The sequence below is a fragment of the Actinobaculum massiliense genome (assembly GCF_001457435.1).
Taxonomy (GTDB): Bacteria; Actinomycetota; Actinomycetes; order Actinomycetales; family Actinomycetaceae; genus Actinobaculum; species Actinobaculum massiliense.
In genome coordinates this window covers 805,114-862,784 of the sequence record NZ_LN881717.1, presented here as the reverse complement: position 1 = coordinate 862,784, position 57,671 = coordinate 805,114, and the positions used below count along the sequence as shown (strand labels likewise).

The window sequence follows — 57,671 nt, the reverse complement described above, 5'->3', positions numbered from 1 at the left end:
CGCGCCGCCTGGGAAATCCATCACGCGCAGCCGGAGGCGCGGGGTGATATCCGTGAAGCGGCACTCGCCGATGTGTATCGGATCCTACGGATCCACCTGGGCACCCCGCCCCAGCAGTTCATGTGGCAGTGGGAAGACAAGGACGGGGAATTCCATCGTGAGGGCGTGCTAACCCCGCAGGAGTTCGCGCAAAAGGCCGTTCCCGATATTGGCGAATACGTGACGCTCCTTGTTGATCCGCGCTTGGAAGTCGGCCAGGCCTACGCCGTCGACCGGCGCGAGAGTATGGCGGGATACCCGCAGGTTTTCCATGTTGTGTCGATGGACACGCTACGCGAAGCAACGCTCGCCACGCTACGAGCTGGCGAGCCGGTGTGGATGGCATGCGACGTGAGCAAGGAGATGGACCGTAAGAAGGGAATCGGTACGCCGGGGCTTTTCGACGAGGCGGGTATTTACGGCGTGGACACCAGCCTGGAGAACCTCGCCGGGCTCTCCACGCTCGGTTATATGCCCACGCATGCCATGGCATTTACCGGCGTTGACCTGGACGAATCCGGCCAGCCACTGCGCTGGCGGATTGAGAATTCTTGGGGAGAAGATAACGGAGACAAGGGCTTCGTCACCGTCTCGGATGAGTGGGTGGAGGCGCATACCTACGTTGTCGTGGTGAAGAACGACGCCGTTCCTGAGCAGTGGCGTGCGGGCATTGATGATCCCGACGCGCGGTTGCTACCGGCCTGGGATATTTTGGCTTAGTCGGGACGCGTCGTGGTGTGTTAAAAATTGGCCTAGTTGGGCTCGGCACATGGTGCGCCAGTGCTCGGTTTCGTGAAGGTGCGGCACGGGTCGCTAGGCCACGGCTTGGTGAAGGTGCGGCACGGGCGCGCTAATAGAAGGAGGCGCTGGGAATGCAAAAGAGCGTAACGGAAGAAGAAATCGCGGAGTGGGCCGGGGATTTCGCGGCGGATCGCGCCGCGCGCCTGGTGCAGAACGCGGTGACGCAAACGCCGATTAATAAGGTCGCTGAAGATCGCGAGATTATCAACGCGATAGACCCTAGCGTCTCCATTAAGATCCCCACCGGAGAAGCGACGAACCAGAAGAAATCTGGACGGTGCTGGATGTTCGCCAGCTACAACGTGCTGCGCGGGCGGGTGGCAAAGGAAATTGGGGTGAAGAACTTCCAGTTTTCGCACGTTTATCTGCAGTTCTTCGACAAACTCGAGAAAGCTAATACTTTCTTGGGGAATATGGATCGCTTGGCCGAGCGCCCCGCCGATGATCGCGAGGTCGTCTTCTGGTTGCGCGAACCGATTTGGGATGGCGGATACTGGTATTTCTTCGAAGGCCTGGTGCGTAAATACGGCGCGGTGCCCGATTACGCCATGCCGGAAACAGATTCGTCGTCGAACACGGACGCAATGAACGAGACGCTCAGGGTGCTCATGAGGCGTGCGGCGCGGGACATTCGCGCTGCCGCGTCGGGGAGCGCGCGTGAGGCGATTCGCGCGGAGGCGCTACGGCAAACCTACCGCGTGCTGGCGATTCACCTGGGTGCCCCACCCCGCGAGTTTATCTGGCAGTGGGAAGATGACGATCACGCCTTCCACCGTGAGGGCCTGTTCACGCCGCGCCAGTTTGCCGAAAAATACCTCGGTGATCTCGGAGATTACGTGCAAATTGTGGACGATCCGCGACACCCGCGCGGAGTGCGTTACCGGGTGGACGGCAAGCAGAATATCGCAGGGCGCGATTTTGTATTCGTCAATGTTCCGGTTCAGACGCTTAAAGAGGTCGCGATTCGCGAGCTTCAGGCGGGTCGCCCGGTGTGGATGGCCTGCGATGTGAAGCACCAGCTCGACGGCAAACGTGGTATTTGGGACGCGAATCTCTACGCATACGATTCCACCTACGGCATTGATACGGCGCTGACCAAGGCGCAGATGCTCGAGTTGCACGAGGCTCGCCTCACCCACATTATGGCGTTTACCGGGGTGGATCTGGTGGACGCCGGTGCTGGGGATCGAGAAGTCTCCGCGAAAGACGGCGGGGGGACGAGTTCGGACGGGCGTATGGAAAACACGCAGACTGCGCTTCGCCCGCGGCGCTGGCGGATTGAAAACTCCTGGGGCACAGATCGCGGCGACGCTGGCTTCTACACTATGAATGATTCCTGGTTTGACCAGTACGTTTTTGGCATCACCGTGCCGCGCGAGTCGGTGCCGCGTGAGGTTGCGGAGGCTTTTGCTCCCGAGGCTCCGGAAACAGTCTTGCCGGTATGGGATCCGGTGGGGCAGTAGAGAGGCGGTGAACGAGATGGACGAGGCGGCTATGCGGGCGGCGAGTGAGATAGCCGAGGAGGCTACGCGGGCCGTGAGTGATACGGACGAAGCGCCGGAGCTTCAGGGAGAAAATGCGCCGAGCGGTTCGCTGGTTGCCGGGAATGGACGGTATGCGCCGAGCCCCACCGGGGATTTTCACCTTGGAAACCTGCGCACGGCTTTGCTGGCCTGGGCGTTTGCTCAGCGCCACGGGCGCGGTTTCGTTATGCGCGTTGAGGACCTGGACGTCGAGCGTTCACGGTCTGAATATGCCCGCTCTCAACTGGCTGATCTGGCGGCTATTGGCCTTACCTGGAATGAGCCGGTGCAGTACCAAAGCGAACGCGGGAATCTCTATGAGTGCGAGTTCGAAAGGCTCCGTGAGGCGGGTTTGCTCTACGAGTGCTACTGCACCCGCAAGGATCTTGCTGAGGCGGCGAGCGCGCCCAATGGCACCCCGGGCGTTTATCCCGGCACCTGCCGTGATCTGAGCGGAGAACAACGCGCCCAAGGGCGAGCCAAGCTGGCCGGAATGAATCGCGGCCCGGCTTTGCGGCTACGCTCAAGTGTGCGTGAGCTGGAGATTCGGGACGAAATTCTCGGTAACTACATCGGCGTGGTGGACGACTTTGTGATTCGTCGCGGGGATGGCGCGTTTTCCTATAATTTCGTCTCCGTCGTGGATGATGCTGAAGCAGACATTCGTGAGGTGACCCGCGGGGCGGATTTGCTGGCATCCACTCCGCGCCAGGTGCATTTGCAGCACCTCCTGGGGTTCGCCACCCCGCAATATTTCCATGTGCCGATGGTCTTCAATTTGGAAGGGCGCCGGTTGGCTAAGCGCGATGGCGCCGTGACCATGCGCGCGCTTGCTAGTTTCGGCTGGACGCCCGCGGATATTGTGCGCTTGCTGGCGGCATCGCTCGAGGTTGATCTCCCCGAGGCCACCGGTCTGACCGGCTCCGCCGAAACGCGGGAGCTAGCGCGTATTTTTTCGGAAGAACTCAGCATGGACCATTTACGCCACGGACCGTGGTACGTGGACACGGCCGAACTCGAGCGCGGTCCGCGCCGCTGAGGCAACGGGCAAAATCTTTCGACGAAGCTACAACCCGCGCGGCGGGCTAGAGAATGAAATAAAGGATGAGTGCAAACATCACGACGAGTGCCACGCCGAAGAGGACGTGCATGGCCTCTTCGCGGCGCTTCTTCGGCAAGTAATCTTCGCCGGGCACATACCCACCGAAGTCGTAGCCTCCGTGGTGATCCCCGCGATGCTTGCCGTAGAGCGCGGAATACTCAGTGCCGGCCGGTGAGGCATCGCCAGGACCGTTCGAAGGCACCGCGCCCGATCCGGGGATACCGCCGGGTGCAGGTGCGCCATCGTCCACGCCGTCTTCCTCACTCGAGCCGCGTCGCGACGAGTCGGTACGTCGTCCCCAAAATGCCATTGCTACCTCCAATCGGCTCCGCGGGTGGTTCGCGGGCCTGCGTTGTGGCCAGTCTAGTTCGCCCACTGCGTGATGCCGTAGCTCAGAGGCAATTTTCCGCTGGACGCAATTACGAGTTTGCGAAGAGAGCACCTGCGGTTTTCTGCCTAACACAACTGCAATTTCCCGCCTAAAGCGACTGCAAAGTTAGAAGTGGCGCGAAAAATCTGCGATGGCCGCGAAGGCGCCTTTGGGGACGATTTTTACCAAATCGTCAGGTTTTACCCGCACGGAAAGCGTTCGCTTGCCACCCGAGACAAGCATGGTATCCAGTTCGCGTGCTGACTCGTCGATGAAGGTGGGGGAAGCAATCTTCTGCCCCAGCGGCGAAATTCCGCCCGTTACGTACCCGGTTCGCCGCTCTGCATCTTCCGGCGCCATCATCGCTGCTTTCTTGCCACCGGCCGCTTTCGCGAGCGATTTCAAGTTGAGCATCCCGGTTGCGGGGACCACCGCGACTACAGGTTTGCCATCGACTGTGGTCATGAGTGTCTTGAACACCGTGGCCGGATCCAGGCCCATCACTTCAGCCGAGTCGAGCGCGTAACCGTGCTCCATGTGCTCGGCGTGCTCGTACTCGAGCTCCTCGAAATGAATCCCGGCTTTTTCTAGCGTGTTAATCGCCGGCGTTCCTCCCGCCGCGTGCTTCTTCTTGGACATGCATCCAGGTTAGCGCGCTCGCGATTATGCGTGCCGCCAACTGTGATGCCGGCGAGAGGCGGGAAGGTGAAAATGCGATGGCAGAATGGCGTCGGCGCGGCGCGATGGATAGCGTCGGAGGGGTGGAAGGGTGAGATACAATGCTGTGCTCGTCCACGGCCCGGTCGGGACTCTATCGCTGGCAGCTCGGGCACCAGAAAAGACGTCGCCCGGCCATTTTGGCCTCAGATATTTTCGCTCCACACCGCACGCACGGCTTACCGGTGCGGTGGTACGCCACAAACCGAGAAAGCTCCGGGTCGTCGTCTGGAATCGGATCGGGCTGGTACTCGGGTGGAATCGTGATGATGATTCCGGTGTCGATGTCCTTTTTCATGTACGCGGAAAGGTCATCCCATAGCTCACCCCAGCGTTTAGCCGAGACTCGATCAGCGGCGCGGTGCGGGGAGATTCCCACGTGCCAGAGGCATTCCGCGCGATAAATATTGCCAGGCCCGGCAACTACCGACTGATCCATTACGGCTTGCCCGGCGGGGATTTTCCGCCCACGCGCCGCGGTAATAAAGCGCTTGCGGTCTCCTGGCTCGTTGCGAATGGGATCCGGGCCCAAGTTGGCGATTTTTTCGAGAACTTCTGCACCGGTGAGGATGTTGCATTGTGCCGGCCCAGTGAGTTGGGCGACCGACGCTTCCCCCTCGATCCGCAGGCGCGTGGTGGCAGTAGGAATGAGATCTTGCGCCCCGCTCGGATCGGCTAGAGAAGTGGTCATATCGCGCCCATGGTCGGTGGCGCGGCGCATAACCGCCATCATTCCGGAGTCTTCCGCCGGTGCGAGACGAATCCCCGCTCCGCCAAGCCCTTCCACGGCCTCGCCGGCAAAGGCCCATTTTCCGTAGAGTCCAAGGTGAATCTGGAGCCATACGGCGCGCTCATCTCCAAGGCGAATGCTTTCTTCGCCCGCTCGGGATGCCCGGCAGGGGATATTTGACTCGCCTACCATGCCGGGGACGGTTGCTTGGCTTTGGTTGTTTGGCTGGCCGGGGCCGGTTGTTGGGCGTGGATCGGTTGCCCTAAATTCCTCGTCGGCGCCGGTTGCGCAGAGCTCCTCAAACTGCGCGGGGGAAAGAAAAGGCCAGAGCAGATGCTTCCCCCATGCCTGAGCCCGGCCGGCTACCAAGCCGTCCAACAATTGCGCACCTGCATCGAACCGCCCTTGCGGCGAAGACGTGTGTACAATTCGCCCGGCATATAGCTCGGTAAGGATTCTTGCGTGGCGATGAATCGAGTGACCTTCAGGCATTGCTTTCCGTTCCTTGGAGACGCTCCAGAGTATAGCTGGCCTGCCTGCTCCGACGCCTAGCCGAGCAGTCTGACCCCGCTCCGAGCCTCGCGCCTGCATAAGGCCAGCTCAAGCGCAGCCGTGCATCGGTTCATAAAGCAGGAATCGGGCCGGCCTCAGCGCGCAGGGAGGAGGGTTCCGGCCGGCCCCTCCACTTCACGGCGGATATACGTGCACGTCCATGCGGGTATCTGCACATATCCCCACACCGAAGTGAAGCCGCTGACTGCGTCTCATGGTGGGAGGCCGTGCACCGGACCAGGTTTGAGGGAATGCAAGAGTCTTGGGTGTGCTCCGCTCCTAGATGCGGAGGAGAAGTAGCCATAGTCCAATGTCTTGGGTGCCATTTCGTCCCTGCGTACAGAGTGGAAGTAGCCGTGGCCCAACTCAAAAAACTTGAGCGGAATAGACTCAACCTGAGTGGCGTTCATAGAGCGGATACAAAAGGGTCGGCCACCTCGATGCGGCCGGCTTGTGAAGGAGATTTTATGGACAAGTACACAACGAAGTCGCAGGAGGCGCTCGCGGAAGCGGTGCGTCTGGCGACGGAAGCGGGCAATCCGCAGGTGGAGCCGCTTCATTTGCTTTCGGCTCTGCTTACGCAAGACGGCGGAGTGGCGGTGGCTCTACTCGAAGCGGTGGGGGCTAACCGCGCAAAAATTAGTAATCGCGTAAATGGTGCGCGCTCGGCGCTCCCGGCCACGAGCGGATCATCGGTGCAAAGCCCGCAAGCCGCGCGCACGCTTGCGCAAGTTTTGACCCAGGCCGGCCAGGAAGCCACCGCGCTTGGTGATTCGTATATATCTTCCGAGCACCTGCTTCTTGCCATCGCCCAGTCACAATCGCAGGCGGGGGAGATTTTGCAACACGAGGGTGCTACGCACGAGGCACTTTCGGCTGCGCTCCCTACCGTCCGCGGCTCGGCGCACGTAGATTCGCCTGACCCCGAGGGAACGTTTAAAGCCCTGGAAAAGTACGGGCAGGACCTGACGCAAACCGCGCGTGAAGGAAAGATGGATCCGGTGGTGGGCCGCGATTCGGAGATTCGCCGCGTGATCCAGGTGCTCTCTCGGCGCACAAAGAATAACCCGGTGCTTATCGGCGAACCTGGCGTAGGAAAGACTGCGATCGTGGAAGGCCTAGCCCAGCGCATGGTGGATGGAGACGTCCCCGAGTCGCTTCGCGGCAAGCGCCTCGTACAGCTCGATGTGGCATCGATGGTTGCGGGCGCAAAGTATCGCGGCGAATTCGAGGAGCGCTTTAAGGCCGTGCTCAATGAAATCAAGGATGCGAACGGCGAGATCGTCACGTTCATCGACGAAATCCACACCATTGTGGGTGCCGGAGGTGGTTCGGAAGGCGCGATGGACGCGGGCAATATGCTTAAGCCGATGCTGGCCCGCGGCGAACTGCGCCTGATTGGCGCCACCACCTTGGACGAGTACCGCGAACATGTGGAGACGGATCCCGCGCTCGAACGGCGCTTCCAGCAGGTCTATGTGGGGGAGCCCTCGGTGGAAGATACCGTGACGATTTTGCGCGGCATCGCCCCGAAGTACGAGGCGCACCACAAGGTCACGATTACGGACGGCGCACTGGTTGCAGCTGCCCAGCTATCGGACCGCTACATCAGCGGCCGCCAGCTACCGGACAAGGCGATTGACCTTATTGATGAAGCCGCTTCGCGCCTGCGTATGGAACTCGATTCGTCCCCCGAGGAAATCGATACTCTGCAACGCCAGGTGGACCGCTTGACGATGGAGGAGTCGTACCTCGCCGATATGGAAGATCCTGACGCGGCCACTTTGGAGCGATTGGAGGAAATTCGCGGCGAGCTGGCCGATAAGCGTGAGGAACTTGCCTCGCTCAATGGACGTTGGGAAGCGGAAAAGGCGGGGCGTAACCGGGTCGGCGATTTGCGCGTGGAACTCGATGATTTGCGCACCCAGCTGGAACTAGCAATCCGTGATGGCCGGTTTGAGGACGCGGGCCGGCTCCAAAACAGCGATATCCCGCGCGTGCAACGCGAGATTGAAGAAGCTGAAGAAGCCGAGCGTGCCGGCGCAAGCTCGGGAACCGCGGGCTCGAATGAACCCATGGTGGCCGAGCGCGTGGACGCGGAGGAAATCGCGGAAGTTGTGGGTGCGTGGACCGGCGTACCGGTAGGCAAGCTCCTGCAGGGTGAAACCGAGAAGCTCCTCCACCTGGAAGAGGAAATCGGTAGGCGCCTTATTGGCCAAGAGCAGGCCGTGCGTACCGTTTCGGACGCCGTTCGCCGCTCGCGGGCGGGGGTCGCGGATCCGAATCGGCCCGATGGGTCCTTCATGTTCCTTGGCCCCACCGGCGTTGGAAAAACCGAACTGGCGAAGGCTCTCGCGGAGTTCCTATTTGACGATGAGCGCGCGATGGTTCGCATCGATATGTCTGAGTACGCCGAAAAGCACACGGTTTCCCGGCTGATTGGCTCGCCTCCGGGGTACGTCGGTTACGAGGAGGGTGGCCAGCTCACGGAGGCTGTGCGGCGGCGCCCGTATTCGGTGATCCTGCTCGACGAGGTGGAGAAGGCTCACCCGGACGTCTTCGATGTGTTGTTGCAGGTGCTCGACGACGGACGCCTCACCGACGGGCAAGGCCGCACGGTGGACTTCCGCAATACGATTCTGGTTATGACCTCCAACCTTGGGTCGGCAGCGCTAGCCAATCCGGCTCTGGCGGACGAGCAGAAAGACGACGCAGTGATGGCGGAGGTGCGCGGGCACTTCAAGCCCGAGTTCCTTAATCGTCTGGACGATATCGTGATCTTCCGTCCGCTCTCGATGGAGCAAATTGGCCAGATCGTGGATCTGCAAGTTTCGCAACTCGAGCGGCGCCTGGCTGAGCGTCGAATTCACCTGGATGTCACGCCGGCCGCGCGCGAGTACCTTACGCTCGACGGCTACGATCCGGCATACGGTGCCCGCCCGCTACGCCGCCTCATCCAACGCGAAATTGGCGATCAGCTGGCGCGTGAGATCCTGGCCGGCCACGTGGAAGACGGCGATACCGTGCGCGTGGATCTGCCCGAACCGGGCGCGAGCGAAGGAGCCAGTGACAACTCGAGCACCGCGGGCTCTGGCGGCCAGCGTAAGCACGGCTTGAGCGTTACCGCAGTGAAGCCAGATAAAATCGGCGTATCGGTTATCGATGAGGGTCCGGACGGCCAGGAAGTCGACGGTGGGTCAACTGCTCCGGCCGGCGAGGAAACCGAAGCCTAATCAGAGGGGTAGGGCGTTCGCTATCTCAGCGGCTGGCCGCTACATAAGTGCTCCGGCTGCTACCTAAGCGGACCGAGGGGCTGGGTTGCAACGCAACCCAGCCCCTCTTTTACATGCCGACGCCGGGTAAGCTCAATGCATGATCGAAAGCGCGTTTGAACCCGGGAATAAAGATCCGCTCGATATGTCAGCACTGGAGCTGGCAGAGCAGATGAAGGTGGGTCGGATCGATCCGGTGGAGCACACCGAGAGGGTCTTGGATCGCGCCCACGGGCCGGGCGCAACCGTGGGGGCTTTTGCTTTCTATGCGGAAGAGCTTTCACTGCGCCAGGCGGAGGCGGCCCGGGCGGAACTCTCCACGCGCGCTTCAGCGCAAAACCCTCGCGAAGCTGGCCCAGATGCTCGCCCGCTCCTCGGGGTTCCATTCCCCATTAAGGACGTCACCGCCGTTGAAGGCCTCCCGCTCGAATTTGGAAGCCCGATTATGGCCGGCAATATCGCCGACCATACCGACGGCGTGGCACAGGATATTCTCGATGCGGGCACCGTCACGATCGGCAAAACCAACGTCCCCGAGTTTGCATTTCCCGCCTATACCGAACCGGCGGGCAAGACGCCGGCGCGCACACCCTGGGATTTGCGGCGCACCGCCGGTGGATCAAGTGGCGGCGCGGCAGCCGCCGTCGCCAGCGGGGTTGTGCCTATTGCACACGGTAATGACGGCGGAGGATCCTGCCGTATTCCCGCGGCGTCGTGCGGAATTATCGGCTTCAAACCCACTCGCGGCCTCGTCTCGCCCGGGCCGTTCGGAAACGCCGGAGTTGGCCTGGCAACGGACGGAATCCTCGCCCGCACGGTAGCGGACGTGGCGGCGGGCCTCGATGTGATCGCCCGCGTGCGCCCCGGCGATGACTTCCCCTACCCGCGTGAATACTCGTATCTGCAGATCTTGCGCGCCGAGTCGGAGCCGGGTCCGCGCGTCCTGGAGGGCCTGCGCGTCGGCATCCTCACCGAACCACTCAACGTTGATACGAATATTCATCCGGGCTGTTTGAACGCGGTGGACCGCGCCGTCGGGATTCTTCGCCAATTCGGCGCCGTCACACAGCCCGTTCCGCGCCCCATCGGCCCCAATGAATGGGCCACGTTCATGCCGGTGTGGCAGGGAGGTGCGGCGTCGATACCGATCCCCCCGGAGCGCCTGGGCGACCTCAAACCGCTCACCCGCTGGCTCCACGAATCGGGCAAGAGCATCGGCGTCGCGGACTACATGGCGGCGGAGGCTGGCGTTCAAAAAGTGGCGCGCCAGCTGGGCGAAGCCTTCAAGAACTTCGACGTTATCCTCACCCCGTCGCTCGGCAAGCCGGTGGTCGAGCCGGGGTGGATGGAGCTCCTCGACGATCCCGCGCGCGATTTCGAGCGCCAGTGCGAGTACACGCCCTGGACGAGTTCGTGGAACATTTTCGGCCCCGCGGCGATTTCCGTGCCGCTCCATCGCGAGCCGATCCGCCGGGGGGAGTTCCGAGCGGAAAGCGATTCCGACGGCGTGCTTCCCGCGGGCGTCGAGGCGCGCGACGACGACGCCGACCTGATTGAGCTGCCCTTCGGGGTGCATTTTGGCGCGGTGATGCCGGGCCAAGAAGCGCTACTGCTCCGCATCGCCAGGGTGCTCGAAATTGCAGATCCCTGGCCGTTGATTACCCGTCCGCAGGGGTAACGCAATGGACGGAGGAACGCGGAGCATTGTGGACGGGCTGATCATCCGTCCCCAGGGGTAGCACGCCTGCCGTCGATCGCCAGTAGGAGAGAAAGGCGCCGCATGCGGAAGTAAATTTTGCGGGAAGGGATTGAGCATCGGGCAGGAGCGCAAGCTCTTGTCTGATGCTCAATTTTTGTGTCGGAGGGGTCTGGTAATAATTGAGTGTCGGCCGAGGGACGCGAGAAGGGAGCGCTTCGAATGGCTGGAAATGGTGCGCAGGATCGTAAAAACAGCGCGATGTACGTGGTTGCGGGAAGTTGTCTTTTGATTGCCGCGGCGATCTTGGTCTGGTTCTTTGTGATTTCGCCGGCGCGAAGTGACGCGGGAGCCGGCGCTACGCCTTCTTCCCCGGCGGCCTCGCAGTTGCCAAGCGAGGGAGCCGCGGAGTCGGCGAATGAAGGAGAGGAAGGTGAGTCCTCCCCGAGCGGAAGCGTTTCGCCGACGACGTCGCAGCCGTCCTCCGCTCCTATCGGCCGCGAAAATGGCCTGGCGAAACCCGCTCTCACTATGAGTGAGCTCATGGCTGGGCCAATCCAGGTACCTGATCTTTGCCGGGATATCGAGACCCATTCCCCCGGGATCAATACGAATATGCAGTTTTCTAAGCCGGCGGGCGCTGATCTTTACATCAGCGATGATCCTCGCTATCCAGAATCGCGATGCCGAATTGAGGTGTGGACGCGCACGAATATCGAAAACACTCCGGTAACGGCAGTCTTGGTGCGGGCAGCGGTTCCTTCGTTTAGCGAGGACATGCTGGTCTTCTACGATGCGAATAGGAACGTTGCGAAGAGCATGTCGCTTATGCAGCGTGGGAGCGAACAGCGTGCGGGCGGAATTATCGCCGGTATGCCGCCCTATGATGGTCCGGTTTCTTACTCAAAAATGGAGCCGATTTCCGGTGGGGTGAGGCTCTATAACGACAAAGTCCTGGTGAAGGGCTACGACGACAATTTCGAGTACGACAAAGCATCCGGCTCGATCACCTCAGAAATGGTGGTAAGCAATGGGTCGATGGTGCAACGCAACGCGGTATTGCATGTGGATGGCAAGGATATACCTCTCACCTTCGCGAACGCCCCTGACTACTTGCTCTACTACTAAGTAAAACATCTATGCGCTGAGGTGCGGGCTGAGCTTTGCTGTGGAACCTAGCGCGCGAACCTGTGGCAACTAGCTGGGTAGTTGAAGTTTCGTGTTTGTTATCGAAGAGCGAAAAATAGGGCTAATGGCCTGGTAGTGGGCTTAGTATTTTGCTTGCTAGCTGGCGGGCAAGGATGCCGCCGCAACGCAATAGAAAAGGAAGATGATGAAAGCAGCGCGTTACTACGGTAATCACGATATTCGCATCGAAGATATCGAACCACAGGAGCTAAAGCCGGGAACCGTTCGCGTGGATGTGGCCTGGTGCGGCATTTGCGGCACGGACCTACACGAATATCTCGACGGTCCTATCTTCTGCCCTCCGCAGGGTAGCCCGCATCCGATTTCCGGAGAAGAATCCCCGGTCACGCTCGGACACGAGATGTCCGGTGTCGTGGCTGAAGTGGGCGAGGGTGTCGAAAGCGTCAAGCCCGGCGATCACGTAGTGGTTGAGCCCTACTTGATTTACGACGAGGTGGACACCGGTCCGGAATCCACCACATACCACCTGTCGAAGGATATGAACTTCATCGGCCTTGGCGGAGGCGGCGGCGGTCTCGCGGAGAACATCGTCGTCAAGGAACGCTGGATCCACAAGATCCCGGATTCGATCCCGCTCGACCAGGCCGCGCTCATTGAGCCGCTGTCGGTAGCGGTGCACGGAGTGGTTGATCGTGGCGAGGCGAAGAAGGGCCAGTTCGCGGTAGTCGGTGGCGCCGGCCCGATCGGCGTGCTATGTGCGGCGGTGCTTAAGGCGCAGGGTTGCACGGTTGCCGTTTCCGAGCTTTCCCCCAAGCGCCGCGAGATGGCTCTTGAGGGAGCACATGTGGACTACGCCTGGGATCCGAACGAGGTAGACATCGTCGAAGAGACGAAGAAGCTCACGGACGGCAAGGGTGCAGATCTTGCCTTCGAGTGCACCTCCGTCGACGTCGTGCTCAACCAGCTGATCGGAGCCCTCGGCCCGCGCGGCATCCTGGTGAATATGTCGATCTGGGGTCATCGCCCCGAAATCGACATGCACTCGGTGGTTATGAAGGAAATCGATGTTCGCGGTGTTATTGCTTATGTGAACACCCACCCGAAGACGATTGAAATGGTTGCCTCCGGAAAGATTGATCTCAAGCCGTTCATCACTGGCAAGATCAATGTGGAAGATCTTGTAGAGAAGGGCTTCGAGACCCTCATTCACCACAATGAGGATCAGGTAAAGATCCTGGTCTCCACCAAGGGCGAAGGCGAAAACTAGCGATAGCTAGCTAACGAAAACCCCGGCTCTGCGCCATTTTCGGCGCGGGCCGGGGTTTTGCCGTACTTTTGCGGGCGGTTGCCAGAGCGGGCGGTTGCCAGAGCGGGCGCGGTGGCGAGTCCTGGCCGGCTACAGCCAGCCGTTATTTCGAGCCAGCCGCGCTGCCTCCACCCGCGAACCGGTGCCGGTTTTCTGGATTGCCGCCGAGAGGTGATTGCGCACAGTTCCGGGCGAAAGATGCAAACGTTCGGCAATTTGAGCCGCGGTCCCTCCGCGCTCGACCTCGCGCAGGGCATCGCGCTCGCGGTCGGTCAGGGGATCATTCCCGGCGGCTAGAGATTCTGCCGCCAGCTCGGGGTCGATGACCAGCCGCCCATCGGCCACTTTGCGGATCGCGTCCACCAAAGATTTGGCTGGCGAATCTTTCACAATGAATCCCGCGGCTCCCGCCTCCAGTGCGCGGCGCAGATACCCCGGTCGCCCAAAAGTGGTAACCACGAGCACTCGGATATTCGGGTAGGTGGCGTGGATCTTTTCCGTCAGAGCAATTCCGTCCAAGTTCGGCATCTCAATATCCGCCAGAATCACATCCACGGGAGGATCCGCCTGAGTAGCCGAATTGTCAGCGGTAGCTGCTGTTGCGCCCGCACCGGACGCCGTTGAGTCCGCCGCTACTGCCGCCGACGCTAGATTTTCCAACGTTTTCAACGCTTCTAGGCCGTCCGCGGCTTGGCCCACCACTTCGATTCCGCTTTCCAGATCCAGCATCATCGCCAGAGCGCCGCGGATAAGCGCTTGATCGTCAACGACGAGAATGCGAATTTCCATGTCCCCACCTCCGCGAGATTACTAATCTGTTTTTAGTGGACGTGGGCCTTTCCCGGTTCTCAGGGAAACCGCTGGCCTCCACCCGCCAGCCGTTCGCGGTGCGGCCATGGGCGAGTTGCCCGCCCGCCGCACGTACGCGATTCGCCAGCGATTCCAAGCCGGTGCCGGCCCTTTGCTGATTCACGGCGAGTGCCGACGGCGAGCGGCGGGTACGTCCGTCGTCCTCGATGGAAACGCCACCCGGGAAGAAGGTCAACCTCACCCGCCGCGCCGTCGAGTGGTGAACAATATTTGCCGCCGCCTCGCGGATCGTGTGGGCAATGGCCTCGTTGGCCTGTTCGCTGAGAGTGCCCAGATCAGCGGTTGCGAGAGCGGCGGATGCGCCAGAGGGCGGCGATGGCGGAGATAATCGCCCAAACCGCGCTGCTCACCACCCAACCCCAGTTGAAGTCGGTATCCATCAGGCCGGAAACAGGGCTCATTTCGTTGTAGAGGGGATAAGAAGATAGGTGCGTCATGCCGTAAAGCGGCGTGTAAGGGGCGATGGTCTGGAAGAATTTCGGCATGGATTCCACCTGCATAAAGGTGCCGGAGAGGAATCCGAGGATGGCGGAACCACCGCCGATAATTCCGTAGGCGGCGTCCGACCTCACCATGTACCCAATTGCCAAGCCCATAATTGCCGGCACGATGCAGCAGGCGAGAGTAGTCAGCGGGACGGCGATCCACACCCACCACTCGGCCCGGGCATTGAAGATCGCGCCCACGGCGAGGAGAACCACGATGGAGAGCGCGGCGCTGCAGACCGCGAGGGTGACTTTGACGGCGAAGTAGGTGAGCGACGTCGCCGGCGTGAGGGATAGTTGTCGGGTCCACCCGGCTGTCCTTTCAATGCCGACGGCGGCGCCCATCGATGCCGCAGCGAGGAACGCACCCCAGCTACCTAACTGGAACATCACCATGGCGGCTACATTTCCGCGACCCATGATTTCGGTTGAGTAGTTCTGGAAGGTACCGAACATGAAGTACATGATGATGGGTAGGCCAATGGAAAATGCCGTCATGCCCGGGTAGAGCACGGTGCTTGGGAATTGGCCGCTCACCATAGCCCAGTAACCCTGGCCTGGCCGCGGGGTGCTGGAGGGGCTGAATCCTTTTACCTCGCGTGGCGAGGTGAGCGTGGGGGTGGGGTCTTCTGGTTTGACGGAGGTGATGGACTCGGACATGGTTGGTTCCTTTCAAGAACGTGGCTTAGACGTTTCGCGGCTCTCGCCAATGTGTCCTCGCTACGCGCTCGCTACCTTCTCTGGCACTACTCATTCTTGAAGAAGAAGGGAAACCGGCGAAGTCTCGCGCGTCATTTCTTTGCCGTGACACCTGTCATCGATTTTTACTCTGCTTATCACGGCCCCAAAACGGCGCCCTACTTCGTTCGCATCTCCGCGGTGATCGCCGGCCAGGCGTGGGAGTGTTCGCGCCCAAACTTGTGGTCGCCCAGGAAAATCCCGGCTTTGCCCAAATCTGGATCCACCCAGATAAACGAACCCGAGATGCCGAAATGTCCGAAAGTACGCGGCGAGAATCCTTCCGCGAGCCAGTGTGGTTGCTTCGAGTCGCGAATCTCTACTCCCAGGCCCCAGGCATTATTCTTCTGCATGCCGTAACCGGGAAGAATCCCTGGCAATCCGCTGTACTGAACGGATTGGGCGTAGGCGGCTAGATCCGGAGAGATAAGGCGCGGATTCATGAGTTCGCGCACGAAGAGGCGCAGGTCTTGCACATTGGAAAAAGCGCCGTGGGCGGGTGAGCCAGGAAGTGTGGAGGAAACCATGCCGAGCGGGCGGAATACCTGGCTTTCCGTCCAGGCGCCAATCGGCATTTTCACGCGACGTTCAACGAATCTGGCCAGAACCTCATAGCCGTAGTTTGAGTAGATGCGGCGTTCATAGGGTTGATAGCGTGGGGGAGTAATAGGCTCATCCGAGTCCGGGCCCCAGGTCCGCCCCATATCGGATCTTTGCCCATGCACGTAGCCAGTGGTTCGAATGGCGCCGTCGATGCGGCGTCGGAACTGCCCGTCGACCGGAAGCCCCGAAGCGTGGGCGAGAAGTGCGCAAACCGTCACGTCAAATGGTTCGACGCGATCATCGAGGTCGACCAACCCCCGCTCAATAGCTACCAGCACGCCCCAGGCGGCAAGCGGCTTCGTCACCGAGGCAAGTGGCCACACCAGAGCGGTGTCGTTATCGCGATACGTCATTTGTCCGTCGGCAGCCACCACCGCGATGGAGTGCGTAAATGAAAGAGAATCTGATTCCAGCCGCTTCATTGCCATGGGTTTATTCTTCCACGCTTTGCGGAGTTCGCCGGCCTTCCGTGGTTTGCCACGTTCGCCGCTCTTCCGTGCTTCGCTTTCCTCGCCGGCCTTCCGCGCTCTGCTCCCTTCGTCGCGGCTTCTATAGGCGCGAGCAGGTAACGGTAACCGTGTGGCGAGGGTTCGTGTGGGCGGTAACCGGGGCGGGATGGAACCTGAACAAAATCACTCTCGCCAGGGGCTAGAAAAATTATCGTCACGATAATAAAGTATTATCGAGAGCTTCTTGGGGGCCGTGAGACGAGCTAACCACGCGCAGACGGCCACGAGTGTGCTTGAAGAAACAAAGACGTTCCACTCGTTAGGGAGATTCTATGGTCACCTCAACCGCGGGGCTGGTTACGGTGCTTATCGCCGCTATCCTGCTTATTGTCATACTGATTGTTGCGCTAAAGATGCACGGTTCACTGGCGCTGACTATTGCCGCCATTGCGGTTGCGCTTGTTACCGGAGTGGGGCTCGGCGATATTGGCCAGCTTCTGGAAGACGGTGTTGGCGGAACCCTCGGCTTCCTGGTGCTGATCATCGGCTTCGGTGCGGTGCTCGGCAAAATGCTCGAGGTCTCGGGAGGTGCCGAACGGTTGGCAACCTCCATGCTCAACGTTTTCGGCCAGAAGCGCGCTCCGATCGTGATGTCGCTTCTGGGCTTGATCGCTGGCATTCCGGTCTTCGTTGAAGTTGGTTTTGTTCTACTGGTACCGCTCGTCTTCGTGGTGGCTCGCGAAGCGGGAATGAGTCGCTTGCGAATCGGCGTCCCGCTGATCGTTTCGCTTATGTGTGTACACTGCCTCATTCCGCCTCACCCAGCCGCTACCGCAATTTCCAACACCTTGGGAGCGGATATTGGTCAGGTCATTATTCTTGGTCTTCTGGTCGCTATCCCGACGTCTCTGATCGGTGGTCCGCTCTTCATGCGTTTTGCGGATCGGCGCATGGCGCATCACGAAGCCAAGGCCGAAGTTAACGCCGCGACCGTCAAGGAAGGTGTTTCTGGTCGCGTGGGCGGTGGCGACGCATCGGTGGCGTTCAGCGCCGTAACCGCGTCCGAATCGAGCGAGGCGGCGACGGGTAGTGACGATGACGGGAAGAACTTGCCCGGCTTCGGAATCACACTCTTTACCATTCTGCTTCCCCTTCTTCTCATGGTCGCCAAGACCATCGCGGACGCGGTGCTGGCGGACGGTAACGGCGTGCGGCAAGTTTTCGAGCTCGTGGGGCACCCGATTGTTGCACTACTCCTGTCGGTGGTTTTCGCGTACTGGTCACTCGGTTTGCGGCGCGGCGTGCGGTTGGAGAAGCTGTCATCAATTACGGATTCCAGCTTCGCTCCGATTGGCGGTGTGCTCCTCATTATTGGTGCCGGCGGTGCTTTCAACGCGGTTCTCATGGAATCGGGTGTAGCTCCCGCGCTAGCCGATGCTCTCGGCGGCCTGCCGGTGAGTCCGATTATTATCGCGTGGCTTATCGCCCTGGTACTCCATTTCGCCGTGGGGTCGGCGACCGTTGCCATGATTTCCGCGGCGGGCATTGTATTGCCGATGCTGGCAGCTAATCCTGACCTGAACCCGGCCATCCTGGTTCTCGCCGTCGGTGCGGGCGCAATGGGTCTTACGCACGTGACCGACTCCCTGTTCTGGCTTTACAAGGAATACATGGGAATCGAGGTGGGCACCGCGCTGAAGACTCTCACGGTGGGAACCACCATTGCCTCGCTGGTGGCACTGGTGTGTGTGCTTGTCGTGCACATCTTCATTTAGAACATTCTTCCCTCGTCCGTTTTCAGGTAACCGGGCGCCTAGCCCGTGCAGTAAATAAGTAGCTCAGATATACGAAGGAGTAATTGACATGACCGAAGTCCTCGGAAAAGACATTTCGCAGTGGGTAAAGGAATTCCCCAAGATCGACACGCTTATGAAGAACGAGAAGACCGACTGGTTCAATCCGCAGGTTAAACCGGCAGAAGAGGGAATCAAACACGTTGGTCTGACCCGGGCGGACATCGAGGATGCGCGCGACCGGCTCAAGCGATGGGCGCCCTACCTCGCGCAGGTATTCCCCGACGCCCAGCGTACGGCGGGAATTCTTGAATCGCCTGTGGTCTGTGTGCCTAACTTCCAGGAAAAACTGCAATCCCATTTTGGAATTGAGATTCCCGGACAGCTGTGGGCAAAGCTCGATTCCCACCTACCGATTTCAGGGTCAATTAAGGCTCGTGGTGGGGTGTATGAGGTTCTCAAGCACGCGGAGGAAATCGCTCTCGAAGCGGGTCTGATCACCCTCGAGGACGATTACCGGAAGCTCGATTCTGCCCAGGCGCGAGAACTCTTTAGCGGCTACAAGGTGGCGGTAGGCTCCACCGGAAATCTCGGCCTTTCGATTGGAATCATGAGCGCGCAACTGGGCTTCCAAGCCTTCGTGCACATGTCCGCGGATGCACGCCAGTGGAAGAAGGATAAGCTTCGTTCCCACGGCGTGACCGTGGTTGAATACGAATCCGACTATTCGGTGGCGGTTGCTGAGGGGCGCAAGCAGTCTGAGTCGGATCCCACCATGTATTTTGTGGACGACGAGAATTCCACCTCGCTGTTCCTCGGCTACGCGGTTTCCGGGGCGCGGCTGGCCGGGCAATTCCAGGCCTACGACGTACGAATTGACGCCGATCATCCCCTCATCGCGTACCTGCCCTGCGGCGTCGGCGGTGGTCCCGGCGGCGTGGCTTTCGGTCTGAAGTCCGTGTTTGGCGATAACGTGCGCTGTATTTTCGCCGAACCCACGCACTGCCCCTCGATGATGCTGGGGGTGATGACTGGCGAGCACGATGCCCTCGCGGTACAAGATTTCGGAATTGATAACGTGACCGCCGCGGACGGTCTGGCTTGCGGTCGCCCGTCTGCTTTTGTCGGGCGTCACATGCAATACCTGATTGACGGCTACTACACGGTCGAAGATCCCGAAATGTATCGCTTGGTGGCGCTGCTCGCCGGTAGCGAGGATTTGCGGATCGAGCCTTCGTCGGCTACGGCATTCGCCGGCCCGGCGCATCTGCTGGGAGAATCCGCGCGCGAGTACCGCGAGCGCACCGGCCTGACCGATGAGCGCTTGGCGAACGCCATTCACCTGGGATGGGTAACCGGTGGAAATATGGTTCCCGCTGAAGAAATGGATTCATACATAGCGAAAGGTGAATCCTACATGTAAGAGCGCCTGAAGACGCTCACGCGGGCGGGTGGTAGGCGAGCCTTACCGCCCGCCCGCATCAACGAAAGATTGGCGTTCGGCTAAATGGCGCCTCGCTACGTAGCCGGGCGTGGAGGGAGGAAAAACCATGGCCGCGGTTGCCGCATCTAAGGTGGAGTCACTCACCGATTCTCAATACGTGGCGCGTTTTGCACCCCTGGTGGATTTTCTAGGTGCGGCCCTCGGCCCTACCACGGAAGTGGTACTACACGACGTTGCAGACTTGGATGCGTCGGTGGTCGCCATCGCAAACAGCCACGTATCTGGCCGTAAAGTGGGGTCTCCTGCCACCGACCTCATGCTACGGGTACTACGCGCCGGGAAAGCAGATCAGCGGCCCTACGTAACCGGGTATTCCGCGCTCAGTTCCACGGGGGCTTCGCATCTGCGCTCGGCCACCTATTTCATCCGCCGCGAGTCTCGCATTGTTGGGATGCTTTGCATAAATGCTGACCAAACCCTTCTTAAGTCCCTCGAAAAACTCACCGGCGAAATTGCCGAAGCATTTTTCGCGGGCGAAGATGGCCCTACCAAACTTCAGGCGACCGAAGGCTCGGAAACGCTCTCGACCTCAATCGCGGATATCACGAGTGGTGCCATTCGAACGGCTCTGGCAACCCGGCCGGTCACCGTCGATCACTATTCGGCGGAGGACAGGCTCGCGGTGGTCAAGCTCCTCGATGATGGTGGATTCTTCCAGTTGAAGGGAGCTGTCGCGGATTTGGCCGGAGCGTTGCAGATTTCCGAACCCTCAATTTACCGTTATCTTCGCCAGGTGCGCGCCTAATAGAACAGATAGCAGTGATTTTGTGCTTTTGAGGCGGGAAGAAGCACCGAACGCGCTAGAGTATACGAAGTGGAAAACGGCGGGTTCACCCGCAATAGCGCGAAAGTGCCAAGGAGAGACATGCTTGATATTCGGCTCGTTCGGGAAAATCCGGAGTTAATTCGTCAGTCGCAACTCAAGCGAGGTAACGACCCCGCCACGGTAGACGCTCTACTGGAAGCAGACGTGGAGCGGCGCTCGGCGCTCGCGGAATTTGAGACCGCGCGCGGTAGGCAGAACGAGGTGTCCCGCTCCATCTCTAAGGCGTCCAAGGAAGAACGCCCGGCGATTATTGCCGAAGCCAAGCAGCTTTCCGACCGCGTGAAAGAGCTCGAAGCGGTCGCCGCGGAGGCAGAAGAGGCGGCTAAGCGCGCCAATGCGGTGATTGAAAATGTTGTTCTCGACGGCGTACCGGCGGGCGACGAATCAAAATCCGAAGAGATCGAGGTGATCGGCACTCCGCGTGATTTCGCGGCCGAGGGTTTTGAGCCGAAAGATCACCTGGACGTTGCAGAGAGGTTCGACGCCGTCGATATGGAACGCGGCGCCAAGGTTTCCGGTTCGCGCTTCTACTACATGAAGGGCGTGGGCGCGCGGCTCGAGTGGGCACTGTTCAATATGGCGATGGATCAGGCGCGTGAGCGCGGGTACGTCCTCATGAATACGCCGACGATCGTCAACCCGGACATTATGGCCGGTACCGGCTTCCTGGGCGAGCATTCGGATGAGATCTATTACCTCAATGCCGATGATCAGTACCTGGTGGGTACCTCGGAAGTGGCGCTGGCGGGCTACCACAAGGATGAAATCCTGGATCTGAGCGCCGGCCCAATTCGCTACTCCGGATTCTCGGCCTGCTACCGTCGTGAAGCGGGATCGTACGGCAAGGATACGCGCGGAATCATTCGCGTTCACCAGTTCAACAAAGTCGAAATGTTCGTCTTCTGCAAGCAGGAGGATGCCGAGGCGGAGCACCAGCGCCTGCTGGCGATGGAAAAGGAAATGCTCGCCAAGGTGGAGCTTCCCATCCACGTACTCAATATTGCGGCCGGTGACCTGGGCTCCTCCGCCGCGCAGAAGTTCGATTGCGAAGCGTGGTTGCCCACCCAGAATCGCTATATGGAAGTCACCTCCACCTCCAACTGCACCACCTACCAGGCGCGGCGCCTCAATATCCGCGAGAGGACGGAGCAGGGCAATCGTCAGGTTGCCACCCTCAATGGCACGCTCGCCACCACCCGCTGGTTGGTGGCGATGTTCGAAAACCATCAGCAGAAAGACGGGAGCCTGTACATTCCCGAAGCTTTGCGACCCTACATGGGCGGAATGGAAGTAATCGAGCCGATTCGGTAGAAATTTGTTTGTCAGCGTCGTAGACATGTTCAAAATCGGTATCGGGCCCTCCAGCTCGCATACCCTCGGCCCGATGAAAATCGGGAAGCAGTTTGTCGATGAATTAGAGAACCAAGGATTGCTCGAGGTGGCGACGAGCGTCGTCGTCGACCTGTACGGTTCGCTCTCGGCAACCGGACGCGGGCACAACACCGACGTCGCGGTGACGCTCGGACTGGCCGGGAAAATACCGGATACCGTGGATATCGACGGTATTCCGGCATTCCTCGCGCGCGTGCGCGCGACCGGCCGACTGTCGCTGAGCGGACGGAGGGAAGTCGATTTCCCGGAGGAGGCTATTCGCTTCAACGCGGAAATGCTTCCGCTCCACGAAAACGGCATGAGAATCACCGCCTACGCTGGCACGGAAGAGCTCTATGCCAACACCTTCTATTCCATTGGTGGTGGGTTCATCGTCGACGCCGAGCATCTTGGCGTCGTTTCCGAGGATACGGTCTCGGTTCCCTATCCCTATCGCAACGCGAAAGATGTGCTGGCATACTGCGAGCGCGACGGGATCTCTATTTCTGAGATGCAGTGGCGCAATGAGGTTGCGGCGCGAAGCGAGGACGAGGTGCGCGGGCACCTGCGCCGCATCTGGGAGGTGATGCGGGAGGACATTGACCGCGGCATTACCACCGACGGCGTGCTTCCCGGCCCGCTCCAGGTTCCGCGCCGGGCAAAAGCACTCGCGCAACGCATTTTGCCTCAACGCAATACAGACGATCCGCTCATCGCCATGTCTTGGCTGAATATGTACGCCATGGCGGTGAATGAAGAGAACGCCGCGGGTGGGCGCGTGGTGACCTCACCGACCAATGGCGCCTGCGGGGTGTGCCCGGCGGTCATGGCCTATTACGACGAATTCTTCGGTCCCAGCGATGAAGAGACTCGCGGCCGGTTCTTCCTTACCGCGGCGGTCATCGGCGCGCTTTATAAAATGAACGCGTCGCTTTCCGCGGCCGAGGTAGGTTGCCAGGGTGAAGTGGGGGTCGCCTCCTCGATGGCGGCCGGCGCCTACGCGGAGTTACGGGGAGCGACGCCGTTGCAGGTGTGCAGTGCCGCAGAAATCGGCATGGAGCATAACCTTGGTCTTACCTGCGATCCGGTGAACGGCCAGGTTCAAGTCCCGTGCATCGAGCGTAACGCCATGGGGGCGGTGAAGGCCGTCAATGCGGCCGCCCTCGCTATGCTGCGCGATACGGATCCGAAGGTAGGGCTCGATGAGGTAATCGAGACGATGTACGAAACCGGTAAGGATATGCACCTGAACTATCGCGAAACATCGCTCGGCGGGCTGGCTCGCAACGTGCCTTGCGCCTAGATTCGTTATTCGTTCCGGCGTAGCTAAGCACGCCGTCGTCAAGAATTAAAACCTCTTCGCCGCCTGCCTTGCGTATGGTTAAACCATGACACGTGAAATCAAGAATTGGCTCACTGACATGGACGGCGTCCTCATTCACGAGGAGGTCGCACTCCCTGGCGCGGCGGAGTTCCTCACCACCCTGCAGGAGAAGGAATATCCCTACCTCGTCCTCACGAACAATTCGATCTTCACCCGCCGCGATCTCTCCGCGCGTCTGCAGGCCGCGGGTTTGGAGGTTCCGGAGGAAAATATCTGGACGTCAGCATCCGCGACCGCGATTTTCCTCGCTCAGCAGGTGGAAAACAAACGTGCTTACGTGGTGGGTGAAGCGGGGCTCACGACGGCGATGTATAACGCCGGGTTCGTTATGACGAACGTGAATCCCGAAGTGGTAGTGCTAGGCGAAACTCGCACGTATTCGATTGAGGCACTGACCACCGCAATCCGCCTGATTGACCGCGGTGCGCGTTTTATAGCCACGAATCCGGACGTGACCGGCCCCTCCGAGCACGGCCCGATTCCCGCTACCGGAGCGGTGGCCGCCATGATTACCGCCGCCACCGGACGCCAACCTTACTACGTGGGGAAGCCGAACCCAATCATGTTGCGCAATGGCCTGAACAGAATCGGTGCCCATTCGGAAGAAACCGCGCTGGTGGGTGACCGAATGGATACGGATATTCTGTGCGGCATGGAAGCAGGGCTACAAACTCACCTCGTTTTGAGTGGTTCGTCGAGCCGGGAGGACATGGGCACCTTTCCGTTCCGCCCCGAGTACATCCATGAGTCGATCGCCGAGGTGGTTGGCCTTCTCTAGAAGCGGTAGCTAAGCCGGAATACGGCGGCGCTAGGCTTCGGCATCGAACTCCATAATCACCGGTACGTGATCGGAAGCACCCTTACCCTTGCGCTCATCGCGGTCGATGTGAGCCGCGGCGAAGAGATCGGCGAGCTCCGGGCTAGCCCACCCGAAATCGATGCGCATTCCGTGATTTTTCGGGAAACGTAGGCGCTGGTAATCCCAGAACGTATAGTCGGCCCCGTCCGCACCGCGCGTGAGCTCGGTGAGCGCGGGGCCGGCGAAATCGCCCTCCGTGCCGGTTCCGGGTTTTCCAAAGGCATTGAACACCGCTCGCTCTTCGTCGGTCACGTACATGCCCACGTCATTGCGGAAGAAATCAATATCCCACACGTCGGTATCTTCGGGCGCGACGTTCCAGTCCCCGGCAAGCAGGATTCGGCGGGCGGGATCAGCGGCAAGCTGTTCGCCGACCGCGGCGCGAAGCCTGCGCAGGAACTCCAGCTTGTACCTGAAATGCGGATCGTTGTAGGAACGCCCGTTGGGGATGTAAAGGCTCCAGACGTCGATTCCGCGCGACCCGGTGCCAACCCGGGCTCGAATCGCGCGCGCCTCCACAACCGGCTCGCTAAGTAGCGCGCCGGCGCCGTCCTCCTTCGCGAAACCGGGCTGGCCGGGAAAACCAATTTCCACGTTGTCTAGCCCGATGCGCGAAATAATCGCCACCCCGTTCCACTGGTTCAGGCCGGCGGCCGCTACCTGGTAACCCGCGGCCTCGAATGGCTCGGCGGGGAACTGCTCCGGCTTGCACTTGGTTTCTTGCAGGAGCAAAACGTCTAGATCCCAGCGGTCCAGAACGCCCAGTGCCCGCTCGGCGCGGGCGCGAATTGAGTTGATATTCCAGGTTGCGATACGCACCCGGCCATTCTATCTGCTTTCGCCATTAGCTCTTCTGCTCTTGGTATTAGCTTGCGGCCCGGCCGGTGATCCGTTTTCGAAGAACGCGAATTCGCGCCCACGCGATACACGGATAAAGAACTTGCCAAAGACGGCTCACGAACCTGCGGGGAGACCCTCCCCAAAACCCACCTCATGCGGTTTAATAAACACAATCGCAACCGGGTGAGATGGTGCAACACACGCAGGAGGTTTTTGTTATGCGTGGGAAAAGAATCTTTGCAATGGTGCTAGCTGCCTTGCTCTCAGTGTCTGTTGTCGGATGCGGTAAGAGCGCGGAAGAAAAGCGGGCGGAGTCGTGCCAGGCCCTAGAGGCGATAACAATGGATGTGGAGCATGCTCGCGCAACGGCTAAGGCTGGCGGCTACGGCGGCTTCTATGGTTGCCCTGCGGGCCCGCCAGCCCCGGAAGCTGGGCTAGCTCGCCCGCCCCGGGCAAGCCCGGCAAAAAGCTCTCAGCTAGGTATTCTGTCTCTATGGGAACTGCACTTATTACCGGCGCTAGCTCCGGGTTAGGCCTCGAATTTGCGTGGCAACTTGCCGCCGAACGCAACGACCTCGTGCTGGTTGCGCGCGGGGCGGAGACACTGGAAAAGATCGCGGAGGAAATCCGCCAGGTGGCGGCCGTAAAAGTGGAGGTACTTGCGGCGGACCTGTCGAAGCGCGAGGACGCGATTAAGGTCGGCCAGCGGGTAGCGGATACCGAGAAGCCCATTGGTTTGCTGGTAAATAACGCCGGTTTTGGGCTCGGGCAGGAGTTTTCCGAGGGCGAGCTCGAAAAAGAGGAGAACGCGCTCAACGTTATGGTGCGCGCGGTGATGATTACCTGCCATTACGCGGCGGCAGAATTTCGCCGGCGCGGCTACGGGGGAATTATCAACGTTTCGTCCATGACTTCCGTGACCGCCCAGGGAACCTATTCGGCGCATAAGGCCTGGGTGCGCACGTTTAGCGAGGGCCTGGCCACCGAGCTTACACCGCACGGGGTATCGGTGACGGCGGTGACGCCGGGCTTGATCCACACGGATTTCCATCGCCGCTCCGAGGTTGATGCGAGCCAGTGGCCGGAGATTGCCTTTGTACCGGCCGAGCAGGTTGCCCAAGCCGCAATTGAGGCCTGCCGGCGCGGGCGGGTGCTCGTGACTCCAGGCTGGCTTTACAAAATGTTGGTTGGGGTGGCCCGGGTGGCCCCGCGGTGGTTGGTGCGCAAGGTCGCGGGCCCCTCGCTTTCTGGGCGCTAGCCACGCGGCGAACGCCACCCGGCTCGAGCGGGTCAAAGGCGCACGAGTAGCTTAGGGTGGTGAGGTGGATTCCAAAAAGGTAGTGAACGACGACGCCGTAGCGCGGCCGGTGGCAGATAACGCCAGCCCATCTGATTCCGAGGCCTTGCCGGAAGGAGTGCTTCCGGCAAGTGGAGGCTCGCCCTATGGTGAAAAGCGCACGGTGGGTGTAGGGCCGCACCCGCTGCCCTGGCCCGATGATCCGCGCCTCGATCCAGAGCTTTTGGCCAACGGAGACCACCGCAACGTCGTCGACCGTTATCGCTACTGGACGGTAGAGGCGATTAAAGCCGAACTTGATACGCATCGTTCGCCCCTGCATATCGCCATTGAGAATCTTCAGCACGACCTCAATATTGGGTCGATCGTGCGTAGCGCAAACGCTTTCAACGCCGCTGGTGTGCATATTGTGGGCCGCCACAAGTGGAATAAGCGCGGCGCCCTGGTGACCGATCGATACCTGAATATGTACTATCACGCGGAGCCGGCGGGCCTGGAAGAGTGGGCTCAAGAAAATGGCTATGAGCTAGTGGCAATCGACAATCAGGAGGGTGCCACCCCGATTGAAACCACCGAGCTTCCGGAAAAGTGCGTGTTGGTGTTTGGCCAGGAATCGAGCGGAATTTCCGCGGATTTGCTCGGGCGTTGCCCGCGGGCGGTGGAAATTGTGCAGTACGGCTCAACCCGCTCCATGAACGTGGCGGCGGCGGCCGCTATTGCCATGCACACCTGGGCCTTGCAGCACCTCGATCCCGGTTTCCCGGGCGAATAGTGCTAGGCCGTAGTAGCTTTCTGGCGCCGCGAACGCGCCGGTTCGCTGGGATAGCTAGGCGGGCCTTCTCCGTGAATTCTTCAGATCAGGTCTGAGGGGAGCGCGGCGGCCTGAGGGGAATTAACCAGGGTAGGATCGGCAGATAAGCGCCGGTGAACACGTGCCGGTACCGGCACTCAGCCGGTTCACTAGTTCGATGATTGAGGGAAACTCGAGCATTGAGGAAACCGCGGCGGTCAGCGCGGCCGCCACGTACCAGTTCGCAGGGAGGAACCGTGACCGTAACCCGCATGAGCATTGACCTCAAGCGCGTGGTGGATGAATCGTATCCGCTGGTTATTGGGCGCGATCTGGAAGATGAGCTCGGGCAAATCCTCGCCGGTCCAGAGCTTGCCGCTCGCCGAGTTGCCATTATTACCGATTCCAATGTGGCGCGCCTCAAGGCCGGGGCAATCAGGCAGATGCTTCGTAACTCGGGGCGCGGTGCAGAGATTTTTGTTTTCTCCGCCGGAGAGGAAAACAAGACCCGTGCCACCAAGGAGCAGCTGGAAGACGCAATGATTGCCGCTGGCTTCAATCGCGACAGCGTTATTGTGGCGGTGGGCGGCGGCGTCGTCACCGATCTGGCGGGCTTCATCGCGGCTACCTTCACCCGCGGCATTCCCTACGTCAGCTACTCCACCACCCTGGTGGGGGCGGCAGATGCGGCGATCGGCGGGAAAACCGCCGTCGACACCCCCGCGGCCACAAATCTGATTGGCGCTTTCCACCAACCGCGGGCCGTGCTTATCGATATCGCCACCTGGGCCAGCCTCGATGCTCCGAAGATTTGCGACGGAATGGCTGAAACCGTCAAGCACGCTTGCATTGCCGACGCGGATTTCTTCGCGCGCCTGGAAGATGCCTTTGTAAATCGGGGAATGGGCCCGGAAGAATTTGTGCGCGACGCCGATCTTGCCGAATACACCGCGCGGCGAAATGCTCAGATCAAACAGGATTTCGTGCAGTCCGATGTGCATGAAGGTAACCGCCGCATGGGCCTCAATTTGGGCCACACCATTGGCCGAGCCCTGGAGGCCGCGCTCAACTATCGGTGGGCGCACGGGGAGTGCGTGGCGGTGGGATTGAACTTGCAGGCGCGCCTGGGCGTGGGTTTCGGATATATTTCGGCCGCTGACCAACTCCGTCTGGAGCGGTTGCTAGCGGCGATTGGGTTGCCCACCCAGATCCCGGATGGGGTGAGCGTCCAGGCGATTATGGCTGCCATGAAACACGATAAAAAGGCGGCGGGCGGCCAGATCAGATTTGTTTTCCAAGACGGAATCGGAGCCTTGCGTCTTTTCGCGCAAGGTTCGTATTCCCGCGCGGTTTCCGCCGCGCAAATTGAGGCGTTCTTGAGCGAACAGCTTGGGTAAACCGATAAATGGAGGAAAAGTGAGCACCGACCACAGCAATCATTCCGCGCACGCGCATTCGCACGGCGTTTCAGTCGATGCGGATCGCCGCTACCTGTGGGGGGCGCTGAGCGTCCTCGTCGTCTTCATGGTGGGCGAGGTCGTCATCGCCTTCCTCTCCAATTCGCTCGCCTTGCTCTCTGACGCGGCGCATATGCTGACCGACGCCGGTGCCATCGCGATCGCCATCTGGGTGAGCTACGTGGTGGTTCGCCCGGCCACCGGGCGCTGGACCTACGGCTTGGAGCGTGCGGAGATCCTATCCGGCTTGGCCAATGGTGTCACGCTACTGGTGCTCGGGCTCATTATTGCGGTGGAAGCCGTCCGCCGATTCTTCGTGCCTCCCGTGGTGGCCGGCTGGGCCGTCGTCTTCACCGCCCTGGCGGGGATCGTCGTCAACGTTATTGCTACCGCGCTACTGGCCCGCGCCAACCGGCAGTCGCTCAATATTCGCGGGGCTTACCAGCACATCTTGACCGATCTCTACGGTTTTATCGGCACCGCCGTGGCGGGTCTCATTATCGTCACCACGCAGTGGGTGCACGCGGACGCCATCGCGTCGCTCATTGTTGCCGCGCTTATGCTCCGCGCCGGCTGGGTGCTGGTTCGCGACGCCAGCCACGTACTCTTGGAAGGGGCGCCCGCCGGCATGAGCGTTGAAACCGTGCGCGAACATATCAGCGGTTTAGAAGGCGTGGTGCGCGTGCATGACCTTCACCTGTGGTCGGTGGGCACCGGCACTCCGGTGGTTTCGGCGCATATTGTTGCCGACGACGCCGCCTTTGCCGACGGGCGAGTTCCGGCCATGTTGGACGCCGTGCAAGGATGCCTCTCCGAGCATTTCGATGTGCAGCACTCTACTTTCCAGTTCGAGCCGGAGGCACACGCCGGGCACGAGGAGCGCGGCCGGTTCTAGCGCTGTGGCACGTGAGAGGTCCTAGTTTGGTACCCAGACCGAATGGGAACCAATACTTCCGGGCACATTGTCGCTGTGCGTATTTGCGACTGTGCACTTTTGGATGCGTGGATCCTGGGCGGACTGTATCCGGGCCTAGGCGAGGGTGAAAACGACCTCGACTTCCACCGGTGCGTCGAGCGGAAGAACCGCTACTCCAACGGCTGAGCGGGTGTGCAGGCCGGCATCGCCAAAAATATCGCCGAAGAGGTCAGAGGCTCCGTTTGCAACCGCTGGCTGATCGGTGAAATCCGGGGCAGAAGCGATAAAGACGGTGACGTGTTCGGTGCCGGAAATCTGGTCGAGGCCGCCGGCGATATCGGCGGCCGCCGCCAGGGCATTCAGCGCCGCGATGCGGGCGTAGTTATAGGCGGAATCGGGAGTTACGCTTGCGCCCACCTTCCCGGTGGCGGGTAGTGCGCCGTCGACCAGGGGAAGCTGGCCCGAGGTGCGGATCGTGGCGCCGGTGTTCTTAGCCGGTACGTAGGCGGCAACCGGAGCGGCGACGGGCGGTAGGTCAAGGCCAAGTTCGTTCAACCGCTGGCTGATGGTCATGAGGACCTCCGAAGATAAAGCTGTTTTAGGAACGAGGGAAATTATAGGGCGATCTACCCTAGCGCGGTTGGTTGGCCGGCCGCCAGTTCTCTGCGCGGAGATCCTAAGCACGCCGGCTAGGCGGGCCCTCACGCAGGGATTGGGCCAGGCTATCGGTGCCCTGGGTGATATGGCGATACCAATTATCTTCGTTGGGATGCTTGCGTAGGACTGCCCGCCGCTCACGTTCCGTCAGGCCTCCCCAAACTCCGAAATCCATATTGTTATCGAGGGCATCGGCTAAACAGAACAGGCGGACCGGGCAGGTGAAGCAAATCTGGCGGGCCTGGCGCTGGGCGGCGCCGCGAACGAAGAGCGCGTCCGGATCGTTGGTAGCGCAGGAGGCGTAAGCAGTCCAGCTAGAGTGCTGCGAAACTTGCGTCATGTGCCTTCCTTGCTCTGGCTACCCAATCCTCGTGCACTCGGTCAAAGGCCGTCGGCACCTTATCCTGAGTAGTTACTTTACTTGTCTCGCTACAATGCGGCAAAGTCAAAGATTCTACTGTCTCTAATTCTATTGAGTTTGGTTTATTTTGGCGTTGCCTTCTCACCCTCTGGGAGGAGGCGAGGGCGGAGCGGGGAACTTTCCCGGGACACGAGAGAAACAGAGCACAACACCGGCCCCAATTCGCACGTATTCTTGGAGGTATGTCGAACAACCGTCTTGCTTCGCAGGCTACCGGTGCGCAAATTGGCACCCTTTTGCTGGCGCTAATCCTGGCCATTACCGGGGGAGGAATCCTCGTTGCCGGGTTGGCCCTGCCCTTCGCAATGAGCGCGGGAACCGCGGTTAATGCGGTAACGGGGGTTTTCGAGGAAGTTCCGGACGATCTCGGGTTTACCGAACCGTCTGAACAGTCCGTGCTTTTGGCGGCGGACGGATCGGTGATCGCGCGTTTCTTCGCCGAGAACCGCATCGTCGTCTCTTCGGATCAAATCGCGCAACCAATGAAGGACGCCGCGGTGGCGATTGAGGACCGCCGCTTCTACGAGCATCACGGCATTGACGTGCAGGGAACCTTGGGTGCCCTCGCCTCAAATATTGTTACCGGTGGAACCTCGGGTGGATCGTCGATCACCCAGCAGTACGTGAAGAACTCGATGGTGGAGCAGGGCCGCATTCGCGGCGACGAGGATATGATTCGCAGTGCCACCGAGCAAACTTACCCGCGAAAAATCAACGAGGCCCGCTACGCCGTCGCCGTCGAAAAGACGATGACGAAAGACGAAATTCTCACCGGTTACCTCAACCTGGTGCAGTTCGGCCCCTCGCAATACGGCGTGGAAGTTGCCGCGCAACATTACTTCTCCAAGTCTGCGAAGGACCTCAATTACATCGAGGCGGCCACCCTCGCGGGTATCACGCAGAACCCGGCGAAGTGGGATCCGGCCAAGCATCCGGAGAACGCTTTTGAGCGGCGCAACGTGGTGCTGTCGACGATGTTGCGTGACGGCTACATTACGCAGGAAGAGTACGACGCCGGAGTCCGGGTTCCGGTGGAAGACACTCTCCACATTTCCACTCAGCCCGCCGGTTGCGGAGCGGCTGGTATCTCGGCTTACTTCTGCGAATACGTGGTCAAGGATTTGCTCCAGGATGAATCGTGGGGCAAGGATGCCTCTGACCGCACCCGCCAGCTCTACCGCGGCGGCCTCGTCATCCACACCACCCTGGACCCGGTGAAGCAGCAACAAGCCTACGATTCGGTGGTTGAACAGCAGCCGGTTGACGACCCATCGGGTATTGAGGCGGCACTCACCAGCGTCCAGCCGGGCACCGGGCATATCGTCTCAATGGCGCAAAATACGCGCTTCGGCACTCCGAATGAAACCGACGATCGCATGACACAGGTCAATGTGAACGTGGGGAAGAATATGGGTGGTGGATCCGGTTTCCAGACCGGTTCAGCTTTCAAGATCTTTACGCTGGTGGAGTGGATCCGAACCGGCCATTCCGCGCATGACGTTGTTTCACTCAATGCTGATACCACCTATCCGCGCAATTCATTCCATGCTTCCTGCGAGCCGGTGCAGGGTAGCGCGGCATGGCACGTGTCTAACCTCGGCTGGCCCGGTGGGCGCAATACGGTGGAATACGCGATCAAGAACTCCATTAACGGCGGCGCCGCGCATATGGCCATGGAAGTGGATCTGTGCGACATTATCGGCACCGCGGAAAAGATGGGCGTTCGCATGGGCAACCCGGACGGCAAGTGGAATTACGGCCCGCCCCTGGTGCTTGGCGCCAACGAAGTAACCCCGCTATCGATGGCGGTGGCGGGTGCGACCCTCGCCAATGATGGCACCCGTTGCGATGCAATGAGCTACACCTCGATTGAGAATCAGAACGGAGAGGTTATCGCCAGCCGCTCGCCCAAGTGCGAGCAGGTACTCGAGCCGGATGTTGCCCGCCAGGCAACGGAAGTGCTGGAGAAGGTAGTTGCTCCCGGCGGAACCGGAAAGAACGCGCAAATTCGTGACGGACGAGCGGTGGCCGGAAAGACGGGTACCGCCAACGATGACTGGCACGCCTGGTTCGTCGGATTCACCCCGGACCTGGCCACCTCCGTGTGGCAGGGCCATATCGAGGGCAATATCTCGATGTTCGATTCGGTCATCAAGGGTCGTTACTACCACGAGGTCTACGGCGGTTTGTTCCCGGCCACGATCTTCTCCTCCTACAACAGTCGGGCGCTGGCGGGCACTCCGCCCACTCCATTCCCGAACCCGGCGTCCCGGAATGTAACAACGGAGCCGCTTCCGCAACGGCAACCGGCTCCGCGTTACACCGAGGAAGAGCCCGAGTACGAGGAAGAGCCCGTTGAAGAGCCGCCGGCGGAAGAGCCGGTGGAGTATGAGGACGAGCCGACTGACTAGGCGCCGGGATGTCGGAATTTCTCGCGACAGCGCCGTTGCGGCCGGCGGGTCCGGGTGAATCAAGGCAGGAGAATATGCAGATGAAAATGCGAACCGTGCGGCGCGCGGCCGGCCTTGCCGTGTTGGGCGGAGCGGCGGTGGCCGCGGGCGCCGCCGTCGAGGCGTGTGCCTACCGCCTACAGCGGCGTAGCGTGACGCTACTACGCGAGGAGCCGGCGGGGGATGATCTCCGGCCACTCCGAGTTATACACCTGACCGATATTCACCTGCTGGCTTGCCAGGCGCGAAAGATAGATTTCATTCGGTCTTTGGCGCAGGAAGATCCGGATTTTATCGCTCTGACCGGCGATAACCTTTCCTCCGCCCACGCGCTTGAGGCTTTGCTCTACGCACTAGAGCCATTTGCCGGGTTGCCCGGTGCCTTCGTTTTTGGCTCCAATGATTACTTTTCGCCGCGGCCCAAGCTCAATCCTTTCCTCTACCTGGTGAAGAGCCGGTACCAAGGCACCGGCGAGGCTTCGAGCCACGCTCCGGATCGAGCCCGGGATTTGCCCTATGCGGAAATGGCCGCGGCCTTCGCCGACCGCGGTTGGGCGGACCTCAATAATCGTCGGGCGCGGATGAGGGCGGCTGAATGGGATCTTGACCTGGTTGGAGTTGACGATCCGCATCTCTTCTACGACGCTTTCCCTCCGGGGGATGACGCCGAAGATGAACCTCGCCTGCGGATTGGGTTGGCACACGCTCCCTACCAGCGCACGCTCAATGCAATGAAGGACGATGGGCGTGACCTTGTGTTGACGGGCCACACGCACGGCGGACAACTGGCTTTGCCGGTTATTGGTTCGCTCACCACCAACTGCGATTTGCCTAACCGGCTCGATTCAGGTCTGTTTGCCTGGCCCGATACCGGTGATGAGCCGCTACGCGGCGAGGGTGGAGTGGTGGCGCTTCCCGGCGAAATGTATGTTGATTTGCCCACCGGATTGGGAACATCTCCGTGGGTACCGGTGCGAGCATTACGGCCGCCGGAAGCTGTTCTTCTTGAGGTGCGGGTAGTGGCCCGATAGGTGCGCAAGCATCGTTTGCTGGCACCCGGGGAATTTGCGCCGTGTATCACGCCACAGAACTTAGGTACGTGGGCGGATTTCGGCTATTATGATCGAGTTGCCAATCGGGGTATGGCGCAGTTTGGTAGCGCGCTTCGTTCGGGACGAAGAGGTCGTGGGTTCAAATCCCGCTACCCCGACGAACTAAAGGGCCGAGGAGTTTTCCTCGGCCCTTTGTTTTGTTCTCTGCTCTAGCCTGGCTGAGAAGACTTTGGGCCGGGGAAAGAGGAGGAAGATGAGCGGGCAGTCCGAAGAAGCGCGCTCGAGCCTGGCGCGGGCGCTCAGCAGTGCTCGCGCTGATATTGCGCGCGGCGAGTACCTTTTCGGCATTGCGAGCTACAAACGAGCGGTGGATCTCGCCCGCGGAGTGGACCCGATGGTGGCTGGCTCAGATTTAGTGGGCGCGGATCCGAGCGAGGATCCGAAGGTCGGTGAGACCCTGGCGGACAACGGTGGCCCGGAGGCCAGCGGTGGACAATGGTCGGAGAGCTGGGCTCCGGGTAGAGAAAACTCGGATACGACCCCCTCAGTTCTCGGACAATGCTTGGTCGAGCTCGGTGAGGCCTACTTGGCGGCGGGCTATGCACTCGCGGCGGTTAGTCCGCTTACCGAGGCAGCTCATATTTTCAGCGAAAGCAAAGAGCTCGTTCTCCATACCCGGTCCCTCACCGCCTTAGCCCGCGCCTGTGTGGACTGCGGCGAGATTTCCGCCGCTCTTGACACTCATCAGAAAGCCGTGAATGCGGAGCCGCGCGATGCGCGACACCGGGAGCGTCAAGCCCTCCACCTAACGGAACTGGGCGATCACCTCCGCGGGCGCGGCAAGTACGCCGATGCTCTTTTGCTCTATAACCAGGCTGGAGAGCTTAGCCTTTTGCGTGAGGATCGCCTCGCCGGTTCGCTACGCATTCAAGCGGCAAGGGGTGAATGCTTGGTCGAGCTGGGAATGAATGACGAGGCAATCGAGACGCTGGAGGTATTCCAGCGCGCCACCGGCGCACAGGTCCAGGCGCTACCTTCCTCGGTGCGCTCGCGGGCACTACGATTCCTCGCCCGGGCCCAGCGCACCTGCGGACAGATCAAAGAAAGTGTGGAATCACTACGGCAAAGTGCGCGGGCGCTTGACGGTTGCACCGACGTCGAAAAATTCGAGGTTTTTTCACGCCTGGGAGATTGGCTGGTGGAGGCCGGTGATCTCACCAGTGCACAGGATTCCTATACCCGGGCGGCCGCGGTGTACGAGAGAAGGGAACGCGCCGGGTCAGCCTCGACGTACCTCTGGTTCTTGAGAAAGCGGGCGAATGTGCTCTGACTACGGGCGCGACCGACCCCGCCCGAGAGCTATTTGAGGAGGCCCTTGGGCTTATTCCCTTCCCGTACACTCAAGAAGGCTTGGCCGCGGAGGCTCGTGTGGAGTTACGTCTGGCGCAACTAGCTCTCGATAATTCCGAGTTTTCGCGTGCCCTCGCCTACGCCCAGGACGCGGCCACAACTCTCGGGGCCACGAAGAGCCCATGGGAAGCGTTCGCCCTGCTCTTGGTTGCGCGGGCCGGGGCGGCCAGCGGAGGAAAACTAGTTGCGGTGGAAATGTATGAACGCGCGATCCTGGCGTTTTCCGCACAAATAGAGGATTCTTCGGTTGAGGTGCCCGCATCCGGTTTGAATGCTCCATCCCCCGAGGAGGTCAGGCGGGGACTAGCGGCCGCGGAGCAGGAGGCGGGCGCGCTCGTGGGGCAGATCCTCGACGCCGAGGACTTTGGCGGCGTGTGATCACTAGTTGGTGGGCATATTGCCCACATGAGAAATGAAGGTTGTGGGTGGAACGCTTTCCACCCACAACCTTCATTTCTCAAGCGCGCCGGGAATGAGCCGCGGCGAGCAGAATATTTACGCTATATATTCGCGTTTTGAACCATTCGGCAGGTCGCTACGCTTTGCGTTCGCGCTAGTGGGCGCGGCGCTGCAAACGGCCGATCTCAATGAGGAGAACCGCGCGGCCCTCCAGGCGAATCCATCCGCGCGAAACAAAATCAGCCAGAGACTTGTTGACGGTCTCACGCGAGGCGCCTACCAGGTGCGCAAGCTCTTCCTGAGTCAGATCATGCGCCACGAAGATTCCTTCGGGAGTGCGCTCACCGAAGCGGTTGGCGAGGTCGAGCAGGGCCTTCGCCACTCGGCCGGGAACGTCTGAGAAGACGAGATCAGCCATATTTTCGTTGGTCGCGCGCAGGCGGCGAGAAAGCTCGCGCAACATGGAAATTGCAAGTTCAGGATGCTCGCGAATGAAAGTCTTCATATCGCGATGAGCAAGCGAGAAGAGCTTGGTTGGAGCGATAGCCGTGACGGTAGAAGAACGCGGTCCCAAATCGAAAAGCGAAAGCTCGCCAATCACTTCACCCGGACCAAGGACGGCGATGAGGTTTTCGCGTCCGTCGTCGGACGTGTGGCTAAGCTTCACCTTGCCCTCGGTAATAATGTAGAGGCGGTCGCCTTCATCGCCCTCGTGGAAGAGGCTCTCCCCGCGCTTAATCGAGGTTTCGCTCATCATGGAGCCGAGGCCCGAGAGGTCTTCCTGGTTGAGGTCCTTGAAAAGCGGAACCGAACTCAAAACTTCTATATCCATCGCATCCTACTTTCTGAGTAACAACAGACGGTCATCTCAAGATCGCAGCACACGGTGCCGCGATACGTTACAACTCACATCTTGCCAAAATTACGGGGGAAATGGTGACTTATCGCTCATGAAAGAAGCAAAAAAGTTGGAATTTGCCCGCAAAAAATAAGGAGGCAAAAAGGGAAAATGTTTCGCAAGCGGATTCGAAGACGCCGGTCGCCGAGAAACTTGAGGCCACTTTTCGGCGATAGATAGCCGTTTGTGGCCTAGGAGCCGAAGAATGCCAGGCCCGCCGAGGCAATTACCGGCACCACTCCTAAGAAAATAAATGCCGGGAGAAAACAGAGGGTGAGGGGAAGGACCAGGCGTGTCCCGAGTTCCGCGGCCGCCTCGCGCGCCAAATGCGATCGTTGGGAACGGTAGCTGGTGGCGGCACGGGTCAGGAGCGGGACGGGTGCCGCGCCGTCCTCCCATGAGGGTTCGAGTGCGTCGCGCAGGAGTGCGCAACGGGGAGGGACGTGCGCCCATGCCTCCTCCCACGGGCTGCCTAACACCAGCAGTCGCGCGGTGAGGGCCAGCCCGGTGGCAGTGCATTCTTCTCCCGTCGCCGTATCCACCGCTTCGAGCGCGGCGGGCAAGGAGGCGCCCGAGAGGAGCGCGGCGCGAGCCAAATCGGCCAGAGTGGCCGGGTCTGAAGCCGGAAGCGGATTCGGGCGGCACGGAGCCGTACGGCGGAAAACCGCTGTGGCGGTGTAAGTGGCGGCAAGGATGAAAATCCAAAGCCCGAGGAGAAGAGTCATACGGTAGCCGCTTTCGCCACGAGTTTGCGGGTCCAGACGATGCCGGCAAGCTCCGCGAGAAGGGATGCAGCCAAGCAGACGAGGCCGAATGGAGACCCGAAGAGAAATGCAATGGGATCAGAGCCGAAGGCGATGGCCAAAAATAGACCAATAACGGGGAGAAAAGCCAGTATCTTGGAGCTCGAGAGCGGTCCGGCCAGGGCGATATTGCGCTCCGCCGCGGCCCGGGCGGCGTCGCTGATCCCTTCCGCGCACGCCTCAAGAACATCCGCGGCGCTGGCTCCGGTGAGATGGGAGAGCCGGCAGACCGCTACGACGGGCGGAATCCCGTTGAGGGAAATGTTTTTCTTGCGGTGCCGTTTTGTTCTTGCGCCCTGCCAGAGATGGCGAAGTGCTCGCGGAACACCGACGTCGTCGAGTTCGCCTCCGGCCGGTTGCGGGACTCCGATCCGCGCCACCGTTTTACGCCAAGCATCTTCGGTACTCGCTCCTGAGCGCATCCGCGCGGCCGCCTCCGCGGCGAGCATCCCGATATCCGTACCGCGCGCCAGTCGTTTTGCGTTGCTTGCCGGGCGTTTCGATCCGCGCTCCGGGCGTTTCGATCCGCGTACCGGGGTGTTTTGCGGTGCTAATTCGCGACGCCGACGTCGCAATCCGAATGTGGTACGCCGCGTATCTGGCGCCCCGGGCCTCGCCCGGGAGCTGGAGTGAGGAGTGGAAGAATAGAGCCAGACCAGCAGGATAAAAAGTGCGAGAATAACGATCACGGAGCACCTGCCTCCGTTAGCCCTAGGCGAGAGGCAAGGTGGCTCCATCCGGTACCGGTGGTGATTTTTCCCGAGTTTTCCACCCGCAAAGCCGTGAGAGCGTTGAGCTGGGAACCTTCGCGGCTCAACGTTGCAATCTGCGCAATTGTGCGCTGAGAACCCCGCCGCTCCACGTGAATTACGGCGTCCAGAGCACTCGCGGCCTGCGCGGCGACCACCACTTCTCCCATCCCCGCGAGTGCTCCGAGAGCGGTGAGACGAGCCGGAACGTCAAGGGCCGAGTTGGCGTGAATCGTGGTCCAGCCGCCTTCGTGGCCGGTGTTGAGCGCGGAGAGGACGTCACGCACCTCAGCTCCGCGGCACTCGCCGAGCACGATGCGATCCGGGCGCATTCGCATCGCCGCGCGGACCAGCTCGCTCATCGACACCTCGCCGGCGCCCTGCACATTCGCGTGGCGCACCTGGAGGTGGACGGCATGCGGGTGATGAGGGCGTAGCTCGGCAGACTCCTCGATAATGAGAATGCGCTCGGTGGCGGGTACTTCCCCAAGAAGCGCCGCTAAAAGCGTGGTTTTCCCCGAACCGGTCGCCCCGGAAATCATCACATTGGCGCGCTGGGAGATCAGCGCGTCGATCACTGGTCGCAGCGTTCTTGGCACCATGCCGTTGCTAGTTAGCGCATCGAGAGAGAAGGTGATTGCGCGCTGGGTGCGCAGAGAAATGAGCGCGCCCTCGGCAGCCAACGGCGGGAGAACCGCGTGCAGGCGCAGACCTCCCTCAAAAGTTCCGTCCGCAATCGGGGCGGCGTCGTCCAGACGCTGACCCGCGGCCGCGGCAAGGCGAACCGCCAATGCGCGCGCATCGCTTGCGGTAGCAATCCGGGAGCTGAGGGCCCGGGCACGCTCGAGCCCGTGCCCGCGATCCACCCACGCTCCCGCGGTGCCGTTAATGAGCACGTCGGTGACGCTCGGATCGTCGAACAGCTGCTGGAGCTCAGGGCCAAACCCGCTGGCGACCGCGCGTAGGCGCCGGCCCTGGTTGAGGATATCGCGGGCGCCCACCGCTTCTGGATCGGCTCGGGCAATGAGGTCTCCTGTGCTTTCCCCGCGTGCTAGCCCCACTCGCACCCAGCGCGGAACCTCGTGGCGATGTGCTTCGCCGCGCGCGCTCATGCCACCTCGCGTTCGGAGGCGCGAGAGCGTGATCCGGTCACCAGCCCCGCCTCCGCGCCGCCGCGCCCGGAGCCCTCCGCGGTTACGAGCCGCGTCAGGGCTTCCATATCTCGATAGGTTGCGGAGCGTGAGCGTTTGCCGACGGCCAGGCCGTGGCGAATATCGGCGTCGAGATTTCGAAGCTCGCGAATCGGGTGCGCGTCTTGGCCTATCTCCTGCCCGAAAGCTGCGCATTCCATCTTGGTTTTGCATCGAACCGCCAGAATTGGCAAGGAGGAGAGTGCTGCCAGAGCGGCGCGAGTTTGACGCATGCTTTTCTCCTGACCCGCCGCGGCCACCAGCACCAGATGGTCGCACCATTCGAGCCACTGGGAGCATTCGGTTGCCGGATCAAGTGCCCGGCGAGGTAGGTCCAAGATGGTGACGTCATTCGCCTGGGAGAGCGCATCAATGGCGCGCCGCCCAGCCGAACCATTTGCGTTTACGGCCCCGCGCTCGTCAGCGGAAAGAACTCGGAAGAAATCCTTGGAGGGGAGGGCTTGGGAAAGCCGCCCGGGAACCAGAACCCCGGCGGATTCGGGAATATCCGGCCAGCGCAAACCGCTTGTTTGCGCCATACCCAAACAGGTCAGTAGCCCCGCGGACTGCGGATCGAGGTCAATCAGCGCTCGCGGCCCACGCGCCAAAGCCGCGATCCAACAGGCCACGGTGGTGGTGCCGGCACCGCCGTGAGCGCCGATCACCCCGATGGTCATTCCGCGGCGAGTGGAGCCCGCGGCCAGCATTAGCTCAAGCAAATCTTCCGCCTGATTTGGAAGCTCCAAAACAATGTGGCCGGCCGCGAAATACGGTGCGTAAGCGGGATGGAAACTCGCCCGAACTCGCACCCGCGAGCCGGGAACTTCTTCCAGGCGCAGCACGGCCGCGCTGGCGCGAAGCCCATCGCGCGGATGCTTGACGTTAATGCCGGCAAGTTCGCCAACGCGATCAACTTCTTGCACGGTGGCCGGGTTGTGGGCGATTAAAGAAACCGTGTCGAAAGCACGTGTTGCTCGTTGTTCCATGGTTGGAGTTTTGCGCCAAAAGGCACGAAGTGCGACGTCGCCGTCGAAAACTGTGGAAAACCACGACGCTTGGCGATCTGTGGAACGCTCCGGATCCACAACCGCTACTCCGCAAACGGTCAAACGGAAAAGAACTCTGACAACCGTGTTTATATTGAGAATCTTGAGACAAAAACTCCGCAAAACACCGCCGCTATTGCGCACGGGGCGCGAAATGTCGCGTATTCTCGTGGCAGAGAAAACTTAGGAGGAACAGTGTCAACTCCCAACGATCCGTACAACCAGCAACACCCGCGGCCGCTTGACGGCGAGGACTTCCTCGAGCCAATTGAGGAGCAGGTGCCTGCCAGTGAACCCGGCGCGGAAACTTTCGGCGCGCAATTGCCGGAGGAAAATCGGCCCGTTGAGGCGGAAAACGCCCTGGATACGCCGATTTTCGAGGATGAGCCCGCCGATTCTGTAGCTCCCGCCTACGGTGCTGATGGCCCCGTTGCCGACGATCCGGCCCCCGAGCCGAACACCACGGATACGGCTACCCGTGACGAGGTTCCTTATTTCGAGGCGCAGGAGACCGCCGCGCGGGAGGCCACCGCTCCGGAAGCCGTCGCGCAGCAGGCTCCGGCCGAGGCGGGTGATGAGGCTCGCTACGCGGCGCCCGCTCAGCAGACCGCGCCATTCGAGGCGCAGGCCGATTACGGGCATACGCGCGAATACGCCACGCTCGGCCAGGCGGCCGGGGTTCCCGAGGCTCCGCGCTCCCAGGTAAATGAGCCGGAGGCGCCCGCCACCAGCCCCTACCGCGTGCAGGAACAGCCGTATGCCGATGATTCCGCGTTTACCGTGCAGTACCCGCCGGTGGAATCTGAGGCGCAGGATCGCATGGCCCAGTGGGCCACCATTGAGAGCAGCGAGCCTGAGGTTCCGGAGGAGCCAAAGGGCCGCGGCTGGACCCACGTGTGGGTCACGCTGGTCACTCTGCTCTTGTTGCCGGTGGCTTGGTACCTGCTCTCCAACGGCATGGAGGCGCTACGCCTGGCGCATCCGCTCACCGAAGCCGAGCTCACGGATCCGGCACTCAACCAGGTGACGCCGATGGTCCTCGGGCCGATCCTGGAGCTCCTCGGCGGGGTGGCCGCACTCATTATCGTGGCGTTGCTGGCACGGCGTTCGAGCTTCGGCGCGCAATTCTTCGGCATTGTCATCGCGCTGGGCGCGGCGGTGGGGCTCTTCTTCCCCAAGCTCGCCCTCCACGTTCCGGTGCTGTGGGCGCGCGTGACCGCTTCGCTCAACCACGTGATTATCGACAACGTCACCGCGCACCTCTACCGCGATCTGCTCTGGGGTCGCTTCCTGGTGTTTGGCATCGTCATCTTCGTGATTGGCCTGGCCGCCCATGGCGCCCGCAAGCGCGCGGCAAAGCGTGCCGCCGCCCAGACCGCGCGGGAATTGCTGGTCTCTGACGCCGAGTAATGACTACCACCGTCGATAATTCCTGTGTGTGGCTTCCCGGACCCTGGGAGCATCGCTTCGTCACCGCGAACGGCACGCAGTTTCATCTGGCGCACGCCGGTCAGTTTCGCGCTGACCGGCCCCTCGTGCTCCTAGTTCACGGATACCCCGAATACTGGTGGGCCTGGCGCCACCAAATTGAGAAAATTGCGCAGGCCGGCTTTGAGGTGGCGGCAGTGGATATGCGCGGGGCGGGAGGCTCCGATAAGACCACCGACCTCGTTGATCCCAAGACGCTAGCGCAAGACCTCGTTTCTCTGGGTGAGTCCCTGGGAGCATCTTCGCTGGTCATCGTGGCACACGGAACGAGTGGCGCGGCTGCCTGGGGTGCCGCCCGTTTGGCGCCGCATATGGTGCGCGCGATTATGACGGTTTCCGCTCCTCACCCGCGCTCGCGGCGCGGTGGTTTGCGCGGGTTGCGGGGCTTGCGCGGGGTGCGAGGCGTTTCGGCGAAGCACCTGGGTTGGCTGTTTGCCTGGCGCGGAGGGTATCCCGCGCCCAAGAGCTTGCAGGAACCGGAGAAGATGCGCGAGTTCCTGACGAGCCTTTCGGCGCCGCAGGCGGTGGATTCGCAGGAGGGAGCGGCCGGGCAGGCTGCCCTCTATACGGATGCGATGTTGCTTCCCGAAGCCGCGAATGTGCAGGCCGAACAGATGGCCGCCCGCTTGCGTATTTTCGCGACGGCGCGCGGACGGGCCTGGATGCGAGCGCTTTCCGAGCCGATTAGCCAACCGGTTTGGGCGGTGCGCGGCATGCGCGATCCCGCCCAGAGCGAGCATGACTGGTCTGAAGACGCTACTTACACCAACGCCGGCTGGCGGCTGGTGACGATCCCTGGCGCGGGTTTTTTCGTTCCCGAAGAGGCGCCAGATGACTTCACTCGCGTGGTCCTCGATTTCCTCTCGGTGGTTTCACGCGAATAGATGTAAATGCAAATCTTATTTATAATTTTCGACGACGCCGCCGCTCCCGCCACGTGGAATGGCGGCTTTGTTGTGTCCACAGAACGCTTCGGTGGGGTAGCCATCCACAGATTCCTACCTCCCTATCGAGTTCCCCTTGCGAATAAGGAAGCCTGAGTGCGGGCGCCACCAGGAGCCTAAAACAATTTTGATGCCGCCCAGGCGGCTACTCACCACAAAGGGGATAAAAATGAACAAGGAATTTCTAACCTTCGGCGCGCAGTCGAGTGAAGAAGGAATGACGACGGCGGAGTACGCGGTAGGAACAGTTGGTGCAACAGGCATTGCCTCGATCCTGCTCTGGCTCTCCAAGCAGGATTGGTTTAAGGACCTCATCGCCGACTTCTTCAAGTCGATCTTTCGTCTTTAGTTTTCGACTCCCGGGCCCGGCTTTTCCGGGCTTCAGGATTTACTAGCAATGCGGGTGGGAAGGGAGCGGCACGCAAATCCCTCCCTTCCCATCCGCCCGTGACCGGGCAACTTAGCGCGCAGGTGTGTGGCTTGTTGCTGATGTCGGGTGGAGGTGCGGGTGCGCCTCCATCCGCATGCGCGGCGGCGCGCGATCCCGGGCCGCCTCACAGCGAGAGTGCGGTCGCATAGCGATGGGCGGGCAGTAAACAGGAAACAAGGAAGAAGCGAGGATGGGAAGGGAACTTGGTGCCTCGCGGCGGTGCGAGGCGGGAATGGTAACGGCGGAAATCGCGATCGGAATGCTCGCCTTGGTTGGCGTGCTCGTATTTGCTCTCGGAACGCTCTTTACCGCGGTGCAGTACTTTGAAGTTCAAGACGCGAGCCGGGAGATAGCGGTGATGGCCGCGCGCGGGAGAAGTGCGAGCGAGCTTTCGAGCCAAGGACTACCGCCCGGTGCCTCTATGAGCGTGGAAACCATGGGGGAGCGCGCCCGAGTCACGGTCGAAAAACGAGCGACGGGAGTTCTTGCTCCCTTCGGAATCACGCTTCGAGCCGAGAATATTGTTGACCTCGAGCCGGGGGCGCTCGAATGAGTGGCCTCTTACCGGTGGCCGACAGGAGCGTTGCGGGCCGGCCGGCAGGAATCGAATCGGTTGAAACGCGACGGGGGATTATTCGTGATGTGAACGAGCGGGCGCGCGCCGAAGAAGGTGCGGGGACCGTGCTGGTCTTGGGCGCTATCGGCGCTGTTATTGCCGGACTTTTGCTTGGTTTGGGAATTCTTAGTGGTATGGGCATTCGCGGCGAGGTGCGCGCGATCGCCGATATTTCAGCACTTCAGGTTGCCGATCGGGTCATTAACCAAGCGCTCCCCATAGAGCAGGCCTGCGATGTTTCGCGGGCCACCGCGCGCTTGGGCGGCGCGGACTTGAGCTCATGCTCGCTTAGCGGGGAGATGGTCACGGTCGAGGCCGAAAAGAAAGTGCCGCTCTTCCCGGTCTTTACGCTACGCCTCCAAGCGCGGGCAGGGCCGGTCGATAGCGGCTAAAAATCAGGAGTAAGGGGTGCGCCGCCGCCTGTTTGGCCGGCGGAGTTGGAGCGAAGAATATCCTTTGAACTCCACAGAGCCTCCTCCAGGCGGCTGAGGAGGGCAATGGCTCCCGGCTTGGATAGCGGCTCGTTATTGTTGCCGCATTTGGGGGATTGGATGCAACGCGGGCAGCCGCTTTCGCACGGGCAGCTGCGTACCAAATCCAGGGTGGCCTCGATCCACTCAAGATTTGCTTCGAAGCCGCGGGCCGCGCATCCTGATCCGCCCGGAATCGCGTCATGCACAATGACCGTGGCTCGCCCGGTGTCCGAGTGATATTCGGTGGAGAGCCCTCCTAGATCCCAGCGATCGCAGGTGGCAAAGAGCGGAAGCATGGCGATGGATGCGTGTTCGGCTCCGTGCAGTCCGCCGGGTAGATCCGCGGGGAGCACCCCAGCTTCCTCAATGGCCTCGCGGCTGATCGTCCACCAGGTTCCGGCGGTGCGCAATTCGCGTAGCGGCATGGAAAGAGGGACGAATCCCAGGTACATTCCGTCCCGCGCACGGCGAACGTCATAACCGACAACGCGTGAACTGACGAGCACCTCGCCCCTCGCCCATACCCCGATCTCCGTCTGGCGCTCCTCGAGGGTGCGGATAATCTCCACTCGGCTCTCTTGGCGTGGGTAGGTGCGAAGTTCATCGACGTCGCGCCGTTTTACTAACGCTACCTCATCGGAAAGCGCCTCCACCTCAAAGGGAACGCCCTGATGGATATAGATGGCGCCCGGGAAAACTGTGGTGTCGGCGCGCGAGGAATCCACCGTGCCCAAGAGGCTACCGGTATTCTTCTCAATAATCGAGACGGTAGTTCCCCCGCCGCGCAGATCCACAACGTCGTGGGCGCTCACTCCGGTTGAGGTGTTCCAGAACCAACCATTCGGCCGTTTTTTCAGTAGTCCTTGGGCGGTGAGGTCGGCGAAAAGAGCGGTGGAAGAAAGACCAAAGATTCGGGCGTCGGAGGCGGTGAGGGCAAGCTCGGCCGCGGCGGCGCACAGCTGGGGAAGGAGGACATTCGGATTGAGGGGATCGAAAACATTTGCCTCGTGGCTGCTCGCGGTGATCGCGTCGGGATGGCTGAGGAGGTATTGGTCGAGGGGATTATCGCGGCCGATGAAGATGCCTAAGCCATCGTGTCCGCCACGCCCAGCGCGGCCGAGTTGCTGGAAGAAGGAGGCGTGGGTACCAGGCCAACCACAAAGAACCACGGCGTCTAAACCAGAAATATCAATTCCCAGTTCCAGGGCGCTGGTGGTGGCAAGTCCGCGCAGGGTCCCGCTACGTAACTGCGCCTCGAGCGCCCGCCGCTCTTCGGGTAAGTACCCGCCCCGGTACGCGGCAACGCACCCCGCCAGATCGGGAGCCAGTTCGTGCAGGTATTCGCGGGCGATTTCTGCCACCCTCTCGGTGCCCGGCCGGGAACGCACAAACGTCAGTTCCCGACCGCCCGCCGCTACAATCCGGGCCGTGATTTCGCCCGCCTCGAGATTTGCGGAGCGGCGCGGAAGCTCGGCAAGAGGTTTCCGCTTCGGCTCCTTGCTCAGTGAAGTTTCTCCCTTGCCCGGAGCGGCTATTCCTTCATCCGAATCCGATGCTCCCTCGTTCGGAGCGGGTCCTTCTAGGGCCTGGGGCTCGTCGGTTCCCCGTTCAACGGTGCGGCAACGCCACAGCAGAACATCTTTGGCGGCGGCGGGCGAGCCGTCCTTTTCAACGATACTTATCGGCCCGAATGCTTCACCCAAGAAACGTTCGGCCGCGCGAGCGGGCTGAGCCACGGTAGCGGATAAAAACACCACCGTGGGCCGGGCACCGTAGTGGCGGGCGATGCGTAGCAGGCGGCGTGCCACGTGGGCCACGTGTGCGCCGAACATTCCCCGATAGGAGTGAAACTCGTCAATCACAATGAGGCGCAAGCCGCGGAGCACCCGGGTCCAGCGCGGGTGGGAAGGAAGCAGAGCGTGATGGATGAAATCAGGATTCGAGAGCACAAAGTCCGCGTAGTCTCGAGCAAAGGAGCGAGCGGCGGGCTCGGCATCTCCATCTACAGTGACCGCGGAAAGCGAGGGATCAACGGCGTGGAGAATCTCCTGCAAAGTCGAAAGCTGATCGGCGACGAGGGCTTTGGTGGGCGCTAGATACAGGCAGGTGGGGCGCAGACCGAAAGCTTCGCGCGCGCTGTACTCTCGCGGCGTTCGGGCAACGGTAGTCAGTGTGCCTTCCGCGCGAGCCTCTAGCATCTCGGCAATCATGGGTATCCAGGCTGTAAGAGATTTGCCCGATCCCGTTCCGGTGGCGACGACGGTATGGACCGATCCGTGGATGAGGTTCGCGGCTACCGTCTGGTGGATCCAGGGGCGAGCAATTCCCCGATCGGCCAGGACCTGCTTGAGCTTTCCCGGAACCCAGTCCGGCCACTCGCCGAAGCGAGCTTCACGCCCGGGTAGGTGCAACGATCCCGCGATCTGCCCCGGCTCGGCAGAGCGCGATAAAGAATCGAGAAGCGAATCCACGCCCTCTAGTGTGCCACGCCAGGGCGGAGCGCCCGCCAGGCGCGAGGCAGAATCACCCCACACTTTCGGTGGAAAAAGAATTTGGGTCGGAGAGAGGAAGTAAGGTGAGGGCCATGGAAATTTTTCACGCCGGGGCCGTGCCGCCGCTAGCGGCAGCCTTGCGGGAGGACCTCACCGGTTACACCCTCGACAACGTCCAATCCGTGCTCGGGGATCAGGCCTGGGAAGCCGTGCAACGCGAACAGCGCGTTCCGGCGGTCACCCGTTGTGCCGAGCTTTCGGGGCATTTGTCCGCCTCAACGCTCAAGGATCTAGGGGCGGGTAGCGAGGCGCGCCTGGCGTTGATTATTCGTCTTCTCATGCTCGGAGATATCCTCACCCCGGCCGAAGCCCAAGCGGCTTTGCCGAATTGCCTGGCAAATGAGCGCGCGCGGGACGCGCTTCTGGGCCAAACCGAGGCTGGATTTCGCGCCCGCTTCCAGGTGGTTCCCGTGCGTAACGAGTTCGCCGAAGAAGCGGCGCTTTTCGCGGCCACGGAGGAGCACCCCAATCCCGCTCACCAGCTGGCCGGGCAAGATCCCGCGAACTTGCTGATCGCCTCGGACTTTGGGGAGTTGGCGGGGAAAGTTCCGGGGCCGCATCATGTGATGCCCATTGGTGGGGCTACCCGCACGCTGGGGCGCATCGTGAACTACGTGGGCGGAAAGGTCCTCGACGTCGGAACAGGCTCCGGGTACCACGCCATTGTTGCGGCGAAGGCCGGGTGCGAGGTTACCGCCACCGATATCTCGCGCCGCGCCCTGTGCTTTGCCGAGCTCAACGCGGCGCTCGCGGGCGTCACCCTCGATCTGCGTGAAGGGTCGCTTTTCGAGCCGGTGGGGGGTAAATACACCACCATCGTCTCTAACCCGCCCTTCGTGATTACCCCGGACGAAGTGCGAAAAAAGGCCGATTTCGAGTATCGCGATGCGGGCCGGCCGGGCGATACACTGCTCGGCGAACTGATCACCGGCATTGCGGATTACCTAGAGCCAGATGGGCGTGCTTTCGTGTTGGGGAACGCGGAGGTGGCCGCCGGAGCCGAATGGGACGCGCACCCCAGCGCGTGGGCTCGCCAGGCCGGTCTAGACGCCTGGCTTATCGAGCGCGACCATATTGATCCCTCGCGCTACGCGGAAATGTGGCTTCGCGACGGCGGAATGACCCCGCGCGATCCAGGCTATGAAGATGCCTACCGGGCGTGGATCGACGATTTCAGCCAGCGCGGCGTGGAGGCGATCTCCCTCGGCTACGCAATTCTGAGTAAACCTGGCGCTGAGCGTGAACCCGTGATTGTGTCTCATCAGCTCACCGGGGTAGCGCAACCGTTCTTGCGGCAGTACATTTCCCGCGTCTGGGCGGGCCGCGAGCTCATTCGCACCGCCGCCAGCGGAACGGATGCCCTCACCTCGCGCCGATTGACCCGGGAGGGTGTGCTCGAACACCGCATCTTCGAACCGGGTAGCGATTCCCCGTTGCAAATCCTCCTCACCCAAGCCTCGGGCTTCGAGGAGTCTGTGCTGGTCACCTCGGAAACGGCGGCGATCGTGGGTGCATGCGACGGCGAGCTTACCCTCGGCGCGCTGATAGGCGCCGTCGCGCAGATATATGGGCAACCTGAAAACGTCGTCGTGAATACCGTCATGCCGGAAATTACGAATTTAATTGAGCTCGGTATGCTCGTGGAAGAATGCGAAGAAGTGTAGGGTTCAAGCCGTTGTGTAAACTGCAATGTCAGTGAGATCAAGGATGGAGGGGACGATTTGAGCACGCTCGTTATCGTGGAGTCGCCCGCCAAGGCGCGCACGATTAATCAGTATCTGGGGCCGGAGTTTGAAGTTTTGGCTTCGGTGGGGCACATTCGCGACCTTCCCCAGCCCTCCGAGTTGCCCGAGTCCATGAAGAAGGGCCCATTCGGCAAATTCGCCGTCGACGTCGATGGCGACTTCGAACCGTACTACGTGGTAGCCCCGGACAAGAAGAAAACGGTCAGCGAACTGAAGAAGGCGCTCAAGAACTCCGACGAACTCCTCCTCGCAACCGATGAGGATCGCGAGGGAGAGGCGATTGCCTGGCACCTCGCGGAGGTTTTGAAACCCAAGGTTCCCACCAAGCGCATGGTCTTCCACGAGATTACCAAAGAGGCGATTCAGCGCGCGCTGGAAAATCCGCGTGCTGTGGATACGCAACTTGTAGACGCGCAAGAATCGCGCCGGATCCTCGACCGCTTGGTCGGCTATGAGGTCTCTCCGCTTTTGTGGCGCAAAATTTCCACCGGTCTTTCCGCCGGGCGCGTGCAGTCGGTGACCACCCGTTTGGTGGTGGAGCGCGAACGCGAGCGAATGGCGTTCGTTCCCGCCGAATACTGGGACGTCGCCGCCACCTTCACCGCGAAGGCCGGCAGTTTCGAGGCGAAGCTACAGGCCCTTGACGAGGCGCGCATTGCCACCGGTAAGGATTTCACGGACGGGGGCGCCCTCACCGAGGCTTCCCGCAAGAAGGGCGTTCGCCAGCTCGACGGCGAAGCGGCGGCCGCGGTTGCCGATGCCGTGGACGGCGCGCAGGCAGAAATTGCCTCACTGGAAAAGAAACCGTACAAGCGTCATCCGGCCGCGCCGTTCACCACTTCCAGCCTGCAGCAGGAGGCGGGGCGAAAGTTACGTTTCTCCGCTCGCGAGACCATGCGCACCGCCCAGCGACTCTACGAATCCGGTTTCATCACCTATATGCGAACAGATTCGACGAATCTTTCCCAGCAGGCAATGCAGGCCGCCCGCGCCCAGATTAAGGAAATGTACGGCGCGGAATCGCTTCCGGAAAAACCGCGCTATTACGCCTCCAAGCAGAAGGGCGCGCAGGAGGCGCACGAGGCAATTCGCCCCGCCGGAGATCATTTCCGCACCCCCGAGCAGGTGCGCGGGGAGCTGAACTCGCAGGAATTCGCGCTTTATGACCTCATTTGGAAGCGCACGGTAGCTTCCCAGATGGCCAGCGCAACCGGGCATACGGTGTCTTTGCGGCTGGCGGTGCCGATTGAAGGTGCGGCTGGCGCGCAGGTGGCCACCTTTGCGGCGTCGGGCACCGTGATTACCTTCCGCGGCTTCCTCGCCGCTTACGAGGAGGGGCGCGATAAGAGTCGGTACGACGACGGAAAAGAAACCCGCCTCCCGCAACTTGAGGCGGGGGAGAAATTGCGCGCTACCGATCCGCAACCGACCGGCCACGAAACCCAGCCGCCGCCGCGCTATACCGAGGCATCGCTGGTGAAGAAGATGGAAGAGCTAGGCATTGGCCGCCCCTCCACTTACGCCTCGACGATTTCCACCATTACCGATCGTGGCTATGTGGATCATCGCGGGCAGGCGCTGGTTCCTACCTGGACGGCGTTCTCGGTGGTCAAACTCCTTGAAGATAATCTTCCGGAGCTGGTGGATTACGACTTCACGGCAAAGATGGAGGAGGACCTGGACAGGATTGCCGAGGGTTCGGAGGACCGGGTTGAGTATCTTTCGAATTTCTGGCGCGGAACCGGGGAAGAAAAGGGCCTCGAGGGTCGGGTGGAATCGCTTGGCGATATTGATGCGCGGGCGGTGAATACCACCCAGCTGGGCGAGGGAATTAACCTCCGCAATGGTCGCTACGGGCCGTATCTGGAAGTGGAGGGCACCGATCAGCGCGCTTCGCTACCGCAGGGAATGGCTCCCGATGAGCTCAATTTGCAAAGCGCCAAGGAGATTCTGGAGAAAGCCGCCGCGGGCGACCGCGAACTCGGCGTCGACCCAGACACAAATCACCAGATTATTGTGAAAACCGGGCGTTTTGGGCCGTATGTTTCCGAGATTATTCCGGAAGGCGAGGTTGCCTATACTCCCACCGGGAAGATTTCTAAGAAGTCGCCCAAGCCGCGCACGGCCTCGCTTTTCAAGGAAATGCAGCCGGAGAGCGTGACCCTGGAGCAGGCCTTGCAGCTCTTGAGCCTGCCGCGCGTGGTGGGAACAACCGAGGACGGCACCGAAATCCAGGCGACGAACGGGCGCTACGGGCCGTATTTGAAGGCCGGCAAGGAAACGCGATCCCTGGAATCCGAGGGGCAGATTTTCACCCTGACCGAAGAGGAAGCGCGTGCGATTTTGGCGCAGCCCAAGCAGCGGCGCGGGCGGCAATCCCAGCCGCCGCTGAAGGAATTTGGCGAGGATCCGGTAACCGGTAGCCCGGTGGTGCTCAAGGATGGGCGCTTCGGCCCGTACGTGACCGACGGGAAGACCAATGCCTCCTTGCGCAAGGAGGATAGCGTGGAGACGATTACCGCCGATCGTGCCTACACCCTCCTGAGCGAGCGGCGCGCCAAGGTGGCGGCTAAGAAGCCGGCTCGCGGTAAGACGGCGAAGAAAACGCCGGCCAAGAAGACCACGGCGAAGAAGTCCACTACCAAGAAGGCTCCCGCCAAGAAGACCGCAACCAAGTCAACAGGTGCGGCAAAGTCGACGGTGAAGAAGGCTCCCGCCAAGAAAACCGCTACCAAGAAGGAAGCCGCGTCGAAGGACGCCGGCTCGGCTGGCGCGAAGGAAGAGTAAATGGCACGCGGCCTTTTCATTTCCTTCGAGGGTGGGGACGGCGCGGGGAAGAGCACCCAGGTGCAGTTGCTAGCCCAATGGCTGGAGGCTCGGGGATATCCGGTGGTCGTCACGCGCGAGCCGGGCGGAACTCCGCTCGGGAAGCGCGTGCGGCAAATGCTTTTGCACGGGGGAGAGGTCTCTCCGCGAGCGGAGGCCCTGCTCTATGCCGCCGACCGGGCACAGCATATTGATGCGCTTGTTCGCCCGGCACTCGAGGACGGCGCGGTAGTCATTACCGACCGCTATATCGATTCCTCGCTGGCCTACCAGGGTGGGGCCCGTGAGCTCGAGGGAATACGTGAGATTTCCGAATGGGCCGTGCAGGGGCTGTGGCCGGACGTCACGATTTTGCTGGATCTTCCGGAGACGGTCGGGCTTGATCGGGCCGGGAACGAACAAGAGGCTGATCGCATAGAGTCTGAGGGCGCTAGCTTCCACGCGGATGTGCGCAAGCGATTTTTGCAGCTGGCCGCTGCCGAGCCGGAACGAATCTCCGTGCTCGATGGGAGCCAGTCAATTGAAGACATTGCGCGGGCCGTGCGGGATCTGATTTTTCCGCACCTGCCAGTAAAGGCTAGCTAATGCGGGTTTGGGATTCTCTGGTGGGCCAAGGGCAGGCGGTTGACGTCCTTATGAAGGCGGCTTGGGCCTCGCGGATCGGAGACGCCACCGTGGCGCAGCCCGAAGGATCGGCAGATCCGCGGGCGGAGGGGCTGAGTACCCAAGCGATGGCGCAGGCTTGGCTTATCACCGGCCCGCCCGGATCGGGCCGGTCGAATGCGGCTCTGGCCTTTGCCGCCGCGCTGGAGTGCACCGGAGAAACCCCGGGATGCGGGACGTGCAATGAGTGCCGCTCGGTGATAGCCCGGGTACACCCCGATGTGCGCCACCTCGACGCGGTGGGCGTTACGATTACGGTGGAGGAGACCCGCGCGATGGTGGCGGATTCCTATACTTTCCCCAGTATTGGCCGCCGCCGCGTCATCATTATTGAAGATGCGGACCGTATGCTCGAACGCACCACAAATGTTCTGCTCAAGGCCATCGAGGAACCACCCGCGGAGACGGTGTGGATTCTTATCGCCCCCTCCGCCGAGGATATGTTGCCCACCATTCGTTCTCGCTGCCGGCACGTGGCGCTGGTGGTGCCGCCCGCGCAGGCGGTGGCCGAATTGCTCCAGAATCGCTACGCGGTGGAGCCAGAGCAAGCCTTGCATTTTGCGCGCGCTGCTCAATCGCATATTGGCCGGGCGGCAGGTCTGGCTACCGACGCTGAAACGCGCGATCACCGCCAGCTCACCATCCGGGCTGCTTTGGGTGTGCAATCAACGGGCGAGGCCGTGCTCGCCGCCATGCGCCTTTTTAACGGGTACGAGGATTCGGAAGGTAAGAAGGCCCGCGAGCAAGAGGCGAAAGCGTACGGGAAGGCCCATCCCGACGACGAAGAGGCGCAGGACCCGTCTTTGACCGCGGAAGAAAAGCGCGAGCGGAAAGACCTTAAACGCCAGCTCGGAGTGGAGACGAGCCGCGAACTGAAACCCGCTCAGCGCGGAATGTGGCGCGACCTGATCAAAATGCAGGAAAAGCGTCGCACCCGCGCGGTACGAGACCGCTTGGACCTAGCGCTTCTCGATCTGCTCGCCGTCTATCGCGATGTCCTCACGGTTCAGGTGGGCGCTCAAGTTCCGCTGGTCAATGAGGATTTTTCCGCCCAGATTACGCAGGTGGCCGCCTCCACCAGCCCCTTGCTCACAGTCCATCGCATGGATGCGATCTCCACCGCCCGCGAGCGCCTAGCGGCAAACGTAGCCCCGCAACTCGCGCTCGAGGCGATGTTCGTTTCCTTGCGCCCCTCGGCGCTCGGCGCATAGCGGCCACGCCTTCCGCGCCGCGCCTGCTTCTACATTCCCTCGCAGAGCCCTAAGCGGCACGCTAATCCAGTGCAAAAGTGGGCGGAAGGTCGAGCCTCTCGCGAGGTTGCCCTTCCGCCCACTTACGCGGCGCAGTCTGTGTGCTTTAGTTCATCGACACCAGGATCTTCACCTCGGTGGGATCCTTCAGCTTCTCCAATCCGTCTTCGACGTAACGGTCCGCCTTAATCTTGGAGGTGATGAACGGCTTGAGGTCTACCAAGCCCTCCTGCACCAGGCGAATCGCTTCCGGATGGTCGTTCGCGTAGCCGATGCATGAACCGATTGAGCGGTCCTGCATGGTCAGCGAGCCCATCACGTTCAGCTCGTAAGGCTGGAGGTGCAGCGCAATGATTTCCACGTGACCGCTCGGCCCGAGGACGTCGAATAGCTGGTCCACAACGGCGCCCACGCCGGCGGCGTCGAAAGCGACGTCCGCCATAAAGCCGTCCGTTTCCTCCTTCACGATTTCCTTGAGGTCTTCGTTCTTCGGGTCGACGACGACGTCGGCAACTCCCGAATCCAGTGCCTTCTGGCGGCGCACTTCCGAGAGCTCGGAAATGATCGTCTTCACGCCGTAGGCGTGCAGGGTTGCCGCCGTGAGCAGGCCAATTGGGCCCGCTCCGCCGATGACGGCCACCAGTCCTTCGCCGTCTTCCTCGCTGTAAATCCCAGCGTGGCGCACGGCGTGCAGAGCAACCGAAAGCGGCTCGAACAGTGCGGCTTCGTCAAGCGGAACATCACCCACCGGATGCACGAAACGTTCTTCCACCACGATATGCTCGGCGAGCCCACCGCCGCGGCCAGAAATTCCGATGAAGCCCATCTTCTCGCAGAGGTTGTATTCATCGCGCTGGCAGGCCGGGCACTCGCCGCAGACCATCAGCGGCTCCACGCACACCGACTCACCCACGCTCAGGCCCTCAACGCCCTCGCCGATCTCTTCGATCGTTCCGGAGAACTCGTGGCCGAAAACCACCGGGATGGTCTCGCCCGAAATTGGATGAGGTTCAGTTTCAGTGGGGGCCGGCGGCATGGCGCCGTCGAAATAAAGATGGACGTCCGAGCCGCAGATGCCGTTGAAGGCCGGCGCGATCTTCACCGTGCCCGGGCGCAGTTCCGGCTCCTCGATCTCTTCGAGACGTACGTCTTCTTTGCCGTAGTAACGAATGGCTTTCATTCTTCCTCCTGGAGATAGATCGTGTATGAATACGGGGAGGGCGCTTGGTGGCACAGCCGCCACCCTTGGGTAGGCGGTGGCTACCTCGCGCGAAGTGAAAAATAATCTGTGACTCCCACCATAGTGGGCGGAGGTGGAGTGGAAAAAGATTCCGCATCGGATTACGGCTTTAGCTGAAAAGGTGGCGTGGGCAGGTTGGCCCGCCCTGCCCGGGAAGGCCGGGGTCTTCGGGCCAGCCCGAGCGATACGGCCCGAGCTATCCGCCCGGACCGAGCCGGCCGAGCCGACCTGCGCGGTCGGGTCTGTGTAGATAACGGTCGGGCTTGTGTAGATAAGGACGGGTCTGTGTGGATAGTGGGCGGAGAGCCGCGGTGTGCCCTAGGCTACGAGGTGTGAAGAGGAAAATCGTTGCCGTACTTGCAACCGCACTTCTCGGTCTTAGTGGATGCGCCACGGGCGCGGTTTACCGTGGCCTAGGCGGCTCAACCTCCCATCCCCAGCCCTCGCCCGTTGGCCCTTCTCCGACGCAGACGTCGGATGCGCCCTCGGGTCTGCAAAAGTTCTATGACCAGGAGGCGGACTGGAGCGAGTGCGGGAAATTTGAATGCGCGGAGGTGGAGGTTCCCCTCAACTACGAGGAGCCCGATGCCGCGACAATCAAGATTTTTATGAAGCGGCGCCCCGCGAGCGGAGCTAAGCTCGGTTCGCTTTTCCTTAATCCCGGCGGGCCGGGAGGTTCCGGTGCGGATATGCTCGCCTCCCTCGATGCTTATCTTTCTCAGGAGATCCAGGACGCCTATGACGTCATCGGCTTCGACCCACGCGGAGTTGGCAAGTCCAGTCCGGTTAAATGCTTGGATGATGCGGAGTTGGGACGGCTCATGGACGCGTCCTACTCGGGAACGCCCGAGGAGCAACAAGCGGCGAGGGAGAAGGATCTGAAAATCCTCACTGACGGTTGTCAGAAGCGTTCCGGGGAAATCCTGCCCTTCGTGGGAACAGAGCAGGCCGCGCGCGATATGGACGTGATGCGCGCGGTGGTGGGCGATCCGCTACTCAACTACCTCGGATTCTCCTACGGCACCTTTCTCGGCGCACAGTATCGTGAGCTTTTCCCCGAGAATACCGGTCGCATGATTCTCGACGGCGCCGTTGATTCCAGCCTCGGTGCGGCGCGCATGAGTGCCGAACAGTCCGATGGCTTTGAAGTTGAGCTACGCAGGTTCGTGGAATATTGCCAATCGCGCGAAAACTGCCCGCTTGAGGGAAGCGTGGATGACGGGCTCACTCAAATTAGGGCGTGGATCGACGAAGCGAAAGAAAACCCCTTCGAGGGGAAGGGTGATCGAAAGGTTAATGACTCTATCCTCATCAATGGACTGATTACCACCATGTATGACGACACCTACTGGAACTACACCATTAGTGCCTTCCGGGAGATGAAGGACCATCGAGACGCGAATCTTTTCCTCACGCTTTCGGATTTGACCAATGGGCGCAACTCAGACGGTAGCTTTGAGAACAATATGTTCGAGGCAAACATTGCAATTAACTGCGCCGACTACCCTGCTGCCACTCAGGAGGAAATTGACGCAGCCATCGATCACACCAAGGGCAATACGGTCCTCGGAACTACCTTTACCGAAAGTGACACCTGCAAGTTTTGGCCCGCTTCACCCGACACCGTCCCCGGGTTGTTCACCGGGAAAGGCGGAGCGCCGGTCGTCGTCGTCGGAACGAAATACGATCCAGCCACCCCGCTCGCGTGGGCGGAGTCGATGGCGGATGCGCTTGACTCGGCGGTGCTGGTAACCTACGAGGGTGACGGCCACACGGCTTACAGCCGCGGCGGTAAGTGCGTGCAGGAGCCGCTCGATAATTACCTTCTCACTGGGGAAGTGCCGCGGGATGGCCTGACCTGCCCGAAGGTGTAGCGATGTGGTGGTGCCGGTAGTTCTGTAGGCATCGGTGCAACGAACGCCTTTGCGAGCCTACGTGTCGACCACCTTCGCAATCTCCTACGCGGCAGAAGCCATCGCATCTGCACCTGCCTGCAACGCGGGCGTTACGCATGCCACGTCGAAATGTTTGCGGCAAGCGGCACTAGCTCGCTAAGCTGTTTCCTGTTGCTTTTACGCGCCCCTAGCACCGGCCGGCTAGCCGGTAGCGCTAGTGAAGGTTTCGTAAATGCACGCCACCTTAGCTCAGTCGGCAGAGCGATTCACTCGTAATGAATAGGTCATGAGTTCGATTCTCATAGGTGGCTCCACTAGGACGCTCATTTTGATACAAAAAATGGGCGTCCTTTTGTTTTAGTTTCGGTTGTTCTCAGCGCGCACTCCTTCGCCTCAAAACCGGTGGAATAACCGACGTTGCCAAAGCAAAACCATCTATCTCAAAGTTCTGGACTAATCGTTCTGGAATGCGTATTCTAAAACTATGGGAAGGCCACGGGAGTTCGATACGGACACCCTCCTGCAACAGGCTGGTGAACTATTCATATTGCGAGGCTATAACGCAACGTCGATTGATGAGATTGTGAAAGCCACGGGAGTTGTGCGGGGAAGTCTGTATTCAATCTTCGGATCGAAGCAGGGGATATTCATTGCAGTGCTGGAGGAGGCGGCAAAGGAGTGGAGTGAATCTGTGGTGCCGGATGGAGAGTTAGGGGCCACTGGTGCACGAGGCGATTTTCAAACGCTGTTGAGCCTCTTGAACGTCGCTGTTTTCGAGATTGCATCTGTTAGCCCGGATGTTGCTGAACTGGTGCAACACATTATCAATGAATATGGGATTACTGCCCAAGCCCTAGGTCAGCGCGCACTTGAACGGGCTGGCTTAACTGAAGCGGATCTTTAAATCTAATATCGGTAACAAGGAAAGGTCATGTCTCGTAACAAGGTTGAAATTCAGGGCGCAGAGCTAGTCGTTACCCCGCAGGGGTTGGACAAACTGTGGTCGTTCACAAAAGAAATCCGTGTGCCACTCTC

General features: G+C 60.9%; 49 protein-coding genes and 2 tRNA genes (2 of these 51 only partly in view). 35 read left to right on the top strand and 16 right to left on the bottom strand.

The window, feature by feature from the left end; all coding sequences use genetic code 11:
- The 3 genes from BN2664_RS05675 to gluQRS all read left to right on the top strand — a co-directional run.
- Nucleotides 1–759, top strand: the 3' portion of a protein-coding gene (locus BN2664_RS05675) for a C1 family peptidase (RefSeq protein WP_058120643.1). It extends 687 nt beyond the left edge of the window; the window shows 759 of its 1,446 coding nt (coding positions 688–1,446); its start codon lies off the left edge, out of view; it ends in the stop codon at nucleotides 757–759.
- Nucleotides 760–911: 152 nt separating this feature from the next.
- Nucleotides 912–2,303, top strand: coding sequence for a C1 family peptidase (locus BN2664_RS05670; protein WP_007001164.1), 1,392 nt, complete (start codon nucleotides 912–914; stop codon nucleotides 2,301–2,303).
- A gap of 73 nt (nucleotides 2,304–2,376) precedes the next feature.
- The gene (gene gluQRS / locus BN2664_RS05665) at nucleotides 2,377–3,402 is read left to right on the top strand and encodes a tRNA glutamyl-Q(34) synthetase GluQRS (protein ID WP_231723450.1); all 1,026 of its coding nucleotides are present in this window, start codon (nucleotides 2,377–2,379) and stop codon (nucleotides 3,400–3,402) included.
- Between the two features lie 46 nt (nucleotides 3,403–3,448).
- Here gluQRS and BN2664_RS05660 read toward each other — a convergent pair whose 3' ends face one another.
- The 3 genes from BN2664_RS05660 to BN2664_RS05650 form a co-directional block, all read right to left on the bottom strand.
- A complete protein-coding gene (locus tag BN2664_RS05660; protein ID WP_007001166.1) occupies nucleotides 3,449–3,775 on the bottom strand; it encodes a hypothetical protein in 327 nt (108 codons plus the stop codon).
- 186 nt (nucleotides 3,776–3,961) lie between these two features.
- The gene (ybaK, locus tag BN2664_RS05655) at nucleotides 3,962–4,474 is read right to left on the bottom strand and encodes a Cys-tRNA(Pro) deacylase (RefSeq protein ID WP_007001167.1); all 513 of its coding nucleotides are present in this window, start codon (nucleotides 4,472–4,474) and stop codon (nucleotides 3,962–3,964) included.
- A gap of 172 nt (nucleotides 4,475–4,646) precedes the next feature.
- The gene (locus BN2664_RS05650; RefSeq protein WP_007001168.1) at nucleotides 4,647–5,774 is read right to left on the bottom strand and encodes a zinc finger domain-containing protein; all 1,128 of its coding nucleotides are present in this window, start codon (nucleotides 5,772–5,774) and stop codon (nucleotides 4,647–4,649) included.
- Nucleotides 5,775–6,301: 527 nt separating this feature from the next.
- Here BN2664_RS05650 and clpB point away from each other — a divergent pair.
- From clpB to BN2664_RS05630, 4 genes are all read left to right on the top strand, one after another.
- A complete protein-coding gene (gene clpB / locus BN2664_RS05645; RefSeq protein ID WP_007001169.1) occupies nucleotides 6,302–9,067 on the top strand; it encodes an ATP-dependent chaperone ClpB in 2,766 nt (921 codons plus the stop codon).
- A 139-nt stretch (nucleotides 9,068–9,206) separates the two neighbouring features.
- On the top strand, nucleotides 9,207–10,784 hold the full coding sequence (locus BN2664_RS05640; RefSeq protein ID WP_007001170.1) for an amidase: 1,578 nt from the start codon (nucleotides 9,207–9,209) through the stop codon (nucleotides 10,782–10,784).
- 240 nt (nucleotides 10,785–11,024) lie between these two features.
- Nucleotides 11,025–11,930, top strand: a complete 906-nt coding sequence (locus tag BN2664_RS05635) for a hypothetical protein (RefSeq protein WP_007001171.1) — start codon at nucleotides 11,025–11,027, stop codon at nucleotides 11,928–11,930.
- 202 nt (nucleotides 11,931–12,132) lie between these two features.
- Entirely contained in the window at nucleotides 12,133–13,218 is a 1,086-nt protein-coding gene (locus BN2664_RS05630) for a 2,3-butanediol dehydrogenase (RefSeq protein WP_231723449.1), read from the top strand.
- Nucleotides 13,219–13,347: 129 nt separating this feature from the next.
- Here BN2664_RS05630 and BN2664_RS05625 read toward each other — a convergent pair whose 3' ends face one another.
- The 3 genes from BN2664_RS05625 to BN2664_RS05615 all read right to left on the bottom strand — a co-directional run bounded on the left by BN2664_RS05625 (nucleotide 13,348) and on the right by BN2664_RS05615 (nucleotide 16,381).
- Nucleotides 13,348–14,046, bottom strand: coding sequence for a response regulator transcription factor (locus BN2664_RS05625; RefSeq protein WP_007001173.1), 699 nt, complete (start codon nucleotides 14,044–14,046; stop codon nucleotides 13,348–13,350).
- Between the two features lie 356 nt (nucleotides 14,047–14,402).
- Nucleotides 14,403–15,272, bottom strand: coding sequence for an ABC transporter permease (locus BN2664_RS05620; RefSeq protein ID WP_007001174.1), 870 nt, complete (start codon nucleotides 15,270–15,272; stop codon nucleotides 14,403–14,405).
- A 197-nt stretch (nucleotides 15,273–15,469) separates the two neighbouring features.
- Entirely contained in the window at nucleotides 15,470–16,381 is a 912-nt protein-coding gene (locus tag BN2664_RS05615; protein WP_007001175.1) for a serine hydrolase domain-containing protein, read from the bottom strand.
- Between the two features lie 353 nt (nucleotides 16,382–16,734).
- Here BN2664_RS05615 and BN2664_RS05610 point away from each other — a divergent pair, with 353 nt between their 5' ends.
- The 6 genes from BN2664_RS05610 (at nucleotide 16,735) to BN2664_RS05585 (ending at nucleotide 24,058) form a co-directional block, all read left to right on the top strand.
- The gene (locus BN2664_RS05610) at nucleotides 16,735–18,177 is read left to right on the top strand and encodes a GntT/GntP/DsdX family permease (RefSeq protein ID WP_007001176.1); all 1,443 of its coding nucleotides are present in this window, start codon (nucleotides 16,735–16,737) and stop codon (nucleotides 18,175–18,177) included.
- An 88-nt stretch (nucleotides 18,178–18,265) separates the two neighbouring features.
- Nucleotides 18,266–19,618 (top strand): D-serine ammonia-lyase, encoded by a 1,353-nt coding sequence (locus BN2664_RS05605; RefSeq protein WP_007001177.1) that lies wholly within the window; start codon nucleotides 18,266–18,268, stop codon nucleotides 19,616–19,618.
- Between the two features lie 127 nt (nucleotides 19,619–19,745).
- Nucleotides 19,746–20,444 (top strand): helix-turn-helix transcriptional regulator, encoded by a 699-nt coding sequence (locus BN2664_RS05600; protein WP_007001178.1) that lies wholly within the window; start codon nucleotides 19,746–19,748, stop codon nucleotides 20,442–20,444.
- A gap of 120 nt (nucleotides 20,445–20,564) precedes the next feature.
- Nucleotides 20,565–21,836 carry a serine--tRNA ligase gene (gene serS, locus BN2664_RS05595; RefSeq protein WP_007001179.1) on the top strand — a complete coding sequence of 424 codons (1,272 nt, stop codon included), beginning with the start codon at nucleotides 20,565–20,567 and terminating at the stop codon, nucleotides 21,834–21,836.
- Nucleotides 21,837–21,840: 4 nt separating this feature from the next.
- A complete protein-coding gene (locus BN2664_RS05590) occupies nucleotides 21,841–23,199 on the top strand; it encodes an L-serine ammonia-lyase (RefSeq protein WP_269431466.1) in 1,359 nt (452 codons plus the stop codon).
- A gap of 85 nt (nucleotides 23,200–23,284) precedes the next feature.
- Complete coding sequence (locus BN2664_RS05585) at nucleotides 23,285–24,058, top strand: HAD-IIA family hydrolase (RefSeq protein WP_007001181.1); 774 nt, start codon at nucleotides 23,285–23,287, stop codon at nucleotides 24,056–24,058.
- Nucleotides 24,059–24,088: 30 nt separating this feature from the next.
- Here BN2664_RS05585 and BN2664_RS05580 read toward each other — a convergent pair whose 3' ends face one another.
- A complete protein-coding gene (locus tag BN2664_RS05580; RefSeq protein WP_007001182.1) occupies nucleotides 24,089–24,958 on the bottom strand; it encodes an exodeoxyribonuclease III in 870 nt (289 codons plus the stop codon).
- Between the two features lie 514 nt (nucleotides 24,959–25,472).
- Between BN2664_RS05580 and BN2664_RS05575 the strand changes: the two genes are divergently transcribed.
- From BN2664_RS05575 to BN2664_RS05560, 4 genes are all read left to right on the top strand, one after another.
- Entirely contained in the window at nucleotides 25,473–26,237 is a 765-nt protein-coding gene (locus BN2664_RS05575) for an SDR family NAD(P)-dependent oxidoreductase (RefSeq protein WP_007001184.1), read from the top strand.
- Between the two features lie 64 nt (nucleotides 26,238–26,301).
- Nucleotides 26,302–27,048, top strand: coding sequence for a TrmH family RNA methyltransferase (locus BN2664_RS05570; protein WP_007001185.1), 747 nt, complete (start codon nucleotides 26,302–26,304; stop codon nucleotides 27,046–27,048).
- A gap of 275 nt (nucleotides 27,049–27,323) precedes the next feature.
- Entirely contained in the window at nucleotides 27,324–28,463 is a 1,140-nt protein-coding gene (gene aroB, locus BN2664_RS05565; RefSeq protein WP_007001186.1) for a 3-dehydroquinate synthase, read from the top strand.
- Between the two features lie 19 nt (nucleotides 28,464–28,482).
- Nucleotides 28,483–29,418: a cation diffusion facilitator family transporter gene (locus tag BN2664_RS05560; protein ID WP_007001187.1), complete on the top strand. Its 936-nt coding sequence runs from the start codon at nucleotides 28,483–28,485 to the stop codon at nucleotides 29,416–29,418.
- A gap of 135 nt (nucleotides 29,419–29,553) precedes the next feature.
- Here the strand turns inward: BN2664_RS05560 and BN2664_RS05555 are convergent, their stop codons facing one another.
- Entirely contained in the window at nucleotides 29,554–30,012 is a 459-nt protein-coding gene (locus tag BN2664_RS05555) for a RidA family protein (RefSeq protein ID WP_007001189.1), read from the bottom strand.
- Between the two features lie 103 nt (nucleotides 30,013–30,115).
- Nucleotides 30,116–30,436 carry a WhiB family transcriptional regulator gene (locus BN2664_RS05550; RefSeq protein ID WP_007001190.1) on the bottom strand — a complete coding sequence of 107 codons (321 nt, stop codon included), beginning with the start codon at nucleotides 30,434–30,436 and terminating at the stop codon, nucleotides 30,116–30,118.
- Nucleotides 30,437–30,699: 263 nt separating this feature from the next.
- Here BN2664_RS05550 and BN2664_RS05545 point away from each other — a divergent pair, with 263 nt between their 5' ends.
- The 5 genes from BN2664_RS05545 (at nucleotide 30,700) to BN2664_RS05525 (ending at nucleotide 35,807) form a co-directional block, all read left to right on the top strand.
- Entirely contained in the window at nucleotides 30,700–32,928 is a 2,229-nt protein-coding gene (locus BN2664_RS05545) for a transglycosylase domain-containing protein (protein WP_058120642.1), read from the top strand.
- 80 nt (nucleotides 32,929–33,008) lie between these two features.
- The gene (locus BN2664_RS05540) at nucleotides 33,009–33,998 is read left to right on the top strand and encodes a metallophosphoesterase (RefSeq protein ID WP_007001192.1); all 990 of its coding nucleotides are present in this window, start codon (nucleotides 33,009–33,011) and stop codon (nucleotides 33,996–33,998) included.
- 105 nt (nucleotides 33,999–34,103) lie between these two features.
- A tRNA-Pro gene (locus tag BN2664_RS05535) sits at nucleotides 34,104–34,177 on the top strand.
- Between the two features lie 95 nt (nucleotides 34,178–34,272).
- Nucleotides 34,273–35,349, top strand: a complete 1,077-nt coding sequence (locus BN2664_RS05530; RefSeq protein WP_007001193.1) for a hypothetical protein — start codon at nucleotides 34,273–34,275, stop codon at nucleotides 35,347–35,349.
- A 98-nt stretch (nucleotides 35,350–35,447) separates the two neighbouring features.
- Nucleotides 35,448–35,807 (top strand): hypothetical protein, encoded by a 360-nt coding sequence (locus tag BN2664_RS05525; protein WP_007001194.1) that lies wholly within the window; start codon nucleotides 35,448–35,450, stop codon nucleotides 35,805–35,807.
- Between the two features lie 175 nt (nucleotides 35,808–35,982).
- On the opposite strand, the gene BN2664_RS05520 is transcribed toward BN2664_RS05525, so the two are convergent.
- The 5 genes from BN2664_RS05520 to BN2664_RS05500 form a co-directional block, all read right to left on the bottom strand.
- A complete protein-coding gene (locus BN2664_RS05520) occupies nucleotides 35,983–36,660 on the bottom strand; it encodes a Crp/Fnr family transcriptional regulator (RefSeq protein ID WP_007001195.1) in 678 nt (225 codons plus the stop codon).
- 257 nt (nucleotides 36,661–36,917) lie between these two features.
- A complete protein-coding gene (locus BN2664_RS05515) occupies nucleotides 36,918–37,451 on the bottom strand; it encodes a type II secretion system F family protein (protein WP_007001196.1) in 534 nt (177 codons plus the stop codon).
- Nucleotides 37,448–38,218 carry a type II secretion system F family protein gene (locus tag BN2664_RS05510; protein ID WP_007001197.1) on the bottom strand — a complete coding sequence of 257 codons (771 nt, stop codon included), beginning with the start codon at nucleotides 38,216–38,218 and terminating at the stop codon, nucleotides 37,448–37,450. Before BN2664_RS05510 ends, BN2664_RS05515 begins: the two co-directional genes overlap by 4 nt.
- The gene (locus tag BN2664_RS05505; RefSeq protein ID WP_007001198.1) at nucleotides 38,215–39,390 is read right to left on the bottom strand and encodes a TadA family conjugal transfer-associated ATPase; all 1,176 of its coding nucleotides are present in this window, start codon (nucleotides 39,388–39,390) and stop codon (nucleotides 38,215–38,217) included. The genes BN2664_RS05510 and BN2664_RS05505 overlap by 4 nt, the downstream gene beginning before the upstream one ends.
- Nucleotides 39,387–40,454, bottom strand: coding sequence for a CpaE-like family protein (locus tag BN2664_RS05500; RefSeq protein WP_155856487.1), 1,068 nt, complete (start codon nucleotides 40,452–40,454; stop codon nucleotides 39,387–39,389). The genes BN2664_RS05505 and BN2664_RS05500 overlap by 4 nt, the downstream gene beginning before the upstream one ends.
- Before the next feature lie 255 nt (nucleotides 40,455–40,709).
- Here BN2664_RS05500 and BN2664_RS05495 point away from each other — a divergent pair, with 255 nt between their 5' ends.
- The 5 genes from BN2664_RS05495 to BN2664_RS05475 all read left to right on the top strand — a co-directional run bounded on the left by BN2664_RS05495 (nucleotide 40,710) and on the right by BN2664_RS05475 (nucleotide 44,384).
- Complete coding sequence (locus tag BN2664_RS05495; protein WP_007001200.1) at nucleotides 40,710–41,924, top strand: hypothetical protein; 1,215 nt, start codon at nucleotides 40,710–40,712, stop codon at nucleotides 41,922–41,924.
- A complete protein-coding gene (locus BN2664_RS05490; RefSeq protein WP_007001201.1) occupies nucleotides 41,924–42,886 on the top strand; it encodes an alpha/beta fold hydrolase in 963 nt (320 codons plus the stop codon). Before BN2664_RS05495 ends, BN2664_RS05490 begins: the two co-directional genes overlap by 1 nt.
- A 229-nt stretch (nucleotides 42,887–43,115) precedes the next feature.
- Nucleotides 43,116–43,295 carry a DUF4244 domain-containing protein gene (locus BN2664_RS05485; protein WP_007001202.1) on the top strand — a complete coding sequence of 60 codons (180 nt, stop codon included), beginning with the start codon at nucleotides 43,116–43,118 and terminating at the stop codon, nucleotides 43,293–43,295.
- Between the two features lie 271 nt (nucleotides 43,296–43,566).
- Nucleotides 43,567–43,929, top strand: coding sequence for a TadE family type IV pilus minor pilin (locus BN2664_RS05480; RefSeq protein ID WP_007001203.1), 363 nt, complete (start codon nucleotides 43,567–43,569; stop codon nucleotides 43,927–43,929).
- Nucleotides 43,926–44,384, top strand: coding sequence for an Rv3654c family TadE-like protein (locus BN2664_RS05475; protein WP_007001204.1), 459 nt, complete (start codon nucleotides 43,926–43,928; stop codon nucleotides 44,382–44,384). Before BN2664_RS05480 ends, BN2664_RS05475 begins: the two co-directional genes overlap by 4 nt.
- On the opposite strand, the gene BN2664_RS05470 is transcribed toward BN2664_RS05475, so the two are convergent.
- Complete coding sequence (locus BN2664_RS05470; RefSeq protein ID WP_007001205.1) at nucleotides 44,381–46,999, bottom strand: DEAD/DEAH box helicase; 2,619 nt, start codon at nucleotides 46,997–46,999, stop codon at nucleotides 44,381–44,383. The two genes, BN2664_RS05475 and BN2664_RS05470, sit on opposite strands and share 4 nt — an antisense overlap.
- A 50-nt stretch (nucleotides 47,000–47,049) precedes the next feature.
- Here BN2664_RS05470 and BN2664_RS05465 point away from each other — a divergent pair, with 50 nt between their 5' ends.
- Genes BN2664_RS05465 through BN2664_RS05450 form a run of 4 tightly spaced genes read left to right on the top strand, consistent with a single transcriptional unit; the run spans nucleotide 47,050 to nucleotide 53,462 of the window.
- Nucleotides 47,050–48,681 carry a DUF7059 domain-containing protein gene (locus BN2664_RS05465; protein WP_007001206.1) on the top strand — a complete coding sequence of 544 codons (1,632 nt, stop codon included), beginning with the start codon at nucleotides 47,050–47,052 and terminating at the stop codon, nucleotides 48,679–48,681.
- Nucleotides 48,682–48,738: 57 nt separating this feature from the next.
- Complete coding sequence (gene topA / locus BN2664_RS05460) at nucleotides 48,739–51,549, top strand: type I DNA topoisomerase (RefSeq protein WP_007001207.1); 2,811 nt, start codon at nucleotides 48,739–48,741, stop codon at nucleotides 51,547–51,549.
- The gene (tmk, locus tag BN2664_RS05455) at nucleotides 51,550–52,173 is read left to right on the top strand and encodes a dTMP kinase (RefSeq protein ID WP_007001208.1); all 624 of its coding nucleotides are present in this window, start codon (nucleotides 51,550–51,552) and stop codon (nucleotides 52,171–52,173) included. It abuts the gene before it with no gap.
- Entirely contained in the window at nucleotides 52,173–53,462 is a 1,290-nt protein-coding gene (locus tag BN2664_RS05450) for a DNA polymerase III subunit delta' (RefSeq protein WP_007001209.1), read from the top strand. The genes tmk and BN2664_RS05450 overlap by 1 nt, the downstream gene beginning before the upstream one ends.
- Before the next feature lie 145 nt (nucleotides 53,463–53,607).
- On the opposite strand, the gene BN2664_RS05445 is transcribed toward BN2664_RS05450, so the two are convergent.
- Nucleotides 53,608–54,681 carry a 2,3-butanediol dehydrogenase gene (locus BN2664_RS05445; RefSeq protein ID WP_007001210.1) on the bottom strand — a complete coding sequence of 358 codons (1,074 nt, stop codon included), beginning with the start codon at nucleotides 54,679–54,681 and terminating at the stop codon, nucleotides 53,608–53,610.
- 392 nt (nucleotides 54,682–55,073) lie between these two features.
- On the opposite strand from BN2664_RS05445, the gene BN2664_RS05440 reads away from it, so the two are divergent.
- From BN2664_RS05440 to BN2664_RS05425, 4 genes are all read left to right on the top strand, one after another.
- Entirely contained in the window at nucleotides 55,074–56,615 is a 1,542-nt protein-coding gene (locus BN2664_RS05440; protein ID WP_051014119.1) for an alpha/beta hydrolase, read from the top strand.
- Between the two features lie 259 nt (nucleotides 56,616–56,874).
- Nucleotides 56,875–56,950: transfer RNA gene (locus tag BN2664_RS05435), tRNA-Thr, on the top strand.
- A gap of 170 nt (nucleotides 56,951–57,120) precedes the next feature.
- A complete protein-coding gene (locus BN2664_RS05430; RefSeq protein ID WP_007001212.1) occupies nucleotides 57,121–57,540 on the top strand; it encodes a TetR/AcrR family transcriptional regulator in 420 nt (139 codons plus the stop codon).
- A 27-nt stretch (nucleotides 57,541–57,567) separates the two neighbouring features.
- A protein-coding gene (locus BN2664_RS05425; RefSeq protein ID WP_007001213.1) for a hypothetical protein crosses the window boundary here: on the top strand, nucleotides 57,568–57,671 show its 5' end (the start). 268 nt of this gene lie beyond the right edge of the window; the window shows 104 of its 372 coding nt (coding positions 1–104); it begins with the start codon at nucleotides 57,568–57,570; its stop codon lies off the right edge, out of view.

Excerpts from the sequence above, each read along its gene's own strand:
- BN2664_RS05670 (WP_007001164.1), top strand. The coding sequence starts at position 912 with ATGCAAAAGAGCGTAACGGAAGAAGAAATCGCGGAGTGGGCCGGGGAT.
- BN2664_RS05660 (WP_007001166.1), bottom strand. The coding sequence starts at position 3,775 with ATGGCATTTTGGGGACGACGTACCGACTCGTCGCGACGCGGCTCGAGT.
- ybaK (WP_007001167.1), bottom strand. The coding sequence starts at position 4,474 with ATGTCCAAGAAGAAGCACGCGGCGGGAGGAACGCCGGCGATTAACACG.
- BN2664_RS05650 (WP_007001168.1), bottom strand. The coding sequence starts at position 5,774 with ATGCCTGAAGGTCACTCGATTCATCGCCACGCAAGAATCCTTACCGAG.
- clpB (WP_007001169.1), top strand. The coding sequence starts at position 6,302 with ATGGACAAGTACACAACGAAGTCGCAGGAGGCGCTCGCGGAAGCGGTG.
- BN2664_RS05640 (WP_007001170.1), top strand. The coding sequence starts at position 9,207 with ATGATCGAAAGCGCGTTTGAACCCGGGAATAAAGATCCGCTCGATATG.
- BN2664_RS05635 (WP_007001171.1), top strand. The coding sequence starts at position 11,025 with ATGGCTGGAAATGGTGCGCAGGATCGTAAAAACAGCGCGATGTACGTG.
- BN2664_RS05630 (WP_231723449.1), top strand. The coding sequence starts at position 12,133 with ATGATGAAAGCAGCGCGTTACTACGGTAATCACGATATTCGCATCGAA.
- BN2664_RS05625 (WP_007001173.1), bottom strand. The coding sequence starts at position 14,046 with ATGGAAATTCGCATTCTCGTCGTTGACGATCAAGCGCTTATCCGCGGC.
- BN2664_RS05620 (WP_007001174.1), bottom strand. The coding sequence starts at position 15,272 with ATGTCCGAGTCCATCACCTCCGTCAAACCAGAAGACCCCACCCCCACG.
- BN2664_RS05615 (WP_007001175.1), bottom strand. The coding sequence starts at position 16,381 with ATGGCAATGAAGCGGCTGGAATCAGATTCTCTTTCATTTACGCACTCC.
- BN2664_RS05610 (WP_007001176.1), top strand. The coding sequence starts at position 16,735 with ATGGTCACCTCAACCGCGGGGCTGGTTACGGTGCTTATCGCCGCTATC.
- BN2664_RS05605 (WP_007001177.1), top strand. The coding sequence starts at position 18,266 with ATGACCGAAGTCCTCGGAAAAGACATTTCGCAGTGGGTAAAGGAATTC.
- BN2664_RS05600 (WP_007001178.1), top strand. The coding sequence starts at position 19,746 with ATGGCCGCGGTTGCCGCATCTAAGGTGGAGTCACTCACCGATTCTCAA.
- serS (WP_007001179.1), top strand. The coding sequence starts at position 20,565 with ATGCTTGATATTCGGCTCGTTCGGGAAAATCCGGAGTTAATTCGTCAG.
- BN2664_RS05585 (WP_007001181.1), top strand. The coding sequence starts at position 23,285 with ATGACACGTGAAATCAAGAATTGGCTCACTGACATGGACGGCGTCCTC.
- BN2664_RS05575 (WP_007001184.1), top strand. The coding sequence starts at position 25,473 with ATGGGAACTGCACTTATTACCGGCGCTAGCTCCGGGTTAGGCCTCGAA.
- BN2664_RS05555 (WP_007001189.1), bottom strand. The coding sequence starts at position 30,012 with ATGACCATCAGCCAGCGGTTGAACGAACTTGGCCTTGACCTACCGCCC.
- BN2664_RS05550 (WP_007001190.1), bottom strand. The coding sequence starts at position 30,436 with ATGACGCAAGTTTCGCAGCACTCTAGCTGGACTGCTTACGCCTCCTGC.
- BN2664_RS05545 (WP_058120642.1), top strand. The coding sequence starts at position 30,700 with ATGTCGAACAACCGTCTTGCTTCGCAGGCTACCGGTGCGCAAATTGGC.
- BN2664_RS05540 (WP_007001192.1), top strand. The coding sequence starts at position 33,009 with ATGAAAATGCGAACCGTGCGGCGCGCGGCCGGCCTTGCCGTGTTGGGC.
- BN2664_RS05530 (WP_007001193.1), top strand. The coding sequence starts at position 34,273 with ATGAGCGGGCAGTCCGAAGAAGCGCGCTCGAGCCTGGCGCGGGCGCTC.
- BN2664_RS05520 (WP_007001195.1), bottom strand. The coding sequence starts at position 36,660 with ATGGATATAGAAGTTTTGAGTTCGGTTCCGCTTTTCAAGGACCTCAAC.
- BN2664_RS05515 (WP_007001196.1), bottom strand. The coding sequence starts at position 37,451 with ATGACTCTTCTCCTCGGGCTTTGGATTTTCATCCTTGCCGCCACTTAC.
- BN2664_RS05505 (WP_007001198.1), bottom strand. The coding sequence starts at position 39,390 with ATGAGCGCGCGCGGCGAAGCACATCGCCACGAGGTTCCGCGCTGGGTG.
- BN2664_RS05500 (WP_155856487.1), bottom strand. The coding sequence starts at position 40,454 with ATGGAACAACGAGCAACACGTGCTTTCGACACGGTTTCTTTAATCGCC.
- BN2664_RS05490 (WP_007001201.1), top strand. The coding sequence starts at position 41,924 with ATGACTACCACCGTCGATAATTCCTGTGTGTGGCTTCCCGGACCCTGG.
- BN2664_RS05485 (WP_007001202.1), top strand. The coding sequence starts at position 43,116 with ATGAACAAGGAATTTCTAACCTTCGGCGCGCAGTCGAGTGAAGAAGGA.
- BN2664_RS05480 (WP_007001203.1), top strand. The coding sequence starts at position 43,567 with ATGGGAAGGGAACTTGGTGCCTCGCGGCGGTGCGAGGCGGGAATGGTA.
- BN2664_RS05475 (WP_007001204.1), top strand. The coding sequence starts at position 43,926 with ATGAGTGGCCTCTTACCGGTGGCCGACAGGAGCGTTGCGGGCCGGCCG.
- BN2664_RS05465 (WP_007001206.1), top strand. The coding sequence starts at position 47,050 with ATGGAAATTTTTCACGCCGGGGCCGTGCCGCCGCTAGCGGCAGCCTTG.
- tmk (WP_007001208.1), top strand. The coding sequence starts at position 51,550 with ATGGCACGCGGCCTTTTCATTTCCTTCGAGGGTGGGGACGGCGCGGGG.
- BN2664_RS05450 (WP_007001209.1), top strand. The coding sequence starts at position 52,173 with ATGCGGGTTTGGGATTCTCTGGTGGGCCAAGGGCAGGCGGTTGACGTC.
- BN2664_RS05445 (WP_007001210.1), bottom strand. The coding sequence starts at position 54,681 with ATGAAAGCCATTCGTTACTACGGCAAAGAAGACGTACGTCTCGAAGAG.
- BN2664_RS05430 (WP_007001212.1), top strand. The coding sequence starts at position 57,121 with ATGGGAAGGCCACGGGAGTTCGATACGGACACCCTCCTGCAACAGGCT.